This is a genomic window from Microcoleus sp. B3-D7 (assembly GCF_036705305.1).
In the GTDB taxonomy this organism is placed as follows: Bacteria; Cyanobacteriota; Cyanobacteriia; order Cyanobacteriales; family Microcoleaceae; genus Microcoleus.
In genome coordinates, this window is record NZ_JAUBUE010000048.1 from 1 (window position 1) to 48,894 (window position 48,894).

Annotated in this window: 41 protein-coding genes and 1 pseudogene; 19 read left to right on the forward strand and 23 right to left on the reverse strand. The window is 46.0% G+C overall.

Features of this window, described 5'->3' with window-relative positions:
- A partial coding sequence (locus tag QUB25_RS24355; RefSeq protein WP_333187040.1) for a response regulator transcription factor occupies positions 1-334 on the forward strand: 334 nt, incomplete at its 5' end.
- A gap of 20 nt (positions 335-354) precedes the next feature.
- Here QUB25_RS24355 and QUB25_RS24360 read toward each other — a convergent pair.
- Positions 355-759 carry a gamma-glutamylcyclotransferase gene (locus tag QUB25_RS24360; protein WP_333187042.1) on the reverse strand — a complete coding sequence of 135 codons (405 nt, stop codon included), beginning with the start codon at positions 757-759 and terminating at the stop codon, positions 355-357.
- Positions 760-879: 120 nt separating this feature from the next.
- On the opposite strand from QUB25_RS24360, the gene QUB25_RS24365 reads away from it, so the two are divergent.
- Positions 880-1,479: a glyoxalase-like domain protein gene (locus QUB25_RS24365; protein WP_333037013.1), complete on the forward strand. Its 600-nt coding sequence runs from the start codon at positions 880-882 to the stop codon at positions 1,477-1,479.
- A 129-nt stretch (positions 1,480-1,608) separates the two neighbouring features.
- On the opposite strand, the gene QUB25_RS24370 is transcribed toward QUB25_RS24365, so the two are convergent.
- The 7 genes from QUB25_RS24370 to QUB25_RS24400 form a co-directional block, all read right to left on the reverse strand.
- On the reverse strand, positions 1,609-2,886 hold the full coding sequence (locus QUB25_RS24370) for a bifunctional sterol desaturase/short chain dehydrogenase (RefSeq protein WP_333187044.1): 1,278 nt from the start codon (positions 2,884-2,886) through the stop codon (positions 1,609-1,611).
- 73 nt (positions 2,887-2,959) lie between these two features.
- Positions 2,960-3,583 carry a restriction endonuclease subunit R gene (locus QUB25_RS24375; RefSeq protein ID WP_333187047.1) on the reverse strand — a complete coding sequence of 208 codons (624 nt, stop codon included), beginning with the start codon at positions 3,581-3,583 and terminating at the stop codon, positions 2,960-2,962.
- Positions 3,584-3,699: 116 nt separating this feature from the next.
- Positions 3,700-4,596: a polysaccharide deacetylase family protein gene (locus QUB25_RS24380; protein ID WP_333187051.1), complete on the reverse strand. Its 897-nt coding sequence runs from the start codon at positions 4,594-4,596 to the stop codon at positions 3,700-3,702.
- A 260-nt stretch (positions 4,597-4,856) separates the two neighbouring features.
- Positions 4,857-6,500 (reverse strand): family 10 glycosylhydrolase, encoded by a 1,644-nt coding sequence (locus QUB25_RS24385; protein WP_333187053.1) that lies wholly within the window; start codon positions 6,498-6,500, stop codon positions 4,857-4,859.
- Between the two features lie 473 nt (positions 6,501-6,973).
- Positions 6,974-7,372: a photosystem II protein Psb27 gene (psb27, locus tag QUB25_RS24390; RefSeq protein WP_333187055.1), complete on the reverse strand. Its 399-nt coding sequence runs from the start codon at positions 7,370-7,372 to the stop codon at positions 6,974-6,976.
- 147 nt (positions 7,373-7,519) lie between these two features.
- The gene (locus tag QUB25_RS24395) at positions 7,520-8,773 is read right to left on the reverse strand and encodes a DNA replication/repair protein RecF (protein ID WP_333187109.1); all 1,254 of its coding nucleotides are present in this window, start codon (positions 8,771-8,773) and stop codon (positions 7,520-7,522) included.
- 315 nt (positions 8,774-9,088) lie between these two features.
- Positions 9,089-11,908, reverse strand: a complete 2,820-nt coding sequence (locus QUB25_RS24400) for a cation-transporting P-type ATPase (RefSeq protein ID WP_333187058.1) — start codon at positions 11,906-11,908, stop codon at positions 9,089-9,091.
- A 1,353-nt stretch (positions 11,909-13,261) separates the two neighbouring features.
- On the opposite strand from QUB25_RS24400, the gene QUB25_RS24405 reads away from it, so the two are divergent.
- The 7 genes from QUB25_RS24405 (at position 13,262) to QUB25_RS24435 (ending at position 18,744) form a co-directional block, all read left to right on the forward strand.
- Positions 13,262-13,780, forward strand: coding sequence for a phycocyanin subunit beta (locus QUB25_RS24405; protein WP_333037001.1), 519 nt, complete (start codon positions 13,262-13,264; stop codon positions 13,778-13,780).
- Between the two features lie 102 nt (positions 13,781-13,882).
- The gene (gene cpcA / locus QUB25_RS24410; RefSeq protein WP_006631256.1) at positions 13,883-14,371 is read left to right on the forward strand and encodes a phycocyanin subunit alpha; all 489 of its coding nucleotides are present in this window, start codon (positions 13,883-13,885) and stop codon (positions 14,369-14,371) included.
- Positions 14,372-14,520: 149 nt separating this feature from the next.
- Positions 14,521-15,336, forward strand: coding sequence for a phycobilisome linker polypeptide (locus tag QUB25_RS24415; RefSeq protein ID WP_333187061.1), 816 nt, complete (start codon positions 14,521-14,523; stop codon positions 15,334-15,336).
- A 191-nt stretch (positions 15,337-15,527) separates the two neighbouring features.
- Complete coding sequence (locus QUB25_RS24420; protein WP_333062032.1) at positions 15,528-16,397, forward strand: phycobilisome linker polypeptide; 870 nt, start codon at positions 15,528-15,530, stop codon at positions 16,395-16,397.
- 115 nt (positions 16,398-16,512) lie between these two features.
- Positions 16,513-16,809 (forward strand): phycobilisome linker polypeptide, encoded by a 297-nt coding sequence (locus QUB25_RS24425; protein ID WP_333187065.1) that lies wholly within the window; start codon positions 16,513-16,515, stop codon positions 16,807-16,809.
- Between the two features lie 216 nt (positions 16,810-17,025).
- The gene (locus tag QUB25_RS24430; protein ID WP_333187067.1) at positions 17,026-17,865 is read left to right on the forward strand and encodes a HEAT repeat domain-containing protein; all 840 of its coding nucleotides are present in this window, start codon (positions 17,026-17,028) and stop codon (positions 17,863-17,865) included.
- Between the two features lie 252 nt (positions 17,866-18,117).
- Positions 18,118-18,744 (forward strand): HEAT repeat domain-containing protein, encoded by a 627-nt coding sequence (locus QUB25_RS24435; protein ID WP_333187068.1) that lies wholly within the window; start codon positions 18,118-18,120, stop codon positions 18,742-18,744.
- On the opposite strand, the gene QUB25_RS24440 is transcribed toward QUB25_RS24435, so the two are convergent.
- Positions 18,733-19,026, reverse strand: coding sequence for a DUF2103 domain-containing protein (locus QUB25_RS24440; protein ID WP_190661665.1), 294 nt, complete (start codon positions 19,024-19,026; stop codon positions 18,733-18,735). The genes QUB25_RS24435 and QUB25_RS24440 overlap by 12 nt on opposite strands.
- A 100-nt stretch (positions 19,027-19,126) precedes the next feature.
- Entirely contained in the window at positions 19,127-19,594 is a 468-nt protein-coding gene (locus QUB25_RS24445; protein ID WP_333187072.1) for a response regulator transcription factor, read from the reverse strand.
- A 428-nt stretch (positions 19,595-20,022) separates the two neighbouring features.
- Between QUB25_RS24445 and QUB25_RS24450 the strand changes: the two genes are divergently transcribed.
- On the forward strand, positions 20,023-20,349 hold the full coding sequence (locus QUB25_RS24450) for an antibiotic biosynthesis monooxygenase (RefSeq protein ID WP_333187076.1): 327 nt from the start codon (positions 20,023-20,025) through the stop codon (positions 20,347-20,349).
- On the opposite strand, the gene cas6 is transcribed toward QUB25_RS24450, so the two are convergent.
- Complete coding sequence (gene cas6, locus QUB25_RS24455) at positions 20,350-21,231, reverse strand: CRISPR-associated endoribonuclease Cas6 (protein WP_333187079.1); 882 nt, start codon at positions 21,229-21,231, stop codon at positions 20,350-20,352.
- Positions 21,232-21,422: 191 nt separating this feature from the next.
- On the reverse strand, positions 21,423-22,505 hold the full coding sequence (locus tag QUB25_RS24460) for a class I fructose-bisphosphate aldolase (protein ID WP_333187080.1): 1,083 nt from the start codon (positions 22,503-22,505) through the stop codon (positions 21,423-21,425).
- A 224-nt stretch (positions 22,506-22,729) separates the two neighbouring features.
- Between QUB25_RS24460 and QUB25_RS24465 the strand changes: the two genes are divergently transcribed.
- Both QUB25_RS24465 and QUB25_RS24470 read left to right on the forward strand, forming a co-directional pair.
- Positions 22,730-25,360: a M1 family metallopeptidase gene (locus QUB25_RS24465; RefSeq protein WP_333187082.1), complete on the forward strand. Its 2,631-nt coding sequence runs from the start codon at positions 22,730-22,732 to the stop codon at positions 25,358-25,360.
- 288 nt (positions 25,361-25,648) lie between these two features.
- On the forward strand, positions 25,649-26,065 hold the full coding sequence (locus tag QUB25_RS24470) for an NUDIX hydrolase (protein WP_333187084.1): 417 nt from the start codon (positions 25,649-25,651) through the stop codon (positions 26,063-26,065).
- Between the two features lie 195 nt (positions 26,066-26,260).
- On the opposite strand, the gene QUB25_RS24475 is transcribed toward QUB25_RS24470, so the two are convergent.
- The 6 genes from QUB25_RS24475 to petC form a co-directional block, all read right to left on the reverse strand.
- The gene (locus tag QUB25_RS24475) at positions 26,261-26,743 is read right to left on the reverse strand and encodes a hypothetical protein (protein ID WP_333036988.1); all 483 of its coding nucleotides are present in this window, start codon (positions 26,741-26,743) and stop codon (positions 26,261-26,263) included.
- A 51-nt stretch (positions 26,744-26,794) separates the two neighbouring features.
- A complete protein-coding gene (locus QUB25_RS24480) occupies positions 26,795-27,847 on the reverse strand; it encodes an FAD-dependent oxidoreductase (protein WP_333187086.1) in 1,053 nt (350 codons plus the stop codon).
- Positions 27,848-28,184: 337 nt separating this feature from the next.
- Positions 28,185-28,631: a photosystem II protein PsbQ gene (gene psbQ / locus QUB25_RS24485; RefSeq protein WP_333036986.1), complete on the reverse strand. Its 447-nt coding sequence runs from the start codon at positions 28,629-28,631 to the stop codon at positions 28,185-28,187.
- 111 nt (positions 28,632-28,742) lie between these two features.
- Complete coding sequence (locus QUB25_RS24490) at positions 28,743-29,594, reverse strand: alpha/beta fold hydrolase (protein ID WP_333187087.1); 852 nt, start codon at positions 29,592-29,594, stop codon at positions 28,743-28,745.
- Positions 29,595-29,699: 105 nt separating this feature from the next.
- Positions 29,700-30,689, reverse strand: coding sequence for a cytochrome f (gene petA, locus QUB25_RS24495; RefSeq protein ID WP_333062056.1), 990 nt, complete (start codon positions 30,687-30,689; stop codon positions 29,700-29,702).
- Between the two features lie 165 nt (positions 30,690-30,854).
- The gene (gene petC, locus QUB25_RS24500; RefSeq protein WP_242717315.1) at positions 30,855-31,397 is read right to left on the reverse strand and encodes a cytochrome b6-f complex iron-sulfur subunit; all 543 of its coding nucleotides are present in this window, start codon (positions 31,395-31,397) and stop codon (positions 30,855-30,857) included.
- Positions 31,398-31,611: 214 nt separating this feature from the next.
- Between petC and QUB25_RS24505 the strand changes: the two genes are divergently transcribed.
- Both QUB25_RS24505 and QUB25_RS24510 read left to right on the forward strand, forming a co-directional pair.
- Entirely contained in the window at positions 31,612-31,929 is a 318-nt protein-coding gene (locus QUB25_RS24505; RefSeq protein ID WP_333036983.1) for a DUF3067 family protein, read from the forward strand.
- 411 nt (positions 31,930-32,340) lie between these two features.
- Entirely contained in the window at positions 32,341-32,649 is a 309-nt protein-coding gene (locus tag QUB25_RS24510; protein WP_006631236.1) for a carbon dioxide-concentrating mechanism protein CcmK, read from the forward strand.
- Positions 32,650-32,852: 203 nt separating this feature from the next.
- On the opposite strand, the gene QUB25_RS24515 is transcribed toward QUB25_RS24510, so the two are convergent.
- The 4 genes from QUB25_RS24515 to QUB25_RS24530 form a co-directional block, all read right to left on the reverse strand.
- On the reverse strand, positions 32,853-34,313 hold the full coding sequence (locus QUB25_RS24515) for a calcium-binding protein (RefSeq protein WP_333187089.1): 1,461 nt from the start codon (positions 34,311-34,313) through the stop codon (positions 32,853-32,855).
- 670 nt (positions 34,314-34,983) lie between these two features.
- Entirely contained in the window at positions 34,984-35,829 is an 846-nt protein-coding gene (gene tatC / locus QUB25_RS24520) for a twin-arginine translocase subunit TatC (protein WP_333187091.1), read from the reverse strand.
- A gap of 183 nt (positions 35,830-36,012) precedes the next feature.
- On the reverse strand, positions 36,013-36,957 hold the full coding sequence (locus QUB25_RS24525) for an NAD(P)-dependent alcohol dehydrogenase (protein ID WP_333187094.1): 945 nt from the start codon (positions 36,955-36,957) through the stop codon (positions 36,013-36,015).
- Between the two features lie 177 nt (positions 36,958-37,134).
- Entirely contained in the window at positions 37,135-39,309 is a 2,175-nt protein-coding gene (locus QUB25_RS24530; RefSeq protein ID WP_333187097.1) for an EAL domain-containing protein, read from the reverse strand.
- 245 nt (positions 39,310-39,554) lie between these two features.
- Between QUB25_RS24530 and QUB25_RS24535 the strand changes: the two genes are divergently transcribed.
- From QUB25_RS24535 to QUB25_RS24550, 4 genes are all read left to right on the forward strand, one after another.
- Positions 39,555-43,415, forward strand: a complete 3,861-nt coding sequence (locus QUB25_RS24535) for a PAS domain S-box protein (protein ID WP_333187099.1) — start codon at positions 39,555-39,557, stop codon at positions 43,413-43,415.
- A 361-nt stretch (positions 43,416-43,776) separates the two neighbouring features.
- Positions 43,777-44,535 (forward strand): SDR family oxidoreductase, encoded by a 759-nt coding sequence (locus QUB25_RS24540; RefSeq protein WP_333187101.1) that lies wholly within the window; start codon positions 43,777-43,779, stop codon positions 44,533-44,535.
- A 137-nt stretch (positions 44,536-44,672) separates the two neighbouring features.
- Entirely contained in the window at positions 44,673-45,770 is a 1,098-nt protein-coding gene (locus tag QUB25_RS24545) for a DJ-1/PfpI/YhbO family deglycase/protease (protein ID WP_333187103.1), read from the forward strand.
- 456 nt (positions 45,771-46,226) lie between these two features.
- Entirely contained in the window at positions 46,227-46,931 is a 705-nt protein-coding gene (locus QUB25_RS24550) for a rhomboid family intramembrane serine protease (RefSeq protein WP_333187105.1), read from the forward strand.
- Between the two features lie 256 nt (positions 46,932-47,187).
- On the opposite strand, the gene QUB25_RS24555 is transcribed toward QUB25_RS24550, so the two are convergent.
- Positions 47,188-48,378, reverse strand: coding sequence for an Ig-like domain-containing protein (locus tag QUB25_RS24555; RefSeq protein ID WP_333187108.1), 1,191 nt, complete (start codon positions 48,376-48,378; stop codon positions 47,188-47,190).
- Between QUB25_RS24555 and QUB25_RS24560 the strand changes: the two are divergent.
- Positions 48,365-48,894, forward strand: a pseudogene (locus QUB25_RS24560) (hypothetical protein); the annotation flags it as partial. The gene QUB25_RS24555 and the pseudogene QUB25_RS24560 overlap by 14 nt on opposite strands.

The following is a 48,894-nucleotide window of genomic DNA, read 5'->3' on the forward strand; positions in this document are numbered from 1 at the left end:
GAAATCTGTTCGTTGTCATCTTACAATTTTATTCTTGAAGCCCTATTCTATGCAGCTTCATATTAAATTGGTATTAACAGCCTTGGAATTTAATATCCTGTATTTTTTGGCAAGTCATTCCCGTCAATCTTGGAGTCGCCAACAGCTAATTGAAAAAATTTGGGGGTGGAACTGCCACGACACAGGAGAAGAGAAAGTTGTTAGCGTACATATCGGTCAGATTCGCAAGAAAATGATTGAAGTTGATGCTACTGGATCGCAGTTTATTAAAACTATTCGGGGTTACGGTTACAGGTTCGAGCCGCCTTCGCCCACTGCAATGGCACTTTCCTAAGCTCATCGGCATTAACCACCTTATTTGGTGAAAAACCGATTTTCCCACCTACCGTCGGGCAGCCAGATGCCTCCTAGGGAACGAACGCGATCGGCTAACATGAAGTAAGCCCAAGCCGTGCCTAAAGGTTTGAGGTGTCGATCGAAGATTTCGATTTCCTGCCGCTGATATTCGTTTTGTGTCGGTTCCCGCAGCGGATGATAGTCTTCCAGTCCGTCTAAATCGTCCAAAATAGCCGAGTTTGCGAAACAGAGGAGAAAGCCGCAGACTGTACCATCTCCGGCCATCATCGCAGGATAGCCGATCGGCAGCGCAAAAAGTTGACCGCAGGCGATGGCGGGGCAAGCATCCACAACTTTTCCTTCGCAGTAGCGGAGGTAGTTGCACTCCCCCGGTTTGAGTGTGCCGTATACAAAGACTTTCATCGGGTAGGGCTTAACCGCTAGTTTTTGCTAACATAGATGGCTAAGCTAATAGTTTAAGTCTCGCGGGCGATCGCGACTGCAATCTTGATAAATTTCGTTGTTTACCCTTTCTTATAATTCATGACTCTAGCAGTTAGTTTTATTGCTTTTGGACTTCACCCTTTACACCTGAGTTCTTTCTTGCCATCCCTGCCCCTTGACAGCTTGTTTTCGACTCAAGGGATTATGGTAATGCTGCTGGCCGCCTATGCGGGGGCGATGTGGATGTTTCTCACCAGTGCTCCGAAGGTACACACGGTGATGGTATCCGATCTTGGGCAAGCGAGGGAGTTCTATGAAGGTATGCTAAACCTGCCCGTAGCAGAAGTGCCGCTGCACTACTACTACAATTACGAGCAAACTTTGGGGACAACTGGTATCGATCCGCTGTATTTGTCGCCAAATGTCGGGAGGGCAACGAGCTCTCAAACGATGGGGAGTCCCGAGGGTTTGTGGTATCAGTTGATGAAAAATACCCAACTGCACATTATTAGTGGGGCCGGTGTAGGGGAAAAAAATCGCCCGCGTCACGTTTGTTTCGATCGCGAATGTTTGGATCAGCTATTGATGAGGGTACAAACTCGGGGCATTAGTTATAAAATTCGCCGGGAAAAGCCGCTGAATTTTTTGGTCAAGGATTATGACGGCCGGGTAATTGAAATGGCTGAGGTTAGTAATTAGAGAAGACTCGGCTGTTGAAACCGATCGTACACAAAATTTAGTCTCTGCAGAGAGGGACAAAAGAATCAAAGGGGTATTACATCCCAAGTTAGAAACCCGGTTTATCTAAAAAACCGGGTTTCTTGTTCATTAATTAATCTTAGATTCAACGCTTGATTTTTCCGAAACCGCCGCTGCTTTAATCTCTGAAATCGCTTTCCGGCTGAAAATTTGGAAGTAGAGAGAAACAAAAAACTCTTTGACTGGAAAAACTATAAAAGTCAAAGGATTAATTGTAACGATGATATTCCGCGCATCGGCTTTAGCTTGTTTGACAATTTGCAGCGCTACCCAATCTGGCGACATGATGCCGATCGGGTTTAAATTGCTTTTAAACGGCCCTAAAATCAGTTTGCGAACGATGCAGGGTGCGTCTAGCCGCCGCAGGGTGACTAAATCTCCCAGGGCGCGTTTGCTGAGTTCGTACAGGGGACTGACAGCGGGAATTACTTCTGCTTCGGAAGTGTTGAGCCAGACTTCTTTGCAAGCGATGTTTTCGTTAGTGCGGACTGTTAAGAAAAAGAGTTCCATCAGCCGCCAGGCGGAAAAAGTGTTAATTTCGTAGGAGTTTGCGATCGCCTCTCCTGTTCTTTTTCCGTGTACATTAATCCCGTGATTGATGACGAGAATATCGATTTTTTCTAAAAATAGGGCTAAGTCTGCCTCTTGGCCAGCTTGCCAAGTTACGGTTTTTATAGGTAAACTTTCGCCGTCTAAATTCAAAGTAATTTCCTCATTTCCAGAGGTGAGGGCGATCGCTTTTGCACCAGCTTTGTGCAGGTGTTTGAGAAGCGAACGACCTAAAGTTCCCGATGCACCGGTGACGGCTACAGTTTTGCCTTTGAGAGAAAGTGCTGTACCCATAAGTTTATCTATTAAGGTGAAAGTACCGCAATAGTAAGCATTTTGATTGTCGAAGTGATGCCGCCAGTGATAAGGTTTATTAACTAACCACTTGCCAGGGGGAGTCAGGAAGTCTCCCGGTTGGTGGGTGATGTCGGTTAGTTCGTCTGCACCTTTGAGGCCGCACCCGCGGGCGATCGCGCTCAACAAAAAGCCTAAAGTATAAATACAACCGGCTGCTGCGCCCCAGTGATATTCCGGTAGCCCCAAATAAGCTACAACCCACAGCAACAAGCCCAAAACCATCATCGCCGCAGCTTCGGGCACGTCGTGACGCCAGTGTGCTTGCTTGTAAATAGTCTCGCTGACGGGGGTCAAATTCGGGCGGAAAACGCGGTGATGCCAAGTGTGCAGCTTTTGCAGGGGTACCCAATAATGGGACACGACGTGATAAAAGTCTCGTATTATTTCTGCCCAGCAGACAGAAGCTATTGCCACAGCGCCGACTATCCAGTAATTTACCATGCTCGCACCAGTTTGAAATTTGAGATATTAGATATTGTCTGCTTTGAAAGATAACTCAAAATGGCTTTTATTGCTAGTCTGGAAGTTGACTCAGGCGTTTTAAAATCTGCAAAACCCGGTACAATTCATTGCCGGGATTGCGGATTACAAATTCTGGAGATAAGGCATACTGAGCTATTTCGCCTCTGACTAACTTGACAAAACTAAAGTTAGCACCTGTAGAAATCATTCCAAAAGTAGGAGTTTCGGGATCGGGATCTGCGAGCATATATGTCAGGAGTTGGGCAAGTGCTTCGTCCGTTGAAAACGAAAGTTGTTTGGATTCAATTACTGTCACCCACAAGTTTGCTTTCATAATTAGGATATCTATTCTGCCTTCGATGATTCGGCCTTCGTCTTCCTCTTGAATGGATATCGACTTTTCGGCTTTGACTTGAAAAGGAGACTCATACAGACCGGCAATAAACAAAATGGGGCTGATGATTGTTAGCTTGACTGCATTTTCCAATACAGGCGGGTTGTCTACTAAGTTGAAGTATATGTCTTGGACGCGATCGAGTAATTGTTTTTCTGAGTCTGTTACTTCGGGTAATTTTTCTTGCCATTCTCGGAAAAATTCACTGTTGCGAACTCGCTGCAAGCCGAAGTTATCGATTAGATAGCGGAGGTTGATATCTCTTGCTTGTAGTTTTTGCATTATGATTAATAACGGCTGTTATAGTTATTAATAATAATGTTAGCATAGTTGAGATTTTTAACCGCAGATGAACGCCGATGAAATTCCGAGTAAGTTAATTTGGCTGAGATGTCTGTTCATTGGGATTTGCGATCGGCAATTCGCGGTTTTTGCGTGGCTTGCATTTCCAGCAATTGCGGCACGGTTACAAAACGATATCCCTGCTGTTTGAGTTTGGGAATAATTGCAGATAGCGCCTCGACTGTTTGGTGGCGATTGCCGCCGCCGTCGTGCAACAATACGATCGCCCCGGATGTCGCTTGGGATAGCACGGTAAGGGCGATAGCAGCGGCCGGACGTTGCAAAAAGTCTTTAGGGTCGATCGACCACATCACCACTACATAATTCTTCTTTTGAGCGTAAGCTGCCAAACCGTTATTTAAGCGGCCGCCGGGGGGGCGAAACAAGAAACTTTTGGCCCCAGTCGATCGATAAATATGAACACCAGTATTATCTATTTCATCCGATGCAGTTTTTTCGGTAACATTGTGAGAATAGTGATGCCAAGTATGGTTGCCGATCGCATTTCCCGCTTGCACAACTCTTTTCGCAATTTCTGGATACTCCCGCAAATTTGCACCCAAGCAGAAAAATGTGCCCACAACTTGATGTTTCTGCAAAATTTCTAATATTTTCAAAGTTTCAGGCGAAGGGCCATCGTCAAATGTCAGGGCGATAACTTTTGAGTTGTTAATACTGGCTTTATAAACAATTTGGCTGCGAAATTGCGCGGGCGGTGCGAAGACTAAAGGTTGTTCGGGAGGTTTGGGAGAGGGAGTTGCGGGGGGAGAAGGGGGTGTTTTTAGTTTTCGGGGTTTCAGCAGGTTTGGTAGGGGATTTTCAACGGGTGCGATCGGTATTAGCGGATTTGAATTGGCGGTTTTTCTGTTTTCTGACAACAAAGAAATTGTGATGCTCAATCCGATAAGTATAACGGTTTTAATAACCCGTTTTTTATTGCCTTTGCGACTCATCAGGTATAGGAGTTATTTTGAACAATCTCATTATGCCTGATTGTTCTGCTAGCTTAAAAGTTTGGTAAATTATTTTTTTGCAAAACTTCGATCGCACTAAAGCTAGACTTAGGCAGAAACCGGGTTTTTTTAGGCAAATTAATCGTGGCTAGCCACCCTTTCCGCTATCAAAACCCGGTTTATTAATAAAAAATCTACACTTTCAGGCTCTTTCCGCGACAATAAAACAACGTGATTACACCCTATCTGTCAAGGACTATCTACAATCGGCAAGTTTGCCGTGCCCTTTCATCCTCCGGTTCTTGCCACCCAAAAGCAAAATGACTCACCGCATTAATTTGCGGCGTCGCCGAGCGAATTGCCGCCATTTGAATCTCCAAAGACGGTCGATTTTTCAGAGGTTTTCCCCAATCTCCAGCAATAGCAGGAATAATTTTTGCTCCCGCAGGCGCTAAACTTACTGTCCGCTGCACCTGTGGCACAATGCAGCTTACATCCCCGCAATTTCCGTAAGACATGGCGTGGAATTCTACAGTAGCCGGAAATGTGTCCCAAGGCTGCAATCTCGAATCATATCCCCCTTGATTTATCGCTTGATTTGCAGTGGGAAAAAACACTGCTCCTACAGGAATTCCCATCCTTTGAGCTGGTTGAATTGCTACCCCCAAAAAATCTAAAATCCCTTGGACTGCGTGAGCAACGCTTAGTTTCCACAAATCTTTTTGCAGAATGCCGGTATCGGGAAGCCGCAGTGTCGGTTTTGGTGTCGGAGTTGCAGGGTTTGGCTTGTTAGTGGCGGGAGTTGTTGAGGCTGTTCTTGATGCGGCATTCTCCCTTCTAGAAGGTGGAGTTGCTACTGACATCACCTGCGGAATTCGGCCCTGCCAAAGAGGTTCTCGCTCAGTTGGATACTGTTTGACTACTGCTTGAACGTCATTAGGATTGATAAATCCCTTAGTCAAATATCGCTGAATTAAATCTCGCCCTTGCTGATTGCTAGCCCGCTGCAAAAGAACTTGCTGCGATGCTGGGCCGTAAATCCACAAGTCTTGAACTTTGGTAGCAACTGAAGCAGGTCCGATGCCCCGTAGATAGCGAATGTAGTCGAACAACATTCCTTGGGGCTTGCGCTTGACTATTTGATTTACTAATAAAGTATAGTCTTGCCGTGCTTGTGGGTTGTACGGATCGATAAAGGCTTGATTGCCCGGAACTTCTCCGAAGTCCTCGTTAATTGCTGCGTATTCACTTACTGTTAAACTTGTCTGATTTTTACCGTTGATAGCGAGGGTTTGCTGTCTGTCGGGACGCTGAGCATAGCTATAGCCAAAGTTCATGGTAAATAACCAGGCGTAAACTTTTAAACCTCGCTGTTTGCCTTTGGCGATCGCCTTTTCTAACAAATCGTATTTCTCGTAACCGCGATTTCTCAAAACAGAAGGCCAAGCCGTAGGATTGTCTGCGACTGGTAGCAGCACTTGACCATCGTAAAACACTTCAACATAGACTTGGTTGTAGCCTTTATTCACAACTTTGTCTAATACTCGATCGAGTTCTCCGGGTCTGACATCGCAGGGATACAAACGCAGCCAAACTGCTTGGGTTTCCGGCCAAGTTTTTTGGCGGCATTCTGCTATTTCCCGCGCGTGTTTGTTCAAAACAGCAAAATATGCTTGCTGAGATTCCCGTTTTCCCGAGAGCGCGGCGCGGCGCAAGTCTTCTTTTTGATTGACTTGTTCTTGGGATAATTGACAATAGGCTGATGTTTGGGCAAAAGCTGGTTTATTTCCGATAAACGGCCAAACAAGCTGGCTGATGAAGCTACTGGTTAAAACAGCAGTTACCGCACTTAAAAAGCGTCGCTGGTGTTGAAAATTCGCGATGCGAGTTGGTGCAATTTTCATGGGACAATGGAATGGGGTTTTCTGGTTTAAATTGGGTGGCGATCGCATTTTTGCGAGCGCGCTCAACAAGCAGCTACAAATTTTCTACTTTTTTCCGTTGACTTAGTTATGGCACAAGTCGATCGCACAATGCAAATTCTATCTGGCGGCTATTTAAATCCAATAAGGGCGATCGGGTAAGATAAGACTCGGCGATTAAACTCCTGCTATGGTATACAAACTTTCCTCTGCCTAAGTGTTGGTGCGGATGCACGCGCCTTCGCAGACTCAAAAATAAAGGGGGTAAAAAGCCCGGATTTGATATTATATCCAGTTGGATTTTTCAGTATTTTTTCCCAAAATGCTGCATAAAAAAGCGCCTGGATACAGTGGGCGCTAAAAGCAGTTGATATTTCTACTAAAAATTGTTAACACTCAAATATCAAGGATGAAGATGAATTGTTAAAATTTATCCTTGATCCTAAATTTTGAGATTAAGCTCCTCTGTTAAGAGCAGCTTCAATCTGCTGAAATTCTGACTCAAGACGCTTTTTCAATTTTTCAGGAACCGGACGGTTGGGATAGGAACTGTAATGTCCTGCCAAAGAGTTTAATGCCGTCCGCATTGTCGTGAAAGATGCCAGCTTGGTAAGAGCGGGATCGCGGCGGTAGGCAGCAAAAAAATCGTTGATACTTGTGCGAGCCTTGGCTTGAGCGGCTGCTTTTTCCGGCGTGCCCTCTGGCAAAGTGAGCGCTGTTCTCAAGCTCTTCACTAATGCTAATGTGTCTTGGCCATAATCTCCACTCAGAGTGGCTGGAACATTGGTACAGCCCGCTACGCCGATGACAACAACTAATACCAGGGCTAACAGACGGGAAATGTAATGCTTCATAAGGTTTAGAAAAATGGAAGCGAAAGCGGCAATCAAAATTAACCTTTATCCTATCTCGAATTGAGCTAATAATGCCACTTTATACAATTTTTTGTGTCAATACCATGAAACAGAAAATTTGTCAATCTAAAATCTAAAATCTAAAATCTAAAATCGATTGATTTGTCCAGCAACGACGGAGAGAATTTGGGTTTGTCGCAGCCACTGAGCATCAAAAGCCCCTAGGTGAGTTGTAGTAATCAGAGTTTGAAATCGTTCTTGAATTGTTTCTAAAAGTTGATTTTGGCGGCTCAGATCGAGTTCTGCAAGTACGTCGTCGAGCAATAGTAAAGGCGCTTCGCCGACGACTTCTTCAATAAGCTGCAGTTCGGCTAATTTTAATGCTAATACCAGAGTTCGCTGCTGACCTTGGGATGCGTATTGACGAGCTGGGGTATTGTTAATTGTAAATGTAATGTCGTCGCGGTGGGGGCCGACTAAAGTGGTTCCTTGAAACTGTTCTGCGATCGCCCTTTTTTGAATTTTCTCTAAAAATGCTTGTCGCACTCCTTCGAGATTATCTTTAGCGATTAATTCCGCACCTACTTCAATATTAGCATCGTATTTCACATCTAAAACTTCTCCTGAACCGCTAATTGAACGGTGCCAATTTCGAGCTAAAGGCATCAAACGCTCCAAAATTCGATCGCGCCTGCGGATGACGCGAGCACCCGCTGTCGCCAACTGCGCGTCCCACAAAGCTAATTCTGAACTGGGAATGGGAGATTGGGCATTGGGCATTGGGCATTGGGCATTGGGCATTGGGAATTCTGCGGTATTTTGGTCTTCGGGGGTTTCAGATCCGATAAATCGCATTTTGTCAAAACCTTCAGAAAATTCCGCTTTCCTGATTTCTTTAGAACGTTTCAACAGAGCGTTTCGCTGGCGCAAAATTTGGTTGTACTGCTGCAAAATGTGAGCGTAAATCGGTTCTAACTGGATGACTAGGCGATCGATCCAATTGCGCCTTCCTTCGGGCCCGCCGCGCACTAAGTCCAAATCCAAACAAGAAAATTGCACTACATTTAAGACGCTCAAAAAGTCTAAATGGCGACGCAGCGGTTCACCGTTGATCTTCAGTGTTCGACGCGCCCCAGAGCGAAGAGTTAAAGCTAAGTCGATTGCTCCGGTTTGACGTTCGAGTGTAGCATCAATTTGCCCGATCGGCTTTGAGTCGAGTATTAAATCGCGATCGCGCCCTACTCTATGACTTTTTAATGTGGAAAGCAACTCTACCGCCTCTAACAAGTTAGATTTTCCTTGAGCGTTATTTCCTACTAAAATGGTTTTGGGAGCGTCAAAAGCTACCTTTTGATCGAAGTAGTTCCGAAACTGCCGTAGGTGCAGCGTTTTCAAATACATAATATTAGTAATTGCTAATTGGTAATTGGTAATTAGTAATACAGTCATCGAGCGGGTAAACGACCGGGCGAACCTTACAGGTTAGCAACCGAGATCCTTTACGATTGCTATTTTCCCCGAGCGTTGCGCTAGCAATCACATTATAACGAAGTAATAAATGTTTAATTGTGACACAACCTCTTTAGTCTTCATAGCGATGACTTTGGCTGCGAGCCAGGGGTTTCAACCCCTGGCGGATGTGAATAGAGAATAGTGCCAAATGCGAGGGAGCTAGCTAATAATGAAACATCGCTCAGTAGGCGTCACCCGTTAACACTATTTTCTAGATTTGTAAAAACGCAAGAACAGTTTTTCCATTTCAATCCAGACAAACATCAGAGCGCTGAAACCGAAGCAAACTAGCAACTCAAACCCCGTTAAATAATGAGTGCCAAAAAATGATCTCAGCGGCGGAACGTAAATCAGCATCAATTGCAGAATAGTAGTCACAATTACAGCCCCCCACACAAAAACATTAGTGAAGGGATTTAACTCGAGAGTTAGCTGAGTGTTAGACCGAATGGCGATCGCGTGACCCATTTGCGCCAAACAAAGAGTTGTAAACACCATTGTTTTCCAAGCATCTGGATCTCCGTGTCCGGGAGAGTGAGTATATCCGTAAGCCCAGGACATCATCGCGATCGTCAAAATTGCAAAAATAATCCCGATCCGAATCATGTAAGAACCCAAACCCCGCGCAAAAATACTTTCTCGCGGACTGAAAGGAGGCCTTTTCATCACGTTCGGTTCCCCCGGTTCCACAGCCAAGGCCAAAGCGGGAACGCCGTCTGTTACTAAGTTCATCCACAAAATTTGGAGCGGCGTCAGCGGCACTCCTCCCAAACCCATTAAAGGTGCGGCCGCAATTGTCAAAACTTCGCCGATGTTGCTGCCCAAAATGTATTTAATAAAGCGGCGAATATTGCTATAAACCACTCGCCCTTCTTCAGCGGCGGCGACAATAGTTGCGAAGTTGTCGTCGAGGAGCACCATATCGCTAGCTTCTTTGCTGACATCGGTGCCGGTAATCCCCATGGCGATGCCGATATCGGCTTGTTTCAAGGCGGGGGCGTCGTTAACTCCGTCGCCGGTCATCGCGACAAATTTGCCCCAACTTTGCAAAGCTTGGACAATCCGCAATTTGTGTTCGGGGGAAACGCGGGCGTAAACGCTAACCTGTTCGACTTGCTGTTTGAGTTCTTCTTGGCTGAGCTTTTCTAATTCTTGACCGGTGAGAACTCGATCGCCCTCTGTTGCAATACCTAAATCGTAGGCGATTGCTTTTGCTGTCAACTGGTGGTCTCCTGTAATCATCACCACCCGAATGCCAGCATTGCGGCACTTCACCACTGCTTCCCGCACTTCCGGCCGCGGGGCGTCGAGCATACTGACGAGTCCCAGCCAAATCATGTCTTGTTCGCTGGTTTCCTCAGAACCTTCGGGCGGCAGGTTTTCCCAGAGTTTGTAAGCAAACCCGAGGACTCGCAAACCGCCGCTTGCCATGTTGTTGTTTTCGACGAGGATGCGATCGCGCATTTCCTGGGTTAAAGGTTGTACTCGATCGCCGACTATAATGCCTTTGCAGCGCTCCAAAGTCAACTCTGGAGAACCTTTGGTCAGCATCAAATAATTTGACTGCTGTCCTTCTGCTGCGGGAAATCCCGAATTTCCCGATCGGCCCGGCACTTCGCAAATCACGCTCATCCGCTTGCGTTCCGAAGAAAAAGGAAATTCCGCCGTCCGCGGCAGCAATTGAGACTGTTTTTCCTTATAAATGCCTGCTTTTGCCGCTACACACAGCAGAGCTCCTTCTGTGGGGTCGCCTAAAATCTGCCATTCTTGCTGTTCTTGTTGCAATACTGCGTCGTTGCAAACTGCACAGGCAATTAATAAAGATTCGAGTTCTGGATATTCCTCTAAATTATTAATTTTGGCCGATGTCAGGCGATCGGTAAAATCTCCGATCGGCGCATAGCCATCGCCTGCGACGGCGACAGTGCAGTCGCCCGTAGACACTAGCTGAACTACCATTTTATTTTGAGTCAGGGTACCTGTTTTGTCAGAACAAATGGTAGTAACCGATCCCAAAGTTTCTACCGCAGGCAGTTTGCGAATCAGGGCGTTTCGCTTCACCATCCGCCTAGTTCCGAGTGCCAGAGTAACTGTCACGACTGCTGCGAGTCCTTCGGGAACCACAGCCACAGCCATGCTCAGAGAAACTTCTAACAACTCTTCCCACCTGCTGGTATCGAACCCGATGCTGCCGTTTTGGAAGGTAATCATGCCGCCGATGACGACAATTGCGACTAAGCTAAGGGCTCCGGAGACTAGAACATTTCCCAACTGGCTCATCCGCTGTTGCAGGGGAGTCGGTTCGCTTTCTACTGACTGAAGCATGGTGGCAATTTTGCCCAGTTCAGTTTGCATTCCGGTGTTGGTGACGATCGCCTTTGCTCGTCCCTGAACAACTTCTGTCCCTTGAAAAATCAGGTTGAGTCGATCGCCCAAGGAAGCATCTTCGGCAAGTTCTAGCTCTGCTTGCTTGGTGACTGCTAGAGCTTCTCCTGTCAAAGCAGATTCTCTGACTTGCAGATTTGATGTTTCGATCAAGCGTGCGTCTGCTGCTATTTTTACCCCAGCCTCCAACAGCATCACGTCTCCGGGTACGAGTTCCTTGGCTGCTATTTCCGAAGTTTTGCCGTCCCGCACGACTCTGACAAGGGGAGAAGCGAGGTTTTTGAGGGCTGCGAGGGCTTTTTCGGCGCTGCTTTCTTGGAAATAGCCGAGAATGCCGTTGAGTATGACGATCGCAAAAATGGCGATCGCATCTTTGGGAAAAGTATTCGACCGAATGTCCAAAAAAGCTGAAATCACGGCCACACCCATCAGCATCAACAACATGATGTTGGTGAACTGATCGACAAAAATCGACCACGGACTGCGGCCTCCGGTTTCTTCGAGTTCGTTGGGGCCGTATTGCTGCAAGCGTTCTGACACCTGTTGGCTGCTCAAGCCAGCGTCTTTGTTGCTGCTTAGCTGCTGGAGAGTTTTGTCAATTGCTACGGTGTGCCAAGAAGAGGGAGAATTTGAAGACATAAATTACGATCGTGGGGCATAAAGGTGGTTGCGGCCGGACAGCTACAGCCGATCGATCTGGCTGATTACAGTAAGAGAGTTTTAAGTTTTGAGTTCTGAATAAAAAACTGTTTAACTTGGGACTGGTTTTGGGCGGTTCGATGCCGGGGAAGCAAAAAGCTTTTAACTTCACTGCGTCTGGTGGCTCGATCGCGCCGTTTGTAGACCTACCGCTGATAGCACTTATCCACCTTACTACTAAAAATTAGCAATTATTTCGGCTATTACACAGAAAAGAAGCTGAAAGCAAAACTGACGTTGGTGCCCGGATGCCAGCGTGCGCGGCCGGTTAAAACCTACCTCAAAAAAAACGTAATAAAACGCTCGTATCCGAACTCATATATTTTCGATTTTAAAAGAAAAATGGCGCTGCGGTAACAAATCTCGATCGCCTCTGTTGGTTTTCTCACCATCGACAATGCTCAGCTTGCCACACCCTTCCGTGCGACTAGCCTGTGGGAAGCAGAACATAGAACATATAGATGAAGAAAGTTTTTTTGCAACCGCTGCAGGACAAACGGTAGATGCTGGCTCTGGGGTCAAGTTCAAGGACTCCCCAGAGCCAGCATCCCCGCGTTATGAAAGACCGGGCCCGGTCTTTCAACTTCCAACGGCTGAGTTTTGTCACTAAATGCTGATATTTCCGGCACAAGCTGAGGCTGTGGCGAGGGGGTTCACAATCTTTTGGATTTTGCCCGCACCCAATTCTGCAGCCATCCTGACATGGGGCAGAATTTTTACTTTTTTCCCTATTCCCCCAGCCTTCTTTTACGAAAACTTTAATTTACTTAATACTTCTTAACAATTCGGCTTTTCCAGAGAAAGCCAACAGAAGCGATCGGGCCACGGGACGGTTCCGGCCGGTTCTACCGCCACTGCAGGGCGATCGAAGCAAACTCTGCGTTTATTGGGATAAGCCCGCATCTACCCAAGGAAGGAGATTTGTCCGCACTTGCCCCCCCGAGATTTACCTTCTTAGAGAGATAAGTTTCTGTAATAATTTGTAATAAACAAACGCAGGCGAGCATTGTATAAAGATTATCAGAGGGTTGAAACGACAGGCCAAAGTTAACAAAAACCCTGATTGACAAGGTTTGTCGCATCTCATAAAAGGTGTAAAATTTTCTAAGGTTTCTTAAACCTCCGTTGCAATGTAACAATAGTGCAGGTAGCGGAAAGGGAGAGATCGATGGGACCAGCAGATTAGCTGGCATCAAATTTCAACCCTTGCAGGCACTCGTAGCCTGAACAAATTTAACTTAACGGTTTTATACCGCAACCAAACTCAATTAACTCAAATAGGAGAGTTCTTTCATGTTTGACGCATTTACAAAAGTGGTTTCCCAATCTGACGCTCGGGGCGAATTTCTAGCTCAGGGTCAACTAGATGCTCTCAGCAGCATGGTTTCTGACGCCAACAAGCGGATTGACGCAGTAAACCGCATCACCGGCAACGCATCCAGCATCGTAGCCAATGCAGCTCGCACCCTGTTCGCCGAACAGCCTCAACTGATCGCTCCTGGTGGCAATGCTTACACCAACCGCCGCATGGCAGCTTGCTTGCGCGATATGGAAATCATCTTGCGCTACGTCACCTATGCAACATTTGCAGGCGACGCCAGCGTTTTGGACGACCGCTGCTTGAACGGTCTGCGTGAAACATACCAAGCTCTGGGAGTTCCCGGTGGCTCAGTTGCAGCCGGCGTGCAAAAAATGAAGGAAGCAGCGATCGCGATCGCTAACGACCCCAACGGTGTTACCCGTGGTGATTGCAGCTCGCTGATGTCTGAAATCGGCAGCTACTTCGACCGCGCTGCCAATGCAGTCGGCTAAAAATAGCCAAGCGAACCTTTCTTGTGAAGAAGCGAGCATCGCATTTTTGCAAACAATCATTTTTGTACAAAAACAACACAACATTAGGGAGAAACCAGAACAATGAAAACCCCTTTGACTGAAGCAGTAACCGCAGCCGATTCTCAAGGCCGTTTCCTGAGCAGCACAGAACTCCAAGTCGCCTTCGGCCGTTTCCGCCAAGCAGCAGCAGGTTTGGAAGCAGCTAAAGCTTTGACCGCCAACTCTCAGCGCTTGATCGACGGTGCAGCTCAAGCTGTGTACAACAAATTCCCGTACACCCAACAAATGCAAGGCCCGAACTACGCTTCTACCCCAACCGGTAAAGCGAAGTGCTCTCGCGACATCGGCTACTACCTGCGGATGGTAACCTACTGCTTAGTTGCAGGCGGCACCGGTCCGATGGACGAGTACCTGATTGCAGGTGTTGACGAAATCAACCGGACATTTGAATTGTCTCCTAGCTGGTACGTTGAAGCTCTCAAGTACATCAAAGGCAACCACGGTCTGAGTGGCGACGCTGCAACTGAAGCGAATTCCTACATCGACTACGCAATCAACGCTCTGAGCTAGATTTGCGTGATGCCCGGAATTGTAAGCTACTGTTAGCTTGAGTGTTAGCGGTTGTTTAGAATTCCGGGCATCTGCGATCGAAGCCTAGTTTTGCAAATACTTTTTTTAAGCATTTTTCTGTTTTTAAAGCAAAAAAGGGAGAAGCGAAGATGGCGGGATTAGGTGCAGCAGAACGGTTAGGAATAAAAGCATTTGAAGAAGCGGGACGGGTAGAACTGCGTCCCCACTGGACGCAAGAGGATGCGAAAGCAGTAATTCGCGCTGCTTACAGCCAAGTTTTCGGCAACGAGTATTTAATGTCGAGCGAACGACTTACCAGTGCTGAATCTCTGCTGCTGCAAGGGCAGATTTCAGTGAAAGATTTTGTGCGGTCAATTGCACATTCCGAAACCTATCGGAAAAAGTTTTTTTATCCGAACTCGCAAACGCGGTTAATTGAGCTTAATTATAAGCATTTGTTGGGCCGCGCTCCTTACGACGAGTCGGAAATTGCTTTCCACGTTGATTTGTACAATGCAGAAGGCTACGAAGCTGAAATCAATTCTTACATTGACTCGGTTGAGTATCAAGAAAATTTTGGCGAAAGTGTAGTGCCTTACTATCGCGGTTTCGCGACTCAAAGAGGTCAAAAAACCGTCGGTTTTAACCGGATGTTTCAACTGTACCGGGGTTTTGCTTCTAGCGATCGCTCGCAAAACCAAACCCAAGCCCGGCTGACTTGGGAAGTAGCGAGAAATATGGCTTCGCCGATACACACAGCCTCCACCGGAAAAGCCCTTGGCGGGACTTCCGGCGGTTCTCGCGGCCAACTCTACCGAGTCACCGCAATGCAAGGTGCGGCTAAGTTTTCGCCTCAAGTGCGCCGGACAACTACCGAATATCTCGTGCCTTACGAGCAACTTTCGAGTCGCTTGCAGCAAATCAACAAATGTGGCGGCAAAGTGGTAAGTATTACCACAGCTTAAAGTTTGTAAAGACGTTTCAAAAAAACGTCTTTAGCAAATTAGGACTAAGGCTAAAAAATTCTTCAATTTTATGTGTATAGGTAAGGTGTGCAGTGTACACCCTACTTTGAGGCATATTATCCTTAGTCCTAAAAATTTCAAGTGCAACCAAGCATTAAACTTTTGTCATTAATAATTTAGGAGAAAATCTGGTGGCGATTACAACAGCAGCGTCCAGACTAGGAACATCCGCATTGAGCGATGCGCCGAAGGTAGAACTGCGCCCAAACTACACCAAAGACGACGTTGAAACTGTGATTCGTGCGGTTTACCGTCAGGTGCTAGGCAACGACTATTTAATGAAATCCGAGCGACTTATAAGTTCCGAGTCTTTGCTGCGGGACGGCAGTTTGACGGTACGAGAATTTGTACGCGCTGTAGCTAAGTCAGAACTGTACAAAACCAAGTTTTTCTACAACAGCTTCCAAACTCGGACGATCGAACTAAACTACAAACACTTGCTCGGTCGCGCTCCCTACGACGAATCTGAAGTAGTTGAACACTTAGATTTGTACCAAACACAAGGCTACGACGCTGATATTGATTCTTACATCGATTCAGTAGAGTATCAAGAAAACTTTGGCGAAAGTATCGTGCCTTACTACCGCGGCTTTAACACGCAGCGCGGTCAAAAAACCGTCGGTTTTACCCGGATGTTCCGGTTGTATCGCGGCTATGCAAACAGCGATACATCTCAACTAGAAGGCAATAACTCTCGCTTAGCTGTCGAACTCGGCACTAACACCGCTACGCCTGTAGTCGGTCCCTCCGGCGGTAACGAAGGTTGGGCATATCGGCCTTCTGCCAGAAACGTAACTCCCAGCAGCACTTTCGGCGGCGCGGCAGCTTACGGCAAAGAAGGGCGACTGTTGCGCGTGGAAGTTTCGGGAATTCGCACGGGCGGCTATCCCAGCGTGCGCCGCAGCAGCAAGGCTTTCATCGTACCTGTTGAGGATTTGTCCTCGCAAATTCAGAAATTTCAACGCCTGGGCGGAAAAATCGCCAGCATTACTCCAATTTAGTCAGTTGGCAGTTGGCAGTTAGTAGCTTTTAGTCAACAGTCAACAGTCAACAGTCAACAGTCAACAGTCAACAGTCAACAGTCAACAGTCAGAATTACCAATTACCAAGAAGCTTATGTTGGGTCAAATTGTAGCTGGAAAAAGTGGCAATACAGCTTCGGCTGGTCGCTGCTTTCGGTATGAAGTTGTCGGCTTGCGCCAAAGCGATGAAACAGATAATGTGGATTATTCGATTCGATCGAGCGCGAGTACATTTATCACCGTGCCTTACAATCGGATGAATCAAGAAATGCAGCGCATTACTCGCATGGGCGGGAAAATTGTCAGCATTCATCCTTTAAACACGGGTGCAGAATCATCCCATGAGTCATCCCATGAGTCATCCCATGAATCATCGGGCGATCACCAATAGTTTGGTGGGAGGGGCGATGAAAATCGCTTCTTGTCAAGCTAGAAGGGGCGATGAAAATCGCTCCTGCACAAGCTAGAAGGGGCGATGAAAATCGCTTCTTGTCAAACCAAGTCCGCCTGCGCGGAATAAGAGTTAATGCAACCCGCGCAGGCGGGTTTTGTCTGTTTAGCAGCCATTTCAATCGCCGAATAACTAATAACTAATAACTAATAACTAATGACTATGGATTATTACGAATCCGACTCACCGCCGGCAGGTTTAGCTGAGGGCGAGTCTTTAACTGTTGAACAGGCGATCGCAAATTTGCACTCCCAAGATTACAGTCTCCGGTATTATGCTGCTTGGTGGGTTGGCAGATTTCGAGTCAAGGAACCGGCAGCTATTGCAGCTTTAATTGCCGCCTTGGAAGAAGAGTCAGAACAAACAAAAATCGGCGACTATTCCCTATTACGAAATGCGGCGCGGGCTCTGGGTAAATTGGGCGACAAACAAGCCTTACCGGCTCTGATTCGCTGTTTGGAATGCGCCGATTATTACGTGCGAGAAGCGGCGGCTCAAGCTCTAGAAATGCTGGGCGACCGCGATTCTATTGGGCCGCTAATGAAGCTATTGGATGGGGGCGTAGCTGTGGCTGTGCGAGTGCCAGGAAAATCGCACCTCGTGCAACCTTACGACTCGGTAATTGAAGCTTTGGGAACGCTGAAAGCCACAGAAGCAATACCCCTAATTTCACCTTTTTTAGAACATTCTGTGGAGCGGGTGCAGTACGCTGCGGCGCGGGCGATGTATCAGTTAACTGGAGAGCGGGTTTACGGAGATCGGTTGGTAAGTGCTTTGAATGGGGATAATTTGCAGTTGAGGCGATCGGCTTTGATGGACTTGGGGGCGATCGGCTATTTGCCGGGAGCGCAAGCTATTTCTGAAACTTTAGCAGAAAATAGCCTGAAATTGATTGCGCTCAAAGGAGTTTTGGAGCATCATCTCAATCAACAAGAATCTCTATCTTTGTCCGATGAAGCTATCCAAGTTATGAACTTAATGGATAGTTTACTGTAAACAATTAGTTCACAACTAAAATAGGATTGCTGTAGAGATTCTAAATTGTCTGCCCTATATTGAGGACACAGTATATGATGACACAGCAGTGCTGTTTCCCTACGGCATATCTGTATTTTAGGCAGGACACAGCAGTGCTGTTTCCCTACTCATTTTGATGAGAATGTTGGTGGGTGAGGTGGCAAAAAGTTCGATCGCGCGATGATCGACCCAACCTAGAATTACAATAGTCACGGTAAAGCTTACAAATAAATGGCATTAGAACTAATTCAGGCTGTCGAACAAGCAGATTCTTCCGAAGGCTTGTTAAACGCAGTCAAAGCACTGGCTGCAGCTTCCTCAAACCAAGCAATTCCTACCTTAATTACAGTGCTCGGTTACAACAACCCAGGCGCCGCTGTTGCCGCCGTTGATGGGCTAATTCAGCTCGGAGAACCTGCGGTGCTGCCGCTTCTAGAACAGCTTGACGGCTACAATTACGGGGCGAGAGCTTGGGCTGTTCGGGCTTTGGCGGGAATTGGCGACCCCAGGGGTTTGGAGATTTTGCTCGATGCAGCGGCGAATGACTTTGCTTTGAGCGTGCGGCGGGCTGCGGCGAGGGGTTTGGGGACGATTTGTTGGGAACTGATGCCGGCAGAACAAATAGCAGATGCTCAACTTCGCGCTGTGAAAACGCTACTGCAAGCGTCCCGAGATCCAGAATGGGTGGTTCGCTACGCAGCAGCGGGGGGTTTGCAAGCTTTGGCGGGTGCTGCGACTGTTAAACCGGATTGGTTAGCGGAAGTTTCGGCCAGACTTGAGGAAATCACCCAAAGCGATGAAACTACTTCAGTTAGGGCTCGGGCTTTGCTTGCTAAGAAAATATTGTCACTTGGCTAGGGTTTGGGCGATCGTCTCTTCCAAGTCCCCTTGACTGAGAGTGGTTAATATAAAGACTTCTTGTACGGTTTTGCCCTGTCTGGCGATGATTTTAAATCCCCCGCGGATGGGTACTGACACTCTTAATGTCATGCGGGGGATGTGTCCTTTAACTTTGTTGATGACGCCCGGAGTGACAGTTTGAATTCCCATTTTTAGGGTGAGGCGCTCTAAAATTGGTATCAAACCGGGAAGGTGGGTAGAGTGATTCCAAACTAGGCGGCCTTTGGGTTGTGCGTGCATAAATATTTAACCAAATTCAACATACCCAGTCTAAGCCACCCCTGGCTGGAACCAATTTGAAATTCCCTCAACTTCTGTATCAATAACGTTACTGTGAGCGTCATTGCCAGCAAACCGAGGCAATCTCAAACCGAGATTTTTGATTCCTGGCGCGCAAGCTAAGATTTGATGGCGCAGAATTGTCCTGTACTTTTTGATATTTTGGGTTGGCAACTGTCGGTTTTTCTAGTTGAGCGGCGATCGCCGCGAGCATTTCTGCGAGGCTGCAAGGTTTCTTGAGATAGCCGTCTGCTTTGAGTTCCAGGACTTTTTCCATTTCGGAGGCTGTCATAAAAATAAACGGAATGCTGGCGGTTGCAGGCTGCGATCGCACGGCTGCGAATACTTCAAAACCGTCGAGTTCCGGCATCATGACATCAGACAAAATTAAATCGGGAATTTGGGCAGCTAACTGGATACCAACTTTTCCATTTTCCGCGCCGACAGCTTCAAAACCGCGCGATTGCAGAAGTTCTAATACCGTTTCTCGGATTAAGCGATCGTCTTCAATTACTAATATTTTTTTCATTGGTTTGAGGTGGCTCTTTACTTTATTTGTATGTCTGTGTTATAATTGTTACAGGTAAGTTTTAAATAATTCAATAGGGTTATTGCAAAAAACCGCTTTTGACTGGCAACTTTTTACGGCTTTGTGTATGCTCGCAGTTACACACAAGACTTGAGTTATCAGCAGCTTTACCTTGTTTACTAGCGCTAGAAGTCGCTCCGGCGTACCTAGGATTGTAAACGTATAAAATCAGCCCTTCAATAGTTTATTTAATAAATATTCCAGCCCCCTCACTCAAAAAGTTTCAATTTGAATGGCGATCGCAGTTACGTGTAATTAATAAATCCGCCGATGAGCTAAGCGCGAAACTCCAACCTGTGAAGTTCACAAATTTCGGGCGATCGGGTAAAATATAACTTGGTGTATCGCTATTGAGTGAGGAAAAAAATATGTCAGAATTTCTAGACTTTCTCAGACATCAGTTTGCCTACGTTGCTATTGGCGAATTTAAACCGGGAAAATTTAAAGAAGCAGAAGAACTTTTTGAAAAAGCCGTTGCAACTTATACTACAGGTTTTAAGGGAGCGTATTTGCTGCAATTGCCCAATACAGACAAAGGTATTGCCATCATTTTTTGGGAAAGTGTAGAAGAGATGGCAGCCAATCAAAGCGAAGCTTATCAGGAAATATTAAAGGAGATGACGCCTTTGTTTGCGAAACTTCCCGACACTGATGTTTATGAAATCGTCAGTGAAATTCAGCCCAAAAGTGAATGATTAAAAATCCTGCAACCGGCGAGTCATTCCCATACCCATCGGCGTCTTTCGCCCCACTCCGCTGTAAAGCGCAAAATCTGCTAAAGTGTTAATTTGCTTGATAGTAGCAGGAGCTATATCTCCCATAATTCGGTAACTAATATCGCCGACGCAGCCAATAAATTTACTGCGAGAATCCGTACTAACTTCTGTTCGGATATCGAAGAAACTGGGGAAAATAGCTTCTGTGAAAGTAGGTTCGATCGCAATCTTGCTGTATTTGTTCCAACGATTCGCTAAACTGCTGAAAATACTTTCTCTAGTTGGCATAGCACTATCGTATACCCCTTGCCGAAAATTAGTAGGAGTGCAAAAAGTAAAAGCAATTTGGCGCTCAGTTTCGGAAGCTCTATCGAACAATTCGGCGTAAGTACAAAAGTTTACCCAAGGCTGGTTTGATTGCGGTTGGCTCAAAATATTAGTAATGTATATATTTGTCGGCCCGAGATGCCAAGGACTCTCGAAATTAAGTTGCTGCCAAAGTTGAGTTAGGCGATCGAACAAACCGTCATCCAGCAGAGAAATCCGCCACCAAATCGGCGTATTTTCATGAATAGCTTGCTTGTGTTCCCATTGTACAGCCTGCGAAATTGTGCGCGAAGCAGGAGGCAAAACTCTCTTTTGCGGCTGCGGCGTACTGCTTTTGTAAGGCTCTTTTCTCCTTACTTGGAAAGGGCTTAAAGTGAAAGCTTTTTCCTGAGATTGGTCGTGCAGGTACGCGCTCAAATCGGTGTCTACAGCACTCACAAGGTTCAAAAATAAAGCGTGGAGATGCCGTCCCGTTAAAAACTGGGATGGAATTGGCGCAACTGGTCGCAGGTTTAAAACAAGGCTGTAGGGCATTTTACAATTTATATACGGTGTTTGTATAGACGTTCAGCTAGTATTAATACTACAGCTAACTTGCAACTTAAATTAAGGAATTTAAATCACATAAGGTGCACAGTGTGCACCCTACGTTTACGACGATTTGTGGGTCGTGTCCACCTACGTTTAGGTTGTAATATTGAGGCAAACCTCTGTCGGGTAAGTTTTTAGGCGATCGAGATTTCTGGCGACAAATAAACATCTTGAATCGCGTTGAACAATTTTACGCCTTCTTCAAAAGGACGCTGAAAAGTTTTGCGGCCGGAAATTAAGCCGCAGCCGCCAGCGCGCTTGTTGATTACCGCCGTGCGAATTGCTTCTGCAAAATCGCTTTTCCCGGAAGCACCGCCGGAGTTAATTAAACCCATCCTTCCCGCATAACAGTTGAGCACTTGATAGCGAGTTAGATCGATCGGGTGATCCGTTGTCAAATCCGAATAAACGCGCTTGTCTGTTTTGCCGTAACTGTGGCCGCTAGCTTTAGCCACAGCTTCGTAACCGTTGTTGCATTCGGGTAATTTCTGCTTGATAATGTCAGCTTGAATTGTTACTCCCAAGTGATTTGCTTGCCCGGTTAAATCGGCTGCAACATGATAATCTTTGTCTTGTTTAAAGATATCGTTGCGGAGATAGCACCACAAAATTGTCGCCATTCCGTATTCGTGAGCGTGAGCAAAAGCCTGACTGACTTCTTGGATTTGTCGTGTCGATTCCGGCGAACCAAAATAAATTGTTGCTCCCACTGCAACGGCGCCCAAATTCCAAGCTTGTTCGACGGTCGCAAACATTACTTGGTCGAATTGATTGGGATAAGTTAGCAACTCGTTGTGATTGAGCTTGACAATAAAAGGGATTTTATGCGCGTATTTGCGAGATACGCTTCCCAAAACTCCCAGCGTTGTCGCGACCGCATTGCAGCCAGCCGAAATTGCTAATTTAATGATATTTTCGCTGTCGAAATAGATGGGATTCGGTGCAAAAGAAGCGGCGGCCGAGTGTTCGATTCCTTGGTCTACCGGCAGGATGGATAAATAGCCAGTATTTGCCAAGCGTCCGCTAGAATAAAGTTGCTGAAGCGATCGCAAAACTTGGGGAGATCGATCGGTTTGAGCAAAAATGCGATCGACCCAATCCGGGCCCGGCAGGTGCAACAAATCTTTAGAAACTTTCGCTTCATGGGTGAGCAAGTCTTCGGCTTCGTCGCCAAGCCAAGATTCGATCGAACTGGGAACTGATAGTGTAGCTGTCATACAGATTTCCCTCTCAATTTCAATTGCAGGCTGATGATTGCAGACATTAACCTTGCTGATATTGTAGCGAAAAAATCATATTTTCCATCCCTTCAACGCTAGACCCAGTTTTTAACAAGTTAGCGACAACAGCAGCTAGGACGCGCTACTCTATAATAAGCTGGCAGTTCAGCCGGATCTGCGCTGCCAGCGATCGCCGATCGACTTACAACTTTGCCATCACAATGTCACACACTTACTTTGATTCTGAAAACGGTCACAAATCCTTCGAGATGCCCGGTGCTCGGCCGCATTATAATCCCGATCGCCCCGGTCAAGTAGAGCATATTTTCCTCGACTTAGTGCTGAATATTCCCAAACAAAGCTTTCGCGGCACTTGCAGCATCCGCATCAATCCAATCCGCAGCGGCATTGACAAATTAACCTTAGATGCGGTCAACCTGAATATTAAATCAGTAAAAGTCGGCGAAATTGAGCAAAATTTCGACAGCGATGGCGAAGTGCTGCAAATTCAACTACACGAACCAACCCAAGCTTACCAACCAATTACAATTGCGATCGAATACTCGGTCGAAAAACCCCAGCGCGGCCTCTATTTCGTCGGTCCGGACAAACACTATCCAGACAAACCAACACAAGTTTGGACTCAAGGCGAAGACGAAGATTCCCGCTTCTGGTTTCCCTGTTTCGACTATCCCGGACAACTCGCTACTTCAGAAATTCGAGTCCAAGTTCCGAGACAACTATTTGCTATTTCCAACGGCGAATTAATTAGTACAAAAAACGAAGGCGACGATAAAATTTATCACTGGTCGCAAACCCAGGTACACCCGACCTACTTAATGACATTAGCAGTCGGAGATTTTGCCGAAATTAAAGACGAATGGAACGGCAAACCAGTTAATTATTACGTGGAAAGAAGCCGCGAAGCAGACGCTAAGCGCAGCATGGGCAAAACGCCTCAAATGATTGAATTCTTCTCTCAAGCATTTGGCTATCCTTACCCTTTTCCCAAATACGCTCAAGTCTGCGTCGATGATTTCATCTTCGGCGGTATGGAAAATACTTCGACAACTTTGCTAACAGATAGGTGCTTGTTAGATGAACGTGCCACCCTCGACAATCGAGGTACTGAAAGCTTAGTCGCCCACGAATTAGCTCACCAGTGGTTCGGTGATTTAGTAGTAATTAAACATTGGTCTCATGCTTGGCTGAAAGAAGGCATGGCTTCTTATTCCGAGGTACTGTGGACTGACAAAGAATACGGCAAAGAAGACGCGGCTTACTATATGTTAAATGAAGCCCGCAATTATTTAGCTGAAGACAGTTCCCGCTACCGCCGCCCGATCGTTACTCACGTTTACCGCGAAGCCATTGAATTGTACGATCGCCATTTGTACGAAAAAGGCGCTTGCGTCTATCACATGATTCGCGCCGAGTTGGGCGACGAATTATTTTACAAAGCAATTCACACTTTTGTACGCGATAACGCTCACAAAACTGTAGAAACCATCGATTTGCTCAGGGCGATAGAAAAGGCTACCGGTCGCAATCTCATGTTTTTGTTTGACCAGTACGTTTATCGCGGCGGTCATCCAGATTATAAAGTTGCTTATTCCTGGGATGGCGACAGCAAATTAGCAAAAGTTACTGTCACCCAAACTCAGGTAAAAGATAGCAAAAATGGCAACGGCAACAGCAAAGAGATCTTTGACCTAAAAATTCCCATAGGCTTCGGTTACAAGCCGGAAAAAGATGCAGAAGATAACAGTTATGCCCGTTCTACTGTTAACCTAAAAACTTTCACCGTCCGAATATACGAACGCGAGCAAAGCTTCTATTTCCCCCTAGAAGAGAAGCCGGCGTTTATCAGTTTCGATGTCGGCAATAGTTACTTAAAAACAGTCGCTTTAGAGTATGGAGTTGCCGAACTCAAAGCTCAGTTGCAGTTCGATCCTGACCCAGTTTCCCGGATTTACGCTGCCCACGCTTTGGCGAAAAAGGGAGGGCTGGAAGCGGTGAAAACGCTGTCAGAAGTTCTCAAGAAAGAGCCGTTCTGGGCAGTACGGGCCGAAGTTGCCGGTCAGTTAGCTGAAATTAAACTCGACCAAGTTTTTGAAGGTTTAGTAAGTGGCTTAAAAGATAAAGATGCTCGTGTTCGTCGCGCTGTGGTGAATGCGCTGGGTAAAATCCAAACTCACGAAACTTATAAAGCGCTGAGGTCGATCGTCGAAAAAGGCGACGACAGCTATTACGTAGAAGCAGCAGCAGCGAGTGCTATGGGCTCCATAGCAGGGGCCAACCCCGACGAAAAACCGACCGACGAACAGGTACTGAAAGACTTAAAATTGGTGCTGAAAGAGCGTCAGGGCTGGAATGAGGTAGTGCGATCGGGTGCGATCGCAGGTTTGGCGCACATGAAAACTTCTGAAGATGCGCTGAATCTAATTTTGAAATACACCGCCGCCGGTACTCCGCAAGCTTTGCGCTTGGCTGCAATTCGATCTTTGGGCACAATTTCGACTGGTCAAACCAAGGTCAATTTAGAACGGATTTTGCAGCGATTGGCAGAATTATCTAAAGAGACGTTTTTCTTGACTCAAGTCTCTGTAGTAGTGGGATTAGGACAAATGCAAACTCGCAAAGCAATTCGCATTTTGCGTTCTTTAGCTGACCAAACCCCCGATGGCCGCGTCCGCCGCATGGCTGATGAAGCTGTGCAAAGAGTGCAGAAAAATGTTGGTTCTGATGCAGCGGTAAAGCAGTTGCGGGAGGAATTAGACCAGGTGAAAAAGGAGAATCAAGATTTGAGGAGTCGGATGGAAAATTTGGAGGCTAAGGCGAAGAAAGATTAGGTGTAAAACCCCAGACCGGCGCAGATAAAGGCAGATATTGGCGATCGGCTTTTATCTGCTTGTCGGTAGAGGATTGTGCGCGGTTATTATAATAATATTATTGTTCAGTGGGAGTGCATGGGAATTTCCTCTTTTCGACAAGCAGGAAAACCCAAATATGTTTATTCTCCACTTTATTGCTGTCTTAACTTGGGAAATGTCGAGACTCAGGATGCTGTTTTTATTTTTTAGTTGTAAACCGTTCATGAGGTTACAGCAGCTTTTGTAGCCACAAATATTGCCGAAATCATGAGTATAAAAATCGCTTTACTGGTTGATCAATCGGGGGTAATTCCCTATCGCATTCAAGACGGACAAATTGAAGTAATGCTGATTACTTCTTCGGCTAGCAAGCGCTGGGTGATTCCCAAAGGATTAATTGAACCTGACATGACTCCCCAAGATTCCGCGGCCAAGGAAGCTTGGGAAGAAGCAGGTTTGTTGGGTAAAGTGTTCCCGGATTTGCTGGGAACTTACGAGTATCAAAAGTCTGGCTACACTTGTCATGTAGAAGTATTTTTAATGCAAGTGCAAGCAGTTCTAGAAATTTGGCCGGAAGCTAGCAGGAGAAAGCGGCAGTGGGTAAGTATTCCTAAAGCAATTAAGCGGGTTAATGAACCGGAACTCAAACTCATTTTAGCGGATTTGCCGAATAGGTTCTGGTGATTCAGTCAGGGATGCAGCACCTAATTATCTAATGTGCGCCGAGGCGCATATTACCGCCATAATTCGCGCGTCAAACCACTTTTTGGTCTTAGTATAAACTTGTGGGGTGCGTTTGTCAGCTAAATTTTTGGAAAATCGAGCTATGATTACTGACGTACCCTACAAACTTATGATATCAGTGTAAAAAGTTTCCCCTTAAGCGTTAGCTGAGAGGAAAGGAATGCTTTCGGCTAAGTTATCCTTAACTTCAACTCCCTGTTTTCTCGCCCAAAACTGACTCAAAAAGTGAATTTGTCGCAAACCGACAACTAAATTTAAACCCGGTACAAAAATCCACCAAACTGTTAGTGGCTCTTTGATTCCTTCTTGACGGTACAATTCGTTAACTGTCTTGTAAAGTTTGAACTGCACGATGTAAATCCAAGCAATACCGAGGAAGGAAAACCAACCAAACCATCCGGGAACGTCAGGGTCGAATATCCGCAAAGCTTGGGGGACGGCTACTCCTAAAACAAAGGGAAGCAAGCAAAGGGTTCCCGACCAACCGCTGCCGTTATAGCGACGCAATTCTTCTTGAATAATCCATTTGTACCATCCGTAATATAGCAGCAAGCTGACTCCAGACAGCAAAATTACTCGCCACAAAGAGCGGGGTTTACCTAAAGGTTTGTCGGACATATTTAGCTGTAAGATATGAATTGCTATCTTGATTGTATTAACATTTGTTAATTATTGCAAAATCATTTCTCGAATCGATCGCGCTGTTGCAGGGGCCAGCAGAACACCGTTGCGATAGTGACCGCTGGCGATGAGAACGCGATCGTTACCTGGAAGCGTCTCGATAATTGGGGCCGGCCGCCCTTCCGGCCGCGGGCGCAATCCCGACCATTTCCTGATGATTTCAGCTTCTGCTAAGCCCGGACAAAGTGATCTCGCCCTCGCCATCACTTGCGCCAACATATCAGCGTTCGCCTCAATTTCCTCGCCATTTTCGGAAAACTCCACCGTCGCCCCCACCCAAAATTCCTGATTTCCCAAAGGCACAATGTGAACGTCATCGCAAGTAATTATCGGGCTAAAATCTGGGTTTCCTACAGGATTGGGCGTCAGCAAATGCAGCGCTTGTCCCAACACCGGGCGAATGTCAACCAACTGATTTAACGATGCTGTCACAGCAGCAGAACCCAAACCAGCCGCCACAATTAGTCGATCGAACTTTAAACTAGCAGCAATCTCCGCTGCTTCAACGGGCACGCCCAACTCAAAAATCACCCCATTTCGTTCAGCAGCATCAACCAAAGCCAAAGTTAGCGCCGTCGGATCGACTTGCCGGTCTTGAGGCGAATAAATCGCAGCAATAATGCGATCGTTTAAAGAGAGATGAGGGCAGCGATGGCGCACTCGTTCCACCTCCCAAAGTTCCAATTGCCAACCTTGAGACCGGCGAGTGGCTATCAATTTTTCCCACTTACTTAAATCCTCTCCCTCCGAACAAAGCATTAAAATTCCTTCTTTGTTAAAAGGAATTTTTCGCCCTGTAACTGCTTCCAATTCAGGAATCAAAGTTTCGTAGCGCTGAAGGCTGGTTTCCCTCAACTGCCAATTTCTACCCTTAGTTTTGTGGCTGATAACTCCCATCAAAACACCGAGTGCCGCGCCAGTAGAACCTTGGGCCGGCGGCTGTTTGTCGAACACAGTAACTTTCAGTTCGGGGAATTGACTTAGTTCAAAGGCGATCGAAGCCCCAATAATACCGCAACCAATAATTGCAACGCGAATCATTCAATTTTAGATTTTAGATTTTAGATTTTAGATTTTAGATTTTAGATTTTAGATTTTATAGAAGTTTTTCGTAGGGTTCTGAGCGCAAAGCGTGTCAAATCAACAGTAAAACCCTCTGTTTTTATCGTTTGTGTCAAAGTCTATATCCCCCTAAATCCCCCTTAATAAGGGGGACTTTGAATGCTCTGCCCCCCTTTTTAAGGTGGAGTTTGAATACTCTTTTCCCCCCCTTACTAAGGGGGGTTAGGGGGGAGCTAGACTTGACTACAAGCGATATTTATTATGGGTTTCAGTCTTAATTTGACACCCATCAATTGCCAAGCCTACAAACCCCAAGCTATGAAGCTTTAGGAATTAGCTGCAAGAAGGTATCGAAATCATTGACAGCTTTTTGATAGCTAGCGGTGACTTTTGCATAGTCAAGCTCTTTAGCAGCAAGATCAATGTTAACCAAATCGGTAAACAAACTCTTAGTTAAATCAACAGCTTGTTGTTGAGCACTAGGCAACAAACTCGCAGAGACGGTTTTCATGGTGTTCCGCAAGTCGCCTAGAGGCCCGTGAATGTAAGTTCTGGTATCAACCCAATTCCGTTTTTGAATTAGGGTGCCCAGTTTATCCATGCGCGAGCGGAACTCTGTCAGAGTAGGAACATAGCGCTGAATTTGCTGGGTCTGGGCTGCTGTGTAAGTCGTTGGAACTTTTGCTTCGACACTGCTGCAACTAACCAGAAATGCCATCAAAAACGCCATCATCAAGGCAAAAATTGAACGGGGACGAGTCATATCGATTTTAGATTTTAGATTTTAGATTTCTCGTTCTCAGGCTCTGCCTGGAAATGCAGCTCGGCGAGGAGCTGGTTCACTGACCTAGCACCGAGAGTTATGTACAAAATATTATTTTACCTCCTGGCGGCGCAGAAAAGTTATCACAGCATCGCCAACTTTTTCTGACCAATGTTCTTGAGGATAATGCCCCGCTTGTTCCAGTGTGACTAACTCTGCATTTTGCAGGGAACCGACTAGCTTTTTAGCAGGTTCAACACTCAGCCAAGGATCTGTCAAACCCCACACAAATAAAGTTGGTCGAGTCCATGCTTTCAAGCCGGATTCAATTTCGGCCATTGACTGGGGCAATTGAATATTGCGGACAGTATTCATCAGGGATCGACCTGCATCCGAACTCTTCAAAAACGGGCGGCGGTAAACATCTAAATCCTTGTCTGATATTGTCTGCCGGCTGCCGCCTTCGAGAGTTCTGTCAACCAAAAGCGGGTCTTGCGTCATCATGTCGCCAATAAAAGGCAGCCCCAACTGCTGCATTTTCCAAGGCAATTTGATATCTGGTGAAACTGGTGTATTTATGATGGTTAAACGCTCCATTTTATCGGGATTGCGTAAAGCGTATTGAATGCCGGCTGAAGCTAAAAATCCTTGGACAACGAGGGAAAAGCGCTCTAATTCTATAGCTTGAATAAAGCCAGCGAGGGCGTCAACAAAAGCATCGGGAGTGTAGGCAAAGTCGCGCTTGTCTGGTTTTGCCGATCGCCCGTAACCCACCCAATCAGGGGCGATCGATCTAAATCCCTGTGCAGCCAAATCCGGCATCATTACAGTCCAGGTAAAACTCTGGGACGGCAAACCGTGCAGCAGCAGTACGGGCGGTTTACCAGTTTCGTTAACCGGATTTGTTTCCCGATAAAACCATTGCAGCGGGCCTACTTCAACTATTTTCTCATCAATTGACATTATTTTACTGGTTATTTATCAAACAATAAGGCGGGTATTCCCCGCCCTACTTACCTAATAGTTGGGTGTACACAGAGCACCTTACCCAACTAATTACAGCCGCGTTTAGAAATTCATTTCAGCAGCTTGAACTTTTTCGACCTGTTTCTTCTTGAGAACGAGCATGATTTGAGCCAGCATGGTTATAGCCACGAAAGCCATCAATCCTTTAACTCGACCTGCACTTTGCAGCACAATCTCCACGTCTTTTTGACCGAAGCCGCCCACATTAGGATTGTTGGTCAAAAGTTCGCCTGCTGCAACTGTTTGTCCTTCGGAAACAATCAGTTCTGGGCCGGCGGGAATAGTATCAACAACGGCTGCACCTTCGGCAGGTTGAATTGTCACTTGATAACCGCCATCTTCAGGTTGAGCAATCTTAGAAATGGTGCCAGCTACCGAAGCATTATAAACACTATTATTGCTCTTTTCGCCAGTAGGATAAACCTGACCGCGGCCGCGGTTGCCTCCGACATAAATTTGGTATTTGCCGTAGTGAACCGACTTGTCAGTTTCTGGATTCGGCGACAAAACGGGGAATACCAATTCTTTGTATTGTTCTCCCGGCAGTGGGCCCACTAAAACAATATTTTCTTGGGTTTCGCTGTAAGGTTGGAAGTAAAGATCGCCGACTTTTTCCTTCATTTCTTCGGGAATTCTGTCAGCGGGAGCAATTTTGAAACCCTCGGGCAACATCACTACAGCGCCTACATTCAAGCCGGTTTTGCTGCCGTCGCCGCCAACTTGTTGAACGTTAGTATCGTAGGGAACTTTGACAATAGCTTCAAACACCGTATCTGGCAAAACAGATTGCGGTACTTCAACTTCAGTCGGTTTTGCACCGAGGTGACAGTTAGCACAAACAATGCGACCTGTTGCTTCGCGGGGAGTAGCGGGTGCTGTTTGCTGAGCCCAGAAAGGGTAAGCAAATGCTGCTTGGGGAAGTGCGATATCGCTGGTGAGGAAAAATCCTGCAGCTGCGATCGCAATTAAGGCTGTTTTCGCGATCGTCCTGGCACTGCGGCGAAATATCGCAGATAAATTAGTTTGTGGCATTAGAGTATTCAATCTCAAAGGTCAGACAATTTTGGATTTTGGATTTTGGATTTTGGATTTTGGATTTTGGATTTTGGATTATTAGACTGGTTTAGGGATGCACTTATCTGTGGTTTTCACCATTCACCCCCTATCTAAAATCTCAAATCTAAAATCCAAAATAGTTTAAGACCACCAAGGTGCTTCGCCGGTGCGGAAATCAGTTTCTGTCCAAGTTGTAAAAGCGATCTTGTCATCTGCGACAGTGGCGTGGGCCAGGGCCAGAGACAAAGGCGCGGGGCCGCGTACCACTTTGCCCTCATTGTTGTATTGAGAACCGTGGCAAGGACAGATAAACTTGTTTTCGCTAACATTCCAAGGCACGACGCAACCCAAGTGAGTGCAGACTGCATTGATGCCGTAGTCGGCGATAGATTGGTCTTCTTTCACCACAACATAGGTGGGGTCGCCTTTGAGACCTTGGGCTAAGCTGCGATCGCCCGCAGGGTGCGAAGCCAAATATTCGCTAACGATGATGTCGTTACCCAAAGCATCTTTAGCTGTCACTCCGCCCCCAACTGCCCCACTCGACGGAGGAACAAAATATTGGACAACGGGATAGAGTGCGCCCAGTGCAACACCTGTGACTGTACCGAACGTCAGCAAATTCATAAATTGGCGACGCCCCATATCGGGGACATCGGGATTTCCAGCAGAAGATTGAGCCATGACCTGCCTTTACGGTTTTAAGTTACGTTTGTTTGTTAGCTGTTAGCGAACCTGTACGTGCAGAGGAAGGAGGATAATTGCCGTTAATCTGCTCGCACAAATTTTAGGCCGCGAAAATTCCTTTTAAGAATGCGCCTTCCAGCCTTTATTAGAGTATTATTACATTTTTTGAACTTTGTCTTTTATTGTTTAATGGATTAACTCAGGAGCAACCATGACGGGCCAGGATTTACACCAGCTACTGCTAGAAAAATGGGGAAAGTCTTACGATATCAGATTGCGGCGAACGCGGGGCAAGATTTTTGTGCAAGTTATGTGGAAATATCTAGAACAGGCATCTTTTCCGATGACGGAGGCTGATTATTTCGAGCATTTGGATGCGGTGGCCAATTACCTCAACGGCTGGGGGAGCACAGAACAGGTGAGAGAATATATCGTAACTACTCGCGATCGCCCGCGCTTGGGTAAAGCTGTCAGCGTTCCTCTAGATTTGGGTGAAAGAGCCTCGGAGTGGTTGCTAGACGAGTTTTGAATCACTCAGTCGATTTTAGATTTTAGATTTTAGATTTTAGATTGACTCCACAGCCGGGATCTAGGGGAGTTCCCTAAAGTTTTGTGTCGCGCCGCGGCTGGATTAGTTGAGCCCAAAGTCCCGAAAATCGATCGGCGAGCTTGTCATACGACTTGCTGCTGGTGAGAAACTAAGCTGTGGCGCATCTAATTTGCACAGTTGTTTTGATTCAAAGTCTTGTGTGGCGGGCTTTGCTGCGCGCCCCCAACTGTGGGATTTAAATGCCGCAACAGTTTCTGGGGCTTTTTAGGGGCTTTTTTAATTTTGGGCGATCGGACTTCTAGCTTACCAAAATCATCAGAACCAATTTCTGTCAACAATTTCACATACAATGAAGGTCAGATATCTTGTGAAATTTAGGAGAATGTTGTAATGGGTGTTGCACTGGGAATGGTTGAAGTCTTAGGATTTCCCGCTGCAGTAGAAGTTGCGGACTCAATGGTGAAAGCAGCCCGTGTTACTTTAGTTCGCTATGAGAAAATAACCCGCGCCTACTGGACAATTATAGTGCGAGGAGATGTTTCTGAAGTGCAAGCAGCCGTTGCTGCTGGAATTGAATCAGTTAAAAAGGTCGATGGCGGAAAGTTGCTATCGTATCACATAATTGCTCGTCCTCACGAGAATCTGGATTACGTTTTGCCGATCGGTTACACTCCAGAAGTCGAACAGTTCCGAATGTAGTCAAAGTTTTGACAAAACTTTGGTGTGGAATTTTAACTTTTAGTAATTATAGAGGCGCGGGCGATCGCGTCTCTATATTTTTTTGCTGCGAGTCGATATATTTTTGTGCTGTGTTTATCTGCGGTATATTTTGCTGAAGCAGCAGGCAGAATAACTTGGAATTCTTAACCGCAGATAAGCGCAGATCAACGCAGATAATACAATCAGCCAGTAATCAAATCACTGGCGGTGATTGTGTGAACTCCCTTCAGAATTCCGATGATTTGGCCATTCTGAAAAATCCCGGTATCGATATCTAAACCATTACTCACAGACTTAGAAGTTATGTCTTTAAACGGAATTTGTTCAGACGGAGCGGGAGACGGAGCGGGAGACGGAGCGGTAGAACGTACCAAAAGTTTATCTTCACCTTGTTTGAAGTCAGCAATAGTATCTATTCCCGAACTCCTCCAAAGCCTAAACTTGTCAGCGCCCCTGCCACCAACCAGATAGTCATCACCGCTCAAGCCAAACAACAAGTCGTCGCCCCCCCCGCCAATCAACGTTTCGCTGCCGTATCCGCCAAGCAGAGTATCGTTAAACCTAGAACCGATCGCTACTTCGAGGCCGGAGAGCGAGTCTACGCCACCGAACCCGTCGGAAGCCCGACCTAACCCAGACTGGTCACCGACAGCCCCCAACTGGAGATAGACGCCAATTCCTGCATCGCTGTACGATACTGTGTCGATGCCATCTTCTCCATTGAGCAAGTCATTGCCAGCACGACCCGACAAAGAGTCATTACCGCGCCCGCCCAAGAGCGTTTCATTGCCGATCCCGCCAACTAAGGTGTCGTCGAAGTTAGAACCGATAACGACTTCAAGGCCAGATAGTGAGTCTACACCGTTCTCTATTACGATCGTGGACATCCCCGTGAATGCTATACCGCCGAATCCATCGAGAGCGCGACCTAACCCAGACCCGTCGCCAATAGGCGCCAACTGTAGATTGATACCACTTCTCGCACCTATGTACGATACTGTGTCGATGCCATCCCCTCCATTGAGCAAGTCATTGCCAAGCCCGCCATCGAGATAGTCATTACCCCTGCCGCCGTTGAGAGTGTCGTGGCCGTTGGTTGCTGGGTAACCACCATAACCTAAGAGATCACTGCCATCAGACAGAGTGTCATCGCCATCGTCGCCATTGAGCAAATCGTTCTCGAAGCCGCCTTCGAGTTGATCGTTGCCAACTCCGCCATATAGAATGTCACTAAGACGCCAACCGCTAAGAGTGTCATTTCCTTCTCCACCGTAGAGCGTGTCATCGTTACCAATTGTTGGCTGCTCTCTAATATTGCCACTGTAGTCACCAAGCACATAATCATTGCCTGCTCCGCCGTCGAGCAAGTCATAAGCTTTGCCTCCTCCATAGAGACTGTCATTGCCAAGTCCACCAAGCAGAGTATTAACGTCGGAAGGATAATCGTCCCTTCCACCATAGAGGAGGTCATCTTCACTTCCACCATCGAGACTATCACAGCCCAGACCACCATCGAGAGTGTCATTGCCAGCCAAACCATCAAGAAAGTCGTTGCTAAAAGAGGAACTAAAAGGGTTGGATAAGTAGTCAGCTAAGTAGTCAGGGCCTGAAGTGCCCGATGTTGTGCTAGAGATTATTGTCATGTATTTAATTTCCTCTGCATATTAATAAACTGAAACCGTCAAGAAGGTAAAAATCTACAGTGTGGATTTTTAAAGTGAATTTACTAAAAAATCAACCCAAAAAACCAAAAATTCTCTTATCTTAGGTAGGCCAGACACTCAAAATATCTAGCTAAACTTCAGCGAGCCAGCTTGACTTTATTGCGGAGGTTTTAGATTATTGTTCAGTAATTTCACTGTGTTTCTATGTTATCTATCGATCGAATACTCAGGATTGGTTCGTTTCAAATCTTAATATAAACCTTAAAAACTAAGTTATTAAAATAACTTATGATTGCCCGCCCGAGCGCCTAAAGAATAGTGTGAATTAAGGCTCAAAACCCTGACCCCAGACACCTAACACTAAACTTTGCTAATGTGAATTTTATATTTTATATTAAATACTTATCTACCATAAACTAAATCAGAAAATATTATCATATAAAACAATCCACTTACTCAAATAGCTGAGAAGCTTAGCTTTACACAATGTTTATAAACTTACTTAAGTAAATAGGGAATTCGCCCTCAAAATAGCTGAAGCAATGTTTTTAAGATAAGCTGACAACAATCCCAATCTCGGCTAAAAATAGCAGACAATTTTAAAATTCAGATGTTCGGTAACTTTTACATTGTCTGCTATTTCTAATTCTCATCGTCCTAAAAGCTTCACCAAACCAACCCCGCCAAAATACAAGCTCAGCACCGCACCTCCTAAAAGACTTTGCGTTAAAGGGTCAGTAGAAGGCGTTAAAACCGCTCCCAAAACTGCGGCTCCCAAGACTACATACCGCCAGCCGGAGAGCATTTGGTTGGAAGAAACTATGCCCAAAACTCCGAGCAATACTTGGAGAATCGGGATTTGAAAAGCTAAGCCGGTGCTGAACATTAACAACAGTACAAATTTAAAGTATTTGTCGATCGACCACAACTGCTCTACAACATCCGCCCCATAGGTAACAAAGAAATTGAGCGCCGCCGGAATCAGAGCGATGTAAGCAAATACTAAACCGCCCAAAAATAGGAAACTCGAACCTAAAAACACCGGTCCGAGCAACCTGCGTTCTTTGCGAGTCAAACCGGGGAGAACAAACAGCGCTATCTGGTAAAAAATAAACGGAGTGGCAAGGAGCAAACCACTGTATCCGGCTACTTCGATAGAAACAAAGAAATACTCGCCGGGAGCTAGTTGCAGAAACTTCACTGGCCCGGCCGGTACTTCTAGCAGTTGCACGATGGGCTTAACTGTTAAAAAACAACCGATTACAGCGATTACTACTGCAATTAGCGAGTAGAAAATTCGCAGACGCAATTCTTCTAAATGCTCGAACAAAGACATCTCAACTTCGTCGGGAAGTTCGTCGAGAAATTCGTTTTCTAAGTTGCGGGAACCCATCGCACCGCCTGCGATTGGTGCAATGCTGTTTTCCGGGCTAATTGCTTCGAGGTTGTTGTCGGAACCTTGTTCGGATGTCTCCAAGTTTGAGGGAGCAGTCATAGGAAATGGGTAATTGGTAATGGGTAATTGGAAATTGGTAATTAATTGGAAATTGGAAATTGAGAATAGTTATTTCATATTTGCTCCGACTTCCTTCTTCATTCTTTATTCTGACTTCAGCAGCAGAAGGAACGATCGATAATTAATCCCTGTAGCGGTGTCAAAATCCGTGTCGTGCCTTCATTATTCAATCACGATCGCAATTTTGCCGATCGCGCGGCCGGTTTCGCTGTAAGCGTGGGCTGCTGCTACTTCTGCTAAGCTGTAAGTGCGATCGACAATCGGCTCAACTTTATCGGATTCTATTAACTCCCGCAAAGCCCCTAAATCGCTGGGGTTGGCATTGGCTAGAATGAATTTAGCTTTTTTACCCGATATAAACCAGCTCGTTAACATCGGTGCGAGGTTCTCGAAACTTGGCAAAGTCGATATATAAATTCCCTCTGCTTGCAGCACTTTTTCGCATTCAGCAAATGTTCTTGTCCCCACAGCATCTAAAATTATATCATATTTATCGGTTTGTTGAGTAAAGTCAATTTCTTCGTAATCCAGGACAAAATCTGCTCCCAAACTCTTGACCAATTCTCTATTTTTAGCACTGCAAACTCCCGTTACTTCCGCATTCATTGCTTTCGCAAATTGCACGGAAAAAGTGCCGACTCCGCCGGAAGCGCCGTTAATCAATACTTTATTTCCTGCTTGAATTTGACCCAAATCCCTGAGCGATTGCAAAGCAGTTAAACCTGCGATCGGTACTGCTGCTGCTTCTGCATGAGTGATGTTTTTCGGTTTAATTGCTGCATCCGATTCTGCCACGATCGCGTATTCGGCGCAAGCACCCCCACTGATGGGATTTAAGAAAGTATAAACTTCGTCTCCGGGTTGAAATTTAGTGACTTCCCGGCCGACTTCCACCACAACTCCCGAAATGTCAGAACCGACTATTCGAGGAAAGTTAAATCCTGTTAATAGTTGCAGGTGTCCTTGCCGGATTTTCCAGTCTACGGGATTGACGCTGCTAGCGCGAACTCGCACTAACAATTCGTTGGATTTGGCGATCGGCTTTTCCAACTCTCGGTACTGCAATTCCTCGGCTGAACCGTAGCGATCGAACGCAACTGCTTTCATGGCAAATTTTCCGGTTTATTTCCAATAGAACATTCAATCCTTTACAATTACAGCACATTCGATCTAAATGTGACACAGCAAATTGAGCTAGCCTGGTAGCAGCGGGCGATCGACTCTTGGAGGCCTCCAGACAAGGGGCAGGTGTGAGGCAATGGGTTCGCTGGCCCAGTGCGATCGCTAGCGATTAAAATTAATAGGGACGGGGCGGGCTATCCCATAACCCTGAGCGTAATCTACTCCAATCTCCCGCAATTTTTCTAAGATAGTCTCGTCTTCGACAAACTCAGCTATAGTTTCAAGATTCATCGCATGGGCAATACGATTAAAGCCTTCCACCAGCGCTTGAGAAATCAAATTATGACTAATATTCTTGACAAAAGCACCATCAATTTTTAGATAATCAACTGGTAAATTTATCAGATACGCAAAGGAACTCAACCCACTGCCAAAATCATCTAAAGCAAAGCAACAGCCAATCTTTTTGAGTTCGCTCATGAAATATCTGGCTTGCTCAAAGTTTGCGATCGCTGCGGTTTCGGTGATTTCAAAACCAATGCTTTTTGGGGGTACTTGGTAGCGAGAAAATTGTGCGATTAAAAATCTCAGGAACTGATTGTTACTAATGCTAGCCCCAGAAAGATTTATCGTATACAAGCCTTTGCTAAGAACATCTTTTTCCGGCAATTTGTGATAATTAGAGAAGAAAGTTTCGATGACCCAACAATCGATCTCAGTTATCAAGCCGTAACGCTCGGCGGCGGGAATAAACTCATTGGGAGATACTATTTTTCCATTTTCGTCCAGCATTCTGAGCAAAATCTCATAATGCTCTACTAATGGTTTAGAGGTAATAGAGACAATCTTTTGGTAGTAGAGACAGAAACGATTGGTTTCCAGCGCTCGGCTGATTTTGGAAATCAACTGCCTCTCACCACGTTGTTTAATTAGTTCGCTATCATCTAGACTATAAATATGAACACAGTTGCGGCCTCTGGCTTTGGCGGCATAACAAGCTGCATCAGCCGCTCCCAGAAGCTCCCTCAAATCTTGGCTGGTTTTGTCAATAGCAACAACTCCAATGCTGACTCCGATGATAAAGGTTTGGCCATTCCAAATAAACCGAAACTGATGCACTAGGTCTTTGAGGTTTTCCGCAATCTGAGTTGCTTGAGAGAGCGAACATTGAGTGAGCAAAATACCAAATTCATCACCTCCCAAGCGAGCCAGCATATCATGAGCACGGACTCCCTGTTGAATAAGTGCGGTGATTTGCCGCAGTAGCTCATCGCCAGCAATATGACCTACGGTATCATTAACGACTTTGAACTGATCTAAATCTAAATAACAGAGAGCGTGCTGCTCATTGCTATCTTTAACAGAGGCGATCGCCTCAACTAGCTGCTGCTCAAATCTTCGACGGTTGATTAACCCCGTTAGGGCATCGTGACTGGCTTCCCAAGAGAGTTTATGGGTGAGATAGCGCGATTCAGTAACATCATGAAAGACGATTACTGCCCCGATAATTTTACCTTGGCGGTCTCGAATAGGTGCTGCCGAGTCAGCAATGGGATACTCGGTTCCATCATCGGCAATCAGAATAGTATTGTTAGCTAAGGTGACAATTCGCTGCTCTAATAGAGCCTTGTTTATAGGATTCTCTACTGGCTCTCGCGTTACTTGATCAACAATTAGGAAGACTGTAGAGAAAGGAACTCCTTGAACCTCCTGAGTTTTCCAGCCTGTCAGTCGCTCAGCTATAGGATTGAAATATTTCACCCTACCTTCGGCATCAGTAGTAATGACCGCATCGCCAATGGATTGCAGTGTCACTTGAGCCAATTCCTTTTCGGCAAAGAGAGACTCTTCGAGACGTTGCCGTTCTTCAATTTCTATCAAGAGACGTAAATTCTGCTTTTGGAGTCTTTGTTGCAGCCTTCGGATCGTTAAGTGGGTTTCGACACGAGCTAATACTTCTTCCACTTGAAATGGCTTAGCAATATAATCTACCCCTCCAGCAGCCAGCCCTTGCACCTTATTAAAAGTTTCATTTAGCGCACTCAAAAAAATTATTGGAATGTCTGCGGTGCTCTCGTCAGATTTTAATTGTCGGCAAACTTCATAACCATCAATATCAGGCAATTTAATGTCTAGTAAGATTAACTCTGTCGATGGCGATTGGGCGGCTCTGATCGCCATTGACCCTGTTATAGCACTGCGAACTTTATAACCCTCTTCCCTCAAAGTATCCCTGAGTAGACGCAGGTTATCAGGCAGATCGTCAACAATTAAAATATTGCCTCGGTAGTTTGTAGCTCGATCGCTAACCCTATCGCTAGTTCTATCGATAATCATACTGATTTCCCTAGTTTCTTGCTAGACGACTATAAATATATGCACAAATAGTATAGTTGAAATATTAGCCTATCAAGCTCACTTTACGCAGAAAGAAGTCCTGCGATCCCCGATAGATTGGGGTGGCAAGGGGGCGCAGCCCTACAAAATCTGAATAGTTCGGTTAGGGGCAGTCCCCCCGTGGTTGCCCTTCTTCGCTTCGCCTAACATCAGAAGAAGAGTATTTCAACCCCAGCAGCCGATTTATGAACAAGCGGATTTCTCAAATGGCAAGTCTACTCGTCATGGCGATCGGGTGTCTCGTGCTACTGGGTTGGCAATTTGACATCTCGCTACTCAAAAGCGGTTTTCCCGGTATGGCTTCGACCATGAAAGCAAACACGGCAATTTGCTTTTTGCTGGCTGGAGTGTCTTTGAAATTGTTGCAGTACCAAAGAACCCGACTGCAAAATCGCATCGCTCAAGGGATGGCAGGATTGATAATCATCATGGGTCTGCTGACGCTGAGCCAGTATATTTTTGGTTGGAAGCTGGGTATTGATCAGTGGCTTTTCCGAGATTTTGTGTCTTCAGCGACTCCTTATCCGGGAAGAATGGGACTAAATACCGCCCTAAATTTTGTGCTGATGGGACTAGCACTGTTACTATTAGGGCAAAATTCCCGACGCGATACTTGGTTTGCTCAGATTTTTAGTAGTGTTGCAACTTTAATTTCTTTACTAGCTTTATTTGCGCACTTATTCCATGTCGATATTCTTGAACGTTTGGCCACAATTACGACGACTCAACCCGTAAACACGATCGCCACCTTTTTCATCCTCTATGGAGGAATTTTATGGCTCCGCCCCAAACAAGGATTAATGCAAGTAGTAAACAGTCCTCTGGTGGGCGGAGTAATGGTTCGGTGGTTGCTGCCTTGGGGGACAATCTTTCCAGTGACACTGAACTGGTTGACTCTTCAGGGACAAAATTTAGGCTGGTATAACGTTAATTTTGGCTATACATTGCGTTCAACTGTTATGGTTGTCACGTTCTCAATTCTCATCTTGGGGACGGCTCGCTCTTTAAACCAGATAGATTACAGGCGCCAAAAAGCGGAAAAAGAAATTAAAAAACTTAACGAAACTTTAGAAATTCTTGTGGCTGAACGAACAGATGCTTTACAAAAATCGCAGGCTCGTTTTGCGGGAATTCTAGAAATCGCCAATGATGCAATTATTTCAGTCGATCGCACTCAACGCATTACCCTGTTTAATCAAGGGGCCGAAAAGATGTTTGGCTATAAAATTGAGGATATTTTAGGGAAGCCACTGAATTTACTGCTGCCAGAACAGTTTAGAGATGCACATCCGCAGCATATCAAACAATTTGCACAGTCTTCTACCAGAGCGCGAAGGATGGGAGAACGAGGCGAGATTTTGGGTCGTCGTCAAGATGGAACGCAGTTTTCGGCTGAAGCCTCTATTTCTAAGCTGGAAATGGGAGACGAAACGGTATTTACTGTTATTATGCGCGATATTAGCGATCGCAAACAAATTGAAATGGCTTTACGAAACAGTGAAGAGCAGTTTCGCCATGCGTTTGAAGATGCCTCTATCGGGATGGCGATCGTTTCACTTGATGGGCACTGGGTTAAAGTCAATCCTGCCTTATGTCAGATTCTTGGCTACTCCTCAGAAGAGTTATTAGCGTTAACTTTCCAAGACATTACCCATCCTGATGATTTAGACGCGGATCTTAGTTATGCAAATCAACTATTAGCAGGAACAATTTCAACTTACCAACTGGAAAAACGGTATTTTCATAAACAAGGACATATTATTTGGATTCTTCTTGATGGCTCGCTAGTACAAGATGGACAGGGAAATCCACTGCATTTTATTGCTCAGATCCAAGACATTACCGCTCGAAAAGAAGCTCAAAAGACGCTAGAGCTTCAAAGCGTTATCATGAATAACATGGCAGGAGGAGTGTGTTTAATCAAAGCCTCAGACCTCATGCTCGTCTACACCAATCCTACCTTTGACGCTATGTTTGGCTACACAGAGGACGAACTCGCAGGTCAAGCCCTTGGTGTCTTGAATTATGTCGATACAAATTTTACACCAGATGTAACCGTTCTAGATATCGTCACTCAAATTGAACAGACTGGCGAAGCGAAATATGAAGTCCACAATAGAAAGAAAGATGGAACTCTCTTTTGGTGCAGAGTTCATACATCCAGGTTTGAGCATCCTGAATACGGAACTGTATATGTTGCCGTTCAGGAGGACGCAACAGAGCTAAAACTGGCTGAGCAAGCCTTGCAAGCTACCACAAATCGCCTCAATTTTCTTCTAAACTACAGCCCCGTGGTCATTTCTAGCAGTAAACCTGCTGGCGATTATGGAGCCACGTTCATCAGCGAAAATATCAAAGATATATTGGGCTACGAAAGCAGCGAGTTTTTAGAAGATTCTAAATTTTGGGTGAATCACTTACACCCAGATGATGTAGAACCCGTACTTAATGACTTACCAAATGTATTGGTTAATGATTTTTATTTACACGAATACCGTTTTCGTCGCTCCGATGGGGTTTATCGCTGGATGCTCAGTCAGCTTAGGCTAATTCGAGATAATTCAGGTACACCAGTAGAAATCTTGGGATATTTAATTGACATTAGCGATCGCAAACAAGCTGAGTTGGAATTTCATCAGGCAAATGAAGCAAACCAAGCCAAGACTGTCTTCCTAGCCAACATGAGCCACGAACTCCGCACCCCCCTCAACTCAATTTTGGGCTTCACGCAATTGATGAGCTATGAGAGAAATCTGGCTCCTTCTATTCAAGAACGTTTACAAATTGTCAATCGTAGCGGTAGACATTTATTGGACTTGATTAACGATATTTTAGATTTATCCAAAATAGAGAGCGGACGGATGACACTCAATCTTTCTGACTTTGGTTTGACAAATTTGCTGGCTTCTATTGAAGAAATGTTCCAAGTTAAAGTCCAATCTAAAGAATTGCAACTAATTTTCGATCTAGCTCCCGACATTCCTAGATTTGTGCATAGCGACAATAAAAAACTCTACCAAGTCCTTGTCAATCTGCTCGGTAATGCGATTAAGTTTACCAACAAAGGAAGCGTCACCCTACGGGTAAGAGCAACACAAAGAGACACAACATCCTGTCACCTATGTTTTGAAGTTGAAGATACAGGCGTGGGAATTGCCCCCACAGAAATGGATAGCCTATTTAAGGTATTTGTGCAAGCCCAAGCTGGGAATAATTTGAGTCAAGGGAGTGGGCTTGGTTTAGCCATCAGTCAAAAACTCGTCAAACTCATGGGCGGTCAAATTCGCGTTAAAAGCACTTTGCACCGAGGTAGCACTTTTTCGTTTGAGATTCCTGTACAGTTACCTCAAGCAGACTCCTTACCCCCAGAATCAAATAATCAAAGAGTAATTGGTTTAGCTCCCGGACAACCGACTTACCGCATTCTTATTGTTGAAGATTTAGAAGAAAATCGTCGCTTGTTAGTCGAGTTCCTTACCTCGGTTGGTTTTGAGGTGAGAGAAGCAAAACAGGGAGTAGAGGCACTCTCGCTGTGGGAGAGTTGGCGGCCGCACCTGATTCTGATGGATTTGCGAATGCCGATCGTGGATGGCTACACAGCTAGTAAATATATTAGAGAACGCCCTCAGAGCAAAGAAACTGTCATTATTGCTTTAACTGCCTGTATTTTTGAAGAAGAGCGAGAGAAAGTTGTTATGGCTGGGTTTAACGACTTTATAAGCAAGCCATTTCAGCAGAGAGACATCTTTGACAAAATCGCTAAATATTTGCCAGTGCAATATATCTACGAAGTCGTAGAACAAACTCCACAAAAACAATTAGTTGAAACGGTGTCTGCAGCAGATTTATCCATGATGTCCCCTCAGTGGTTAGAACAAATGTATCATGCCGCTTACTATCTCGATACCGAAGTTATGAATGAATTAATTGTACAAATTCCAGAATCCAAAGCAAGTTTGGCTCAAGCACTAACCGATTATATCAATAATTTTAATTCTGATAGAATTATGGAGTTAATTAGACCTCTGCTGCCGAATCCACTGTAGTTATAGCGGTTCTCAAGTAAATGAGGTACGTAGTTGGGCTTTAGCCCTCTTCTTGAGTCGTTATATAAGTTGTCAGTCATACCTCATCTACCTGAGAAGAGCTATATCGAGTTTAAGGACAAAAAACCTATAGTGCGTTCAGCAGTAGCTATATTTCCCATAGAAACCCACATCGAAAAGGATTTGGAAGTTTTTGGAGATGTCTATTGCAGATATCCATCAGCTTGAGGAAATGGCATACACATTGGATGGAATGTGCTGTATCATATAGCAATTCTATTTCGTATGTGAAGGAGATTTATTCTTTTTATTAAATGCAGAGGGTGCTGAGGGTGCAGAGAAAGAGAAAAGAGATAGAGAAATGATTGATTTAACCGGAAAAGTAATTTTAGTAACAGGTGGCTCGAAAGGGATTGGTGCAGTGACGGTGCGGACTCTGGTTAATGCTGGGGCCGAGGTGATTTTGCATTACTTTCGCAGTCAGAAAGAAGCTGAAGCGATCGCAGGAAGTGTTGGGCGCGATCGCTGTTATTTATTGGCAGCGGATTTGAGGGTGGAAAACGCGGCCTCGACTTTGTGGCGAGATGCTTTAAAATGGCGCGGTCATATTGATATTTTAGTTAATAATGCGGGGATTATGCAGTCAGCGGGTATAGAGGACGAGTTCGATATTTGGTCTTCAGCTTGGCAGCAAACTCTACAAGTAAATTTAGTTGCCGTTGCCGATTTGTGCCGCGAATCTATCCTGCATTTTCAAACTCGCAGAGTAGGCACAATTATTAATATAGCAAGTCGCGCTGCTTTTCGCGGCGATGACCCGAATTATCTGCACTACGCCGCTTCTAAAGGTGCTATTGTTGCTTTAACTCGCAGCATTGCTAGAGCGTTTGCGGCTGATAATATTTTGGCATTTACAGTTGCACCAGGATTTGTCAGTACAGAAATGTCTAATCAGTTTATTCAGGAGTTCGGTGAAGCTGATATTATTCGCGATATCCCGATCGGCAAAATCGCTCCTCCTCAAGATGTTGCCAATGTTATCGCGTTTTTAGCGTCGGGTTTAGCTGCACACGCTACCGGGACTACGATCGACATTAATGGAGCTTCTTACGTGCATTGAGACAATTACTGTAAAATACCTCTGAAGGCTCACGCTGACACCTTTTAAAACTAACTCATTTATCACTTTAGCAAGACGCTAAAAACTCCATCAATCACTTAGCGTTAGATAAAAAGATAGTCTGAGGAAAGTTGATTATGACAACAGATAACGGCACCAACACCAAACGAGTTGCCATACTCATCGAAAATGGAGTAGAAGATTCGGAATTTCTAGTTCCTTACAACGCCTTAAAACAAGCAGGATTTGAAGTAGTTGTCCTCGGTTCGCGGACAAACGAAAAGTATGCAGGGAAACAAGGAAAAGTTGCCCAGCAAGCTGACGGAACTACCACTGAAGCAGTACCCGCAGAATTCGATGCAGTGATAATTCCCGGCGGTATGGCTCCCGATATGATGCGGACTAATCCCAATACAGTACGTTTTGTACGAGAAGCATTTGAGCAAGGAAAAATCGTCGCTGCTGTTTGCCACGGCCCGCAAGTTTTGATTGAAGCCGACTTGCTGAAAGGCAAAAATGCGACGGGTTTCTTGGCAATTAAAACAGACATGATTAATGCCGGAGCTAACTACATTAACGAAGCTTTAGTAGTTGACGGCAACTTGATTACTTCCCGCCAACCGGGAGATTTAGCAATATTTACCACGGCAATTCTGGCTCGCCTCGGTTACGGCGGGAAAGCAGTCGGTTTGCCAGAAGAAACTGACACAAATGCAGAATGGTGGAAATTAGCTAATGGTTGGGGAGGCTCTACACAAGGCGACATCGTAAAAGGTTTGAATACCGCCCTCGCAGGGGAACGCTATGCTTGCGAAGCGTTTCAAAATTATGCGGAAAAAACTCAAGACAGCGATTTGCGATCGCTCTTGAGAGAAATGATTCAAAACAAACAGAACCACATCCTCGCTCTCGAAAAACGCCTCAACGATTTCGGTGAAAAACCCTCAATTCCTGCCCAAATTGCTGACAAATACGCTAAATTAAAAGCTTCGATGCAAGGAACGGATGAAACGTTTTTGCTGCGGAGCACTCTAGGTGAGTTGCAAACCGGTGTTGTCGATGTCAACAACCTGCGGGTGAAGTTCACAGATCCCGTATCAACTGCCATTTTGACAGAGATAGAATCGGATTTGTCCAAGTGCGAGCAAGTCGTTGCTAAACTCTACCGCGCCCGTGCAGTTTCCCAGGAAATTAAGTCGCCTAAACCTTCGACTAGCCCCGCTGTAAAAATGTAATCAGCAAGGGGATAAATAAGTTTGTAGTTTTGTTGAGAGGTGAAAACCCCCACCAATATCGCAGCTACAAACTTGCTCTGCAATCCTACAATATACGCCTTTCCGGTAAAATAAAACCCAACACTAAAAAGCAGATATTCAACTAACTGCAAGGTGGAGGGTTTTCTTAAATGGGTTTTATTTTTGTTTCAGCGGAATACGGCGGATTTGAAGGAAGCTTGTGGCACCCAGGGGCGGTACCAGCCCCCGGGTTCATTCGTGCAGAAAAAAAAATCTAGTATCCGATAACCAGCCCCCGCATACATCCGTCAAGTCGCTTTCTTCAATTCTAAAATCTAAAATCTAAAATCTAAAATGTAAAATCGATTGCCTTCTTCCCTCTTCCTTTAGACAGGAGACACCTGGGCTATAAATGCGCTACTGTGTTGCCAATATTTTGATGAGGAAAAAAAGGCTGTGGTTCCCTTACGCGATGACAATCCCATTACTATCACTCCCTACGTCACCTACGGGCTGATTGCCGCAAACATATTAGTATTTTTGTACGAACTCAGTTTGGGCGATCGACAATTAACCCAATTCTTCTACTCTTGGGCTGTAATTCCTTGCCAGTTAAGCAATATGTGTCGGGTTGCCCTGCCAACTTCGCCATTTCCCGAATGGACAACACTAATTAGCTCCCAATTTCTGCACGCAGGCTTTCTGCACATTGCCGGCAATATGTTATTTTTGTGGATTTTTGGCAACAACGTAGAAGACCGTTTAGGACACGTCAAATTTATACTATTTTACCTTACTTGCGGCGTTTTAGCATCACTAACTCAGTGGTTTTTTTCTTCAGCATCTGCCATTCCGTCCCTAGGTGCTAGCGGCGCGATCGCAGGCGTGATGGGAGCTTACATTCTCAGATATCCCCAAGCCAGAGTTCTGACGCTGCTTCCCCTGGGAATCTTTTTTACCACCGTCAGAGTCCCCGCTTTCTTCTTTCTAGGATTTTGGTTTGCACAGCAAGCATTGAGCGGCCTGGCTTCTTTAAATGCCCCGGCAAGTGTCGGCATGGAATCCGGGGGAGTTGCCTACTGGGCCCACGCTGGCGGCTTTGTTTTCGGCGCTATTCTCGGCCCTTTGTTGGGGCTTTTTTCTGAAGATAATCGGATTTAATTTTTCACCGCAGATGAACGCAAATTAACGCAGATAAACTGTTTAGGAAATCGGCGTTTATCTGCGTTCATCTGCGGTTTCAAACCTCTAATTTTTCTAAAAGTTTGGTGCTATGCTTGGCTCTTTGTTGGGATTGTTTTCTGAAGATAATGAGATTGAATTTTTCACCGCCGGTGAACAAAAATTAACGCAGATAAACTGCCAACAAAATCGGCGTTTATCTGCGTTAATCTGCGGTTTCAAACCTCTTATCTTCCTAGATAAACGTCAAATCAAATTCCGAAAGAGAAGAAACCCCAGTTACACCATTTAACTTCGCCAAAATGCGAGAATCGCTGCCGGTGAGGTTATTGCCATTGCCGTCATAAATGATGTAAGTATTGCCACCGGAATCGTAGGCAAACAAGAAAGCACTTCCTCCCAGAATATTTGCAGAAACCGTTGTCTGCACATTCAGCAGAACTTGGGTGTTACCGCTGAGATTCGCAAATCCGGGGGCAAAATTAAACTGATCGGCGATCGGCACACCGAGACCGCTAAAATCAGTAATCACATCGTATCCGCCCGCCGCGATCGCAGCCTCGATCGCCGCCGAAGAAGCCGCATCAAAGGCAGGGCCACCTTGTGCAGGGCTGGTATAGCGGAATTGATTGTTGCCGCCGCCCCCTGTCATGGTATCTGCGCCGAGGCCCCCTACGAGCACGTCGTTATCCACACCGCCGTTAATCGTATCGTTGCCGCCTTGACCATCAATAGTATCGCTGCCCGCCAAACCGTCCAAATTGTCCGGCAAAGAACCCCCAACTAAATTGTTAGGCCCGCTATCTGCAGGCAAGATTTGAACGGTGACAGTACCTACGCCCGGAATTGTCCCGAATCCGTCGCTGACGCTGTAGGTGAAAGCAGTTGTACCCGCTACGTTGCCGGGGATGAATTGCACTTGAGAGACAAGATTTACAGCTGCCCCCAGTTGTGGTGTGCTGACATTGATAATGCTAAGCGTCCCTTTTTGCGGGCTGGAATCGTTCGCCAGTACGTCGATGAAAGTGGGCAGCAAATTATTCGTATTGGTAAATACGATGCCGTCCTCCACAGCAATCGGCGGCAGGAGAGTTGGAACAGTTACGGAGGTATCAAAAGAATTGATGTTAATTGCGACTGACGCTGCTGCCGTGCCGCCTTGGTCGTCAGCTACGCTGTAGCTGAAAGAACCGGCTTGCCCGATCACGTTTGTTCCAGGTTGAAATTTCAGCCCGAGTAAATCCTGAACGGTTAGCTTTTGGTTCACGGTGACGGGGTTCGTACCCGTAATTACCTGACCAAAAGTAGGATTGGGAAGTCCGACTACCGCGATCGACAGTGGCTGGCCCTCCGGGTCGCTGGGCGCCGAAATGCTCAGAGACAGAGGCAAATTCTGCAAACCAGTCACCGTCTTGCCCGCTTCCACGAGCGGCGGCTGGTTAGGAGTCGGAGATGTAAAACTCGGCGGAGTCGGCCCGCCACCCAAAGGCGGAGGAGTTGGGGGCACCGCAGTTGGAAGCGGGACAATCGAAGGACTCGGACTCGGAGTTGTCGCGCCCGCAGTCGGACTCGGACTCGAACTCGGACTCGTACCCGGAACCTGTATCGGCAAGGGCTCTGTGGTTGGAGTTGGATTCGGACTTGTCCCCGGTGATGCTGCCGGACTTGTCCCCGGTGAGGCTGCGGGTGATGCTGCCGGACTTGTCCCCGGTGAGGCTGCGGGTGATGCTGCCGGACTTGTCCCCGGTGAGGCTGCGGGTGATGCTGCCGGACTTGTCCCCGGTGAGGCTGCGGGTGATGCTGCCGGACTTGTCCCCGGTGAGGCTGCGGGTGATGCTGCCGGACTTGTCCCCGGTGAGGCTGCGGGTGATGCTGCCGGACTTGTCCCCGGTGAGGCTGCGGGTGATGCTGCCGGACTTGTCCCCGGTGAGGCTGCGGGTGA

Excerpts from the sequence above, each read along its gene's own strand:
- QUB25_RS24525 (WP_333187094.1), bottom strand. The coding sequence starts at position 36,957 with ATGAAAGCAGTTGCGTTCGATCGCTACGGTTCAGCCGAGGAATTGCAG.
- QUB25_RS24450 (WP_333187076.1), top strand. The coding sequence starts at position 20,023 with ATGTCAGAATTTCTAGACTTTCTCAGACATCAGTTTGCCTACGTTGCT.
- QUB25_RS24365 (WP_333037013.1), top strand. The coding sequence starts at position 880 with ATGACTCTAGCAGTTAGTTTTATTGCTTTTGGACTTCACCCTTTACAC.
- QUB25_RS24415 (WP_333187061.1), top strand. The coding sequence starts at position 14,521 with ATGGCGGGATTAGGTGCAGCAGAACGGTTAGGAATAAAAGCATTTGAA.
- QUB25_RS24445 (WP_333187072.1), bottom strand. The coding sequence starts at position 19,594 with ATGAAAAAAATATTAGTAATTGAAGACGATCGCTTAATCCGAGAAACG.
- QUB25_RS24545 (WP_333187103.1), top strand. The coding sequence starts at position 44,673 with ATGACAACAGATAACGGCACCAACACCAAACGAGTTGCCATACTCATC.
- QUB25_RS24530 (WP_333187097.1), bottom strand. The coding sequence starts at position 39,309 with ATGATTATCGATAGAACTAGCGATAGGGTTAGCGATCGAGCTACAAAC.
- QUB25_RS24505 (WP_333036983.1), top strand. The coding sequence starts at position 31,612 with ATGACGGGCCAGGATTTACACCAGCTACTGCTAGAAAAATGGGGAAAG.
- QUB25_RS24380 (WP_333187051.1), bottom strand. The coding sequence starts at position 4,596 with ATGAGTCGCAAAGGCAATAAAAAACGGGTTATTAAAACCGTTATACTT.
- petA (WP_333062056.1), bottom strand. The coding sequence starts at position 30,689 with ATGCCACAAACTAATTTATCTGCGATATTTCGCCGCAGTGCCAGGACG.
- QUB25_RS24490 (WP_333187087.1), bottom strand. The coding sequence starts at position 29,594 with ATGTCAATTGATGAGAAAATAGTTGAAGTAGGCCCGCTGCAATGGTTT.
- QUB25_RS24430 (WP_333187067.1), top strand. The coding sequence starts at position 17,026 with ATGACTATGGATTATTACGAATCCGACTCACCGCCGGCAGGTTTAGCT.
- QUB25_RS24535 (WP_333187099.1), top strand. The coding sequence starts at position 39,555 with ATGAACAAGCGGATTTCTCAAATGGCAAGTCTACTCGTCATGGCGATC.
- QUB25_RS24360 (WP_333187042.1), bottom strand. The coding sequence starts at position 759 with ATGAAAGTCTTTGTATACGGCACACTCAAACCGGGGGAGTGCAACTAC.
- QUB25_RS24475 (WP_333036988.1), bottom strand. The coding sequence starts at position 26,743 with ATGTCCGACAAACCTTTAGGTAAACCCCGCTCTTTGTGGCGAGTAATT.
- QUB25_RS24460 (WP_333187080.1), bottom strand. The coding sequence starts at position 22,505 with ATGACAGCTACACTATCAGTTCCCAGTTCGATCGAATCTTGGCTTGGC.
- QUB25_RS24515 (WP_333187089.1), bottom strand. The coding sequence starts at position 34,313 with ATGACAATAATCTCTAGCACAACATCGGGCACTTCAGGCCCTGACTAC.
- tatC (WP_333187091.1), bottom strand. The coding sequence starts at position 35,829 with ATGACTGCTCCCTCAAACTTGGAGACATCCGAACAAGGTTCCGACAAC.
- QUB25_RS24480 (WP_333187086.1), bottom strand. The coding sequence starts at position 27,847 with ATGATTCGCGTTGCAATTATTGGTTGCGGTATTATTGGGGCTTCGATC.
- QUB25_RS24370 (WP_333187044.1), bottom strand. The coding sequence starts at position 2,886 with ATGGTAAATTACTGGATAGTCGGCGCTGTGGCAATAGCTTCTGTCTGC.
- QUB25_RS24400 (WP_333187058.1), bottom strand. The coding sequence starts at position 11,908 with ATGTCTTCAAATTCTCCCTCTTCTTGGCACACCGTAGCAATTGACAAA.
- QUB25_RS24435 (WP_333187068.1), top strand. The coding sequence starts at position 18,118 with ATGGCATTAGAACTAATTCAGGCTGTCGAACAAGCAGATTCTTCCGAA.
- petC (WP_242717315.1), bottom strand. The coding sequence starts at position 31,397 with ATGGCTCAATCTTCTGCTGGAAATCCCGATGTCCCCGATATGGGGCGT.
- QUB25_RS24405 (WP_333037001.1), top strand. The coding sequence starts at position 13,262 with ATGTTTGACGCATTTACAAAAGTGGTTTCCCAATCTGACGCTCGGGGC.
- psb27 (WP_333187055.1), bottom strand. The coding sequence starts at position 7,372 with ATGAAGCATTACATTTCCCGTCTGTTAGCCCTGGTATTAGTTGTTGTC.
- QUB25_RS24385 (WP_333187053.1), bottom strand. The coding sequence starts at position 6,500 with ATGAAAATTGCACCAACTCGCATCGCGAATTTTCAACACCAGCGACGC.
- QUB25_RS24465 (WP_333187082.1), top strand. The coding sequence starts at position 22,730 with ATGTCACACACTTACTTTGATTCTGAAAACGGTCACAAATCCTTCGAG.
- psbQ (WP_333036986.1), bottom strand. The coding sequence starts at position 28,631 with ATGACTCGTCCCCGTTCAATTTTTGCCTTGATGATGGCGTTTTTGATG.
- QUB25_RS24470 (WP_333187084.1), top strand. The coding sequence starts at position 25,649 with ATGAGTATAAAAATCGCTTTACTGGTTGATCAATCGGGGGTAATTCCC.
- QUB25_RS24425 (WP_333187065.1), top strand. The coding sequence starts at position 16,513 with ATGTTGGGTCAAATTGTAGCTGGAAAAAGTGGCAATACAGCTTCGGCT.
- QUB25_RS24375 (WP_333187047.1), bottom strand. The coding sequence starts at position 3,583 with ATGCAAAAACTACAAGCAAGAGATATCAACCTCCGCTATCTAATCGAT.
- QUB25_RS24440 (WP_190661665.1), bottom strand. The coding sequence starts at position 19,026 with ATGCACGCACAACCCAAAGGCCGCCTAGTTTGGAATCACTCTACCCAC.
- cas6 (WP_333187079.1), bottom strand. The coding sequence starts at position 21,231 with ATGCCCTACAGCCTTGTTTTAAACCTGCGACCAGTTGCGCCAATTCCA.
- QUB25_RS24510 (WP_006631236.1), top strand. The coding sequence starts at position 32,341 with ATGGGTGTTGCACTGGGAATGGTTGAAGTCTTAGGATTTCCCGCTGCA.
- QUB25_RS24395 (WP_333187109.1), bottom strand. The coding sequence starts at position 8,773 with ATGTATTTGAAAACGCTGCACCTACGGCAGTTTCGGAACTACTTCGAT.
- cpcA (WP_006631256.1), top strand. The coding sequence starts at position 13,883 with ATGAAAACCCCTTTGACTGAAGCAGTAACCGCAGCCGATTCTCAAGGC.
- QUB25_RS24540 (WP_333187101.1), top strand. The coding sequence starts at position 43,777 with ATGATTGATTTAACCGGAAAAGTAATTTTAGTAACAGGTGGCTCGAAA.